The 45,845-nt window shown below is 37.8% G+C and carries 36 protein-coding genes and 1 tRNA gene; 21 read left to right on the forward strand and 16 right to left on the reverse strand.

All coding sequences use genetic code 11. The features are described 5' to 3' along the window. Window positions 1-78: 78 nt before the first annotated feature. Window positions 79-1,008 carry a chemotaxis protein gene (locus KO495_RS00895; protein WP_215978514.1) on the reverse strand — a complete coding sequence of 310 codons (930 nt, stop codon included), beginning with the start codon at window positions 1,006-1,008 and terminating at the stop codon, window positions 79-81. 252 nt (window positions 1,009-1,260) lie between these two features. Here KO495_RS00895 and flgA point away from each other — a divergent pair, with 252 nt between their 5' ends. From flgA to flgN, 3 genes are all read left to right on the forward strand, one after another. After that, on the forward strand, window positions 1,261-1,944 hold the full coding sequence (gene flgA / locus KO495_RS00900) for a flagellar basal body P-ring formation chaperone FlgA (RefSeq protein WP_252738740.1): 684 nt from the start codon (window positions 1,261-1,263) through the stop codon (window positions 1,942-1,944). A gap of 85 nt (window positions 1,945-2,029) precedes the next feature. Next, the gene (gene flgM / locus KO495_RS00905) at window positions 2,030-2,338 is read left to right on the forward strand and encodes a flagellar biosynthesis anti-sigma factor FlgM (protein WP_215978516.1); all 309 of its coding nucleotides are present in this window, start codon (window positions 2,030-2,032) and stop codon (window positions 2,336-2,338) included. A 67-nt stretch (window positions 2,339-2,405) separates the two neighbouring features. Beyond that, on the forward strand, window positions 2,406-2,828 hold the full coding sequence (gene flgN / locus KO495_RS00910; protein WP_215978517.1) for a flagellar export chaperone FlgN: 423 nt from the start codon (window positions 2,406-2,408) through the stop codon (window positions 2,826-2,828). Window positions 2,829-2,888: 60 nt separating this feature from the next. On the opposite strand, the gene KO495_RS00915 is transcribed toward flgN, so the two are convergent. Continuing rightward, the gene (locus KO495_RS00915; protein WP_215978518.1) at window positions 2,889-3,359 is read right to left on the reverse strand and encodes an LPP20 family lipoprotein; all 471 of its coding nucleotides are present in this window, start codon (window positions 3,357-3,359) and stop codon (window positions 2,889-2,891) included. 74 nt (window positions 3,360-3,433) lie between these two features. After that, a complete protein-coding gene (locus tag KO495_RS00920) occupies window positions 3,434-4,078 on the reverse strand; it encodes a FlgO family outer membrane protein (protein WP_215978519.1) in 645 nt (214 codons plus the stop codon). Between the two features lie 196 nt (window positions 4,079-4,274). Here KO495_RS00920 and KO495_RS00925 point away from each other — a divergent pair, with 196 nt between their 5' ends. After that, window positions 4,275-5,459 carry a flagellar assembly protein T N-terminal domain-containing protein gene (locus tag KO495_RS00925; RefSeq protein ID WP_215978520.1) on the forward strand — a complete coding sequence of 395 codons (1,185 nt, stop codon included), beginning with the start codon at window positions 4,275-4,277 and terminating at the stop codon, window positions 5,457-5,459. A gap of 34 nt (window positions 5,460-5,493) precedes the next feature. Here the strand turns inward: KO495_RS00925 and KO495_RS00930 are convergent. From KO495_RS00930 to KO495_RS00940, 3 genes are all read right to left on the reverse strand, one after another. Continuing rightward, window positions 5,494-5,570: transfer RNA gene (locus KO495_RS00930), tRNA-Arg, on the reverse strand. 138 nt (window positions 5,571-5,708) lie between these two features. Beyond that, complete coding sequence (locus tag KO495_RS00935) at window positions 5,709-5,846, reverse strand: hypothetical protein (protein ID WP_215978521.1); 138 nt, start codon at window positions 5,844-5,846, stop codon at window positions 5,709-5,711. Between the two features lie 190 nt (window positions 5,847-6,036). Next, window positions 6,037-8,418, reverse strand: coding sequence for a CHASE domain-containing protein (locus tag KO495_RS00940; RefSeq protein ID WP_215978522.1), 2,382 nt, complete (start codon window positions 8,416-8,418; stop codon window positions 6,037-6,039). A gap of 170 nt (window positions 8,419-8,588) precedes the next feature. Between KO495_RS00940 and tkt the strand changes: the two genes are divergently transcribed. The 8 genes from tkt to KO495_RS00980 all read left to right on the forward strand — a co-directional run bounded on the left by tkt (window position 8,589) and on the right by KO495_RS00980 (window position 18,627). Next, entirely contained in the window at window positions 8,589-10,577 is a 1,989-nt protein-coding gene (tkt, locus tag KO495_RS00945; protein WP_215978523.1) for a transketolase, read from the forward strand. A 125-nt stretch (window positions 10,578-10,702) separates the two neighbouring features. Then, window positions 10,703-11,740 (forward strand): erythrose-4-phosphate dehydrogenase, encoded by a 1,038-nt coding sequence (gene epd, locus KO495_RS00950; protein ID WP_215978524.1) that lies wholly within the window; start codon window positions 10,703-10,705, stop codon window positions 11,738-11,740. 93 nt (window positions 11,741-11,833) lie between these two features. Continuing rightward, window positions 11,834-13,012 carry a phosphoglycerate kinase gene (locus KO495_RS00955; protein ID WP_215978525.1) on the forward strand — a complete coding sequence of 393 codons (1,179 nt, stop codon included), beginning with the start codon at window positions 11,834-11,836 and terminating at the stop codon, window positions 13,010-13,012. Window positions 13,013-13,518: 506 nt separating this feature from the next. Continuing rightward, window positions 13,519-14,589: a class II fructose-bisphosphate aldolase gene (gene fba, locus KO495_RS00960; protein WP_215978526.1), complete on the forward strand. Its 1,071-nt coding sequence runs from the start codon at window positions 13,519-13,521 to the stop codon at window positions 14,587-14,589. 280 nt (window positions 14,590-14,869) lie between these two features. After that, window positions 14,870-15,763 carry a DUF481 domain-containing protein gene (locus tag KO495_RS00965; protein ID WP_215978527.1) on the forward strand — a complete coding sequence of 298 codons (894 nt, stop codon included), beginning with the start codon at window positions 14,870-14,872 and terminating at the stop codon, window positions 15,761-15,763. Between the two features lie 135 nt (window positions 15,764-15,898). Then, window positions 15,899-17,581: an energy-dependent translational throttle protein EttA gene (gene ettA, locus KO495_RS00970; protein ID WP_215978528.1), complete on the forward strand. Its 1,683-nt coding sequence runs from the start codon at window positions 15,899-15,901 to the stop codon at window positions 17,579-17,581. Window positions 17,582-17,705: 124 nt separating this feature from the next. Next, on the forward strand, window positions 17,706-18,074 hold the full coding sequence (locus KO495_RS00975; protein ID WP_215978529.1) for a PilZ domain-containing protein: 369 nt from the start codon (window positions 17,706-17,708) through the stop codon (window positions 18,072-18,074). A 55-nt stretch (window positions 18,075-18,129) separates the two neighbouring features. Then, window positions 18,130-18,627: an ACT domain-containing protein gene (locus tag KO495_RS00980; protein WP_215978530.1), complete on the forward strand. Its 498-nt coding sequence runs from the start codon at window positions 18,130-18,132 to the stop codon at window positions 18,625-18,627. Between the two features lie 132 nt (window positions 18,628-18,759). On the opposite strand, the gene KO495_RS00985 is transcribed toward KO495_RS00980, so the two are convergent. The 4 genes from KO495_RS00985 to KO495_RS01000 form a co-directional block, all read right to left on the reverse strand. Continuing rightward, window positions 18,760-19,740 carry a phosphate ABC transporter substrate-binding protein PstS family protein gene (locus KO495_RS00985; protein WP_215978531.1) on the reverse strand — a complete coding sequence of 327 codons (981 nt, stop codon included), beginning with the start codon at window positions 19,738-19,740 and terminating at the stop codon, window positions 18,760-18,762. A 210-nt stretch (window positions 19,741-19,950) separates the two neighbouring features. Continuing rightward, window positions 19,951-21,261: a phosphate regulon sensor histidine kinase PhoR gene (gene phoR / locus KO495_RS00990; RefSeq protein ID WP_215978532.1), complete on the reverse strand. Its 1,311-nt coding sequence runs from the start codon at window positions 21,259-21,261 to the stop codon at window positions 19,951-19,953. Between the two features lie 55 nt (window positions 21,262-21,316). Further along, window positions 21,317-22,018, reverse strand: coding sequence for a phosphate regulon transcriptional regulator PhoB (gene phoB / locus KO495_RS00995; RefSeq protein ID WP_215978533.1), 702 nt, complete (start codon window positions 22,016-22,018; stop codon window positions 21,317-21,319). 270 nt (window positions 22,019-22,288) lie between these two features. Then, window positions 22,289-23,287, reverse strand: a complete 999-nt coding sequence (locus tag KO495_RS01000; protein WP_215978534.1) for a porin — start codon at window positions 23,285-23,287, stop codon at window positions 22,289-22,291. Between the two features lie 308 nt (window positions 23,288-23,595). Between KO495_RS01000 and KO495_RS01005 the strand changes: the two genes are divergently transcribed. Beyond that, window positions 23,596-25,347, forward strand: coding sequence for an ATP-binding protein (locus tag KO495_RS01005; RefSeq protein WP_215978535.1), 1,752 nt, complete (start codon window positions 23,596-23,598; stop codon window positions 25,345-25,347). Between the two features lie 103 nt (window positions 25,348-25,450). After that, a complete protein-coding gene (gene rdgC / locus KO495_RS01010; RefSeq protein WP_215978536.1) occupies window positions 25,451-26,374 on the forward strand; it encodes a recombination-associated protein RdgC in 924 nt (307 codons plus the stop codon). Between the two features lie 119 nt (window positions 26,375-26,493). Here the strand turns inward: rdgC and KO495_RS01015 are convergent, their stop codons facing one another. Further along, window positions 26,494-27,336: an HDOD domain-containing protein gene (locus KO495_RS01015; RefSeq protein ID WP_215978537.1), complete on the reverse strand. Its 843-nt coding sequence runs from the start codon at window positions 27,334-27,336 to the stop codon at window positions 26,494-26,496. 258 nt (window positions 27,337-27,594) lie between these two features. Between KO495_RS01015 and yegQ the strand changes: the two genes are divergently transcribed. Beyond that, window positions 27,595-29,004, forward strand: coding sequence for a tRNA 5-hydroxyuridine modification protein YegQ (gene yegQ, locus KO495_RS01020; protein WP_215978538.1), 1,410 nt, complete (start codon window positions 27,595-27,597; stop codon window positions 29,002-29,004). A 61-nt stretch (window positions 29,005-29,065) separates the two neighbouring features. Continuing rightward, a complete protein-coding gene (locus KO495_RS01025; RefSeq protein WP_215978539.1) occupies window positions 29,066-29,320 on the forward strand; it encodes a YfhL family 4Fe-4S dicluster ferredoxin in 255 nt (84 codons plus the stop codon). 90 nt (window positions 29,321-29,410) lie between these two features. Here KO495_RS01025 and cysB read toward each other — a convergent pair whose 3' ends face one another. Then, window positions 29,411-30,385: an HTH-type transcriptional regulator CysB gene (gene cysB, locus KO495_RS01030; RefSeq protein WP_215978540.1), complete on the reverse strand. Its 975-nt coding sequence runs from the start codon at window positions 30,383-30,385 to the stop codon at window positions 29,411-29,413. Between the two features lie 275 nt (window positions 30,386-30,660). Between cysB and KO495_RS01035 the strand changes: the two genes are divergently transcribed. Beyond that, window positions 30,661-31,428 carry a hypothetical protein gene (locus tag KO495_RS01035; RefSeq protein WP_215978541.1) on the forward strand — a complete coding sequence of 256 codons (768 nt, stop codon included), beginning with the start codon at window positions 30,661-30,663 and terminating at the stop codon, window positions 31,426-31,428. 92 nt (window positions 31,429-31,520) lie between these two features. Continuing rightward, window positions 31,521-31,889 (forward strand): ribosome recycling factor family protein, encoded by a 369-nt coding sequence (locus KO495_RS01040; protein WP_215978542.1) that lies wholly within the window; start codon window positions 31,521-31,523, stop codon window positions 31,887-31,889. 146 nt (window positions 31,890-32,035) lie between these two features. On the opposite strand, the gene topA is transcribed toward KO495_RS01040, so the two are convergent. After that, window positions 32,036-34,750, reverse strand: coding sequence for a type I DNA topoisomerase (topA, locus tag KO495_RS01045; RefSeq protein WP_215978543.1), 2,715 nt, complete (start codon window positions 34,748-34,750; stop codon window positions 32,036-32,038). Window positions 34,751-35,457: 707 nt separating this feature from the next. On the opposite strand from topA, the gene KO495_RS01050 reads away from it, so the two are divergent. Beyond that, window positions 35,458-36,564 carry an arginase family protein gene (locus KO495_RS01050; RefSeq protein WP_215978544.1) on the forward strand — a complete coding sequence of 369 codons (1,107 nt, stop codon included), beginning with the start codon at window positions 35,458-35,460 and terminating at the stop codon, window positions 36,562-36,564. A gap of 226 nt (window positions 36,565-36,790) precedes the next feature. On the opposite strand, the gene KO495_RS01055 is transcribed toward KO495_RS01050, so the two are convergent. Continuing rightward, window positions 36,791-39,139 (reverse strand): Ig-like domain-containing protein, encoded by a 2,349-nt coding sequence (locus KO495_RS01055; protein ID WP_215978545.1) that lies wholly within the window; start codon window positions 39,137-39,139, stop codon window positions 36,791-36,793. Window positions 39,140-39,458: 319 nt separating this feature from the next. Between KO495_RS01055 and KO495_RS01060 the strand changes: the two genes are divergently transcribed. Continuing rightward, window positions 39,459-40,823, forward strand: a complete 1,365-nt coding sequence (locus KO495_RS01060) for a dicarboxylate/amino acid:cation symporter (protein ID WP_215978546.1) — start codon at window positions 39,459-39,461, stop codon at window positions 40,821-40,823. Between the two features lie 89 nt (window positions 40,824-40,912). Here KO495_RS01060 and sohB read toward each other — a convergent pair whose 3' ends face one another. Together sohB and KO495_RS01070 are read right to left on the reverse strand one after the other, a co-directional pair. After that, a complete protein-coding gene (gene sohB, locus KO495_RS01065; protein WP_215978547.1) occupies window positions 40,913-41,962 on the reverse strand; it encodes a protease SohB in 1,050 nt (349 codons plus the stop codon). Between the two features lie 196 nt (window positions 41,963-42,158). Further along, entirely contained in the window at window positions 42,159-44,654 is a 2,496-nt protein-coding gene (locus KO495_RS01070) for a VolA/Pla-1 family phospholipase (RefSeq protein ID WP_215978548.1), read from the reverse strand. Between the two features lie 374 nt (window positions 44,655-45,028). Here KO495_RS01070 and KO495_RS01075 point away from each other — a divergent pair, with 374 nt between their 5' ends. Next, window positions 45,029-45,766 (forward strand): YciK family oxidoreductase, encoded by a 738-nt coding sequence (locus KO495_RS01075; RefSeq protein ID WP_215978549.1) that lies wholly within the window; start codon window positions 45,029-45,031, stop codon window positions 45,764-45,766. The last annotated feature ends 79 nt before the right edge of the window (window positions 45,767-45,845 follow it).

Here is a 45,845-nt window from a genome sequence, read left to right on the forward strand (position 1 = left end):
AACTATCAAGCTAGAGATTGAGAAAAGTAATTTTTATTATATTTCAATTTGTTAAATATCTCTTAAACCGAGTTCAGGTTAACTATCAAGTTTCAACCATTTTTTAACGGCGGTAGCAAGTTCATCTGGATGAAATTTAGGAATAAAGTCTTCAGCCCCTACTTTCTCAACCATGGCGTTGTTAAAAACACCACTTAATGAAGTATGTAAAATAATGGGCATTTTAGCCATACGTTCATTTCCTTTCACTTCAGCCGTTAAGGTATAGCCATCCATTTCAGGCATTTCTATATCAGAGATCATTAAGGCGACTTTTTCAGTAATACTATTTTCACAGGTTGCTTCTATTGCTTTAAGTTGATCTAACGCATCCCGACCATTTTTAGCCAAAATCATATTAATACCCAAAGGCTCTAAAGCTCGCTTAACTTGATTTCGAGCAACAGTGGAATCATCAGCAATCATCACTAACTTTTCACCAATGCTCTCCCCGACACTTGTATCAATGATATCTTCACTGACATCGGTAGAAACAGGGCTAATCTCGTTGAGTATTTTCTCTACATCTAAAATTGACACCATTTCATTGTCAATTTCAGTCACCGCAGTTAAGTAACTTGATTTACCAGCCCCTTCAGGCGGCGGCATCACATCAGCCCAACTTAAAGTAACAATTCGTTCAACCCCCGCTACAAGGAAACCTTGTACACTACGATTATATTCAGCAATAATAATAAAACTTTCGTCTGTTTGCTCAATAGCAGGACCACCGGTAGATTTACTTAAATCAATAACCGAAATAGTTTGACCACGTATATGAGCAACACCTTTAATAAAAGAGTCTTGCTGAGGTAGCATTGTTAATCTAGGACATGGCATGACTTCACGTACTTTAAAAACATTGATACCAAAACGCTGTCTACCTATTAGTTTAAAAAGTAAAAGTTCGAGTCTATTCTCACCAACAAGCTGTGTTCGTTGGTTAACGGAATCTAGTATACCTGCCATAAAAACCTCATTTAAATCTGCACTGTATTTTTAGTATTGCTTAGAAAGCATGAACAACTTAATTAATGTATATCATCAGTATTACTGCACAAAGGCATATTTCTTGAAGTATACAGTTAATAATACAAAAAACGCCATTAAGCGTCTGATTATTGACACTTGTTCTTATTGTCTTTCATACTAATAACTTAAATTAAGCATAGACGACAATTCACATTTACCTATAGGTAGATAACAAAATATATGAGTTATATGAAACTTTTTTTCTACATTTTATTATTTGGGCAATTCGCTTTAGCGAAATCTTTCGCTACATCCTATGACCATGCTTATATTGAGGAGTTAGCTAAAAGCGCCTTAGAAGCATATTATCCCGCCGAAGATAACGAGAAAGTATCAATCACCGTCGCCTCGATTGATCCTAGAATTAAGGTACAAACGTGCCAAATACCACTTGAAGCGAATATACCTGAAAATAGCTCAGGTAGAAACGTAAATGTTAAAATAAGTTGTGATGATTCAAACCCCTGGAATATTTATTTGCCTGCAAAAGTAGAAGTTACCCTCCCTGTTATTGTCGCCAAAAAAACAATTGGTAAAGGTAGTGTTATCACAGCAGATCATATTGAAAAGGTTTACCTCTCAGCGACAAAAATCAGAGGAGCTATCGTAAATAACGAGGCACTAGTTATAGGAGCAAAAGCTGAAAAACGTATTGCTAAAGGAAGAGCCTTTAACCCTCGCAATATTTGTTTAGTTTGTGAAGGGGATATAGTAACTATTATTGCATCAGGTAAAAATTTCAGCATAAAAGCTCGAGGTGAGGCTTTAAGTTCAGGTAATAACCAAGAGCAAATTCAAGTCAGAAATAGTCGTTCTAATAAAATAATTACCGCCACAGTTAAAGCTATTAACACGGTAGTAATTAACCTATAATTTTACTAAAGTTATTTGCTGATTTGTCGATAATACCTGTATAAGCAAATACACGATTACCACACAATTGCCAAAGGATACTGTTATGGCTATAAATATCAACAACTTGAGTAACAACAACCAAGTTACCCAAAATAAACAAGCACAAGTTAAACAACAATCTGCGCAGGTAGCAACGAGTAATGCTCAACCGAAATCACCTAATCAAGATTCAGTTTCAATTACTCCACAGGCAAAACAACTGCATGAGCTACAGAAAAAAGCGAGTGATGGACCAGCTGTTGATCAAAAAAAGATTGATGAGTTGAAAAAAGCCATTAGCTCTGGAGAATATAAGGTTGATCCAGAAAAGCTTGCTGCAAGTATTGCTAAATTTGAGTTTGAACTAATTTAACTTGATTTTCACGAGTCAACGTTTAATGATAAACGCAATAATATAGCTAACATTAATAGGCTTGCATATGCCCAATTTATTAGAATTACTCGCGCAACAGTATCAGCAGTTGCTGTTGCTTGAGCAAGTTATTGCCAAAGAAAAAGAAATACTACAAAAACACCAGCCTGATGAGCTATTACAAGTAAGCCAAGAGAAAAACCAATTTCTCCTCGATATTCAAACACTCGATCAAAGCATTGTACAACACCCAGATTTCACCACAGATAAAGCTGCTGGTAAGTTAGACTCTGTACTTGCAGAGATCACGGTAACGTTAGAGCGCTGCCAACAACAAAACCAAGTTAATGGTCAAATCATTCAACAATCGCAACTTGCCGTTGAACGAATGAAAACAAGCTTATTAGAAAAGCACAATAAAAGCGCGATTACTTATGATAGTAAAGGTAAGAAAAGTGCTGGATTAAGTAGTATTGGTTTAAAAGCTTAAGCCTTAAGTAATATCTTTATCTTGCGGCCAAGATAAAGATATTAAAAAGCTAAATAGTCGTTAAAAGTAAGACACTTCTTTGACTTCTTGGCGAGGGTTATTTGCTTCGTATATTTTATAAACGTCTTCAAAGTCTAATTGTAACTCGGTCGCGTATGTGTCTCCAACAGGGTAACTTTTAACTACTTTAGCTCCGCGAATAACACCTTGAACCGAAGACTTTAATTGACTGTCATTGATCAACAAATCAGCCATTGTTGTTTGCCCTTCAATTTTTTGCCCGTAAACTTGCTCAGCTAACTCTGCATAAGCCGCAATTTTAGAAGCCTTTATTGCCATTAGCATACGCTGTGTCTCATGTGATGACTGCTGCAAACTAATTGGCGCATAGCCTATCGCATTTAAAACAGGAAAACTCTCAGGTTTTACTGACTGCCACTGTACATGCTTATCATAAATACTAGAGCAGGCTAAACTCAAAAAAAGCGTGGTACTGATAAAGACAGCTCTGGTTACTTGTTTAATATTCATTATCACTACTTCCTATCTCTATTTTACTTAACTTTCATAGCCCTAACTTGCACCCGAAATTAAGTCAGATACCGTTATTCTTGAATACTCACTGCACGTTGCTCATTAATGAGCATATTGTCACTGCGAATAATCATGCCATCGACCATTTTAACTTTTTCGTTTGGGTTCATTTCATCGCCTAAAACCCACTGTGGGATAAATGACTGGGCTGTAGCAACAACCACTTTAGATTGAATACCTATCATGCGAGCATTGACTAAAATACCGTTTTCTTGCTCTACCATAGTACCAGCAACCACGTAGTCAATTATCTGGCGCTCAGGTAACTCTTTCCAGTCGCGACTAAAGACGTAGTCACCTTCTTTTGTGACTCTAATATGGCCTGTGGTTTTAAAATCAATCACTACTAAGCCATGGCGTTGTAACTCATGCACAAAGCTTTCAGCTAGTTGGTTCCCTAACCAATTTGTTGTTTCTAAATCATCAAGTTTAACAAAGGAAGTTACTGCAACAGGTGTTTTAGCATTAACAAAGCTGCTACTTTCTAACATTTGATAAGCCAAGCCCTTAACCACATCATTAATGGCGTGCCGAGGTAAGTTAAAGCTATCTATTTCGGCCTTATCGACATGATTTTTTTGATAAAAATCATCATTCGATGTTACTCCACATGAAAACAGTGCAGGTATAAATAATGGTATTAGCCATTTTTTCATTGTATTCCCCTTTTAAAACGTAATCATTTATAGCTTATTACGTTAGAAATAATTCAATATAAAACCAATAATAGAAATAAATGCATATTTCAAGCCAACACAGACAACTTAATAACGACAAATTTTATTAGGCATAATAAATGCATGGTTTAAAATAATAGCGTTACACTAATTAACCTCGACGAGATATATCATTATGCGCCATTGGTTTTACTCTTTTATTATAGCAAGCCTTCTATTATCGCTGACTTTTACCAGCACCTCAGCTTCAAGCCAGTGGTATGAAACTCAAGGTCACGCCTCGATTGACGATGATGACATTGCTGTAGCACGTAATAAAGCTGTTGAAAATGCGTTAAAAAAAGCACTATTAGTTGCTGGGGCTAGTGTATCGAGCGTTCAACAAGTGGTTAATGGGCTCTTAACACAAGATCAAATAAGTATTCGTGCGAGTGGTAGTGTTAATGCTATTGAACTTGTTGATGAGTTACATTCTGGCAATTTAATTACCGTGACTATTCGTGCCGATATATTTCCACAAGAAAAAAAGTGCTTCGCCGTTAACTTTAAAAAGTCATTGCTGTTGACTAAAAGTCACTTAGTGAATCGCGAACAGGCTAATATCGGCAAAATTTATCCTATTGATACCGCCATTATAAAAAAGTTAGAAAAGCACTTAACGGCCGATAGTAATTTCACTTACAGTCGTAGTATTTTTAACAGTAAAACTGAATTCTCTCGATTAAATAATAGTTTAGAAGGTGAACGGATAAAGGACCTTGTACGCTCTTTAGGTGGCTCAACTGATAGCCAGTATATTTTATTTAGCGAAATTAATGATCTTTCTTTTGAAGATCAAGCGACAAACTCATGGCAGTTTTGGCAGCAAGGTATTTATCCTAGAACCCTATCATTAAGCTTTTATCTTTATAGTGGCTTTAGTGGCGATTTAGTGTGGCAGAAAGATTATCAAGATACGGCAATCTGGTCTTTTACTAAGCGCAAAACTATTGATGTTAATAGCATTATTTTTTGGCAGAGTGAATATGGCTCCATGATTAATAATATGTTGACTCAAGTCACCAAAGATATTGACGAGAATGTTATGTGTGAGCCTAGCAAAGGTAAAATATTACAAGTGAATGGTAATAAAATTACTTTTAACTTAGGCCGAGATCATGGCGTGAAAATTGGTGATGAATTTACATTATTACATGCTAAAGACTTTAACAGTAATGAGGGAAAACGCTATTCCGGCTTCAATGTAAGTCCTTATAAAGTAAAAGTAACTCAGCTCACCCGAGGCACGGCTATAGCACACACTCCAGATAACAGCCTATTTGGCAATATTCAAATTAATGACTTTGCGGTCAGGTATTAAAATAACCTCACGGGCATAAAAACAAGAAGGGAGTTGGCGCTTCATGCAGGAGTCGAACCTGCGACTTTCTCCTTAGGAGGGAGACACTCTATCCTGCTGAGTTAATGAAGCAGTTGTATCGTCTTCTCTTAAAAGTGCACTTATATAAAGGCTTATTGTACTGAATACTTATGAGGTAAAGCTCCGACACTACATGTACGGGTAAGTCGGAGCTTGAATTTCCTTGTGCAATGATAGCGTATACAAACGCTATTTACTCGATTGCGTTATTTCTACATCCATGTTGTCTGCTACTGAAGCATTACTTAGTATCGCTGACACGGTCATTATCAATACAGCTAAAATAACCGAAGACAGCTTACAGCCTCGAGAGGATGGCTTCTTCATTATTTACCTTTATTGTATACTTATTGCTTAATTATTATATTTCTTGCAAAGCGATTAAAACTTAAACGATTAATGACTGTTTTTCAAGTGATTATCTAAGGAAATTATAAATACTTCCGCTTTCCCCGCATTACTCTTTAAACTACTTAACGTAAAAATCAAAGTAATCAAGTTAAGTTAAGCGCATTGACTACCGATTTTCATCAAAGTATTTTGCTTGATGAGCTTTTTGTTGCTCTAGTGTTGTTATTGAAACTTTTACCGAAGCACTTAGTACACCGTCACCTGAAGCTAAAAAGCCAACATTGACATTACCGTGTAATAATTGACAAACTTCTTTGATAATTGCCATTGATGTACTGTAAGAGCCAAGGTCCTTACTTGTTGCAATATTAAATTGTTCTCTGCTATACGGTGTAAAAACATCACCTTGATTTGAAAAAATAAAAAAGAGTGTCGCACTATCCATTTTGTGCTGGTGTAACTTTACCGCTAACCGCAGCGGTGTTTCACCGAACAATTGTTGAGCGCTTTTAATCAGTAGACCAAGTAATTTTTGAATACGTAACTCATCGCTATTAATAAAGTGTGGCACTTCACTATCAATTAAAAAATAAATCGTTTTATTTTCATTAAGCTTTTCGCCTTTAAGTATCAACTCTTCTCTATTTAATAAACCATATAAATCAAACGTATCGTGTTTAACACTAACTTTTCCTAGCTCTATTTCAGAAAGGTCAGCCATGGTATTCAATAATTGTCCAATGGTATTACTGGCATGATAAATACCCGATACTTGCTTATTATTAATCCCTCGTTGTTTCAATTGTTCAACAAAGGTTTTAATCACCTGTAGTGGCATGCGCAACTCATCATTAAACGCCTCTAAAAAGTATGTTTTAGCGATACTCCGCTTTTCGAATTTACTTTTATCAAGCCTCAACGCACGAGTTTTTAATTCGACCTGCTGATTTAATTCACTCGAGTAAGCCACGGTAATGAGTACTAATAATTGAAAAAGTAATGCTCCTATTGCCCCCCCCAACAAAACATACCAAGTATGGGCATTCATTTCTTGTATAAGCCAGGGCTTATATTCACTAATACTAATTCGCCATTGCCTAGAGTGTACTGATATTTCACTAAAGTCGATATGCCGATTAATGCCGCTAACGCCTTGGCCATATATCAAATAAGGTGTGTTGCCACTAATATCTTCTATATTAATAGAAATTTTTGGGTTGTACTTTTTAGTTAACGAATCAAAAAAAGATTCAAATTGCACCACTGCCACGACAAAGCCTTGCATTTGACTCAAAAGTGCTGGCTGAGGCTTTGAATTACCGTAACGGTTCAGCGCGACGGGAGTCAGGTGAGGTACTGCGGTACTAAAGAAAATACTAGGTTTAGCAAAGTTATCTTGCTCTACTAATGAAGGCTCACTAGCAAAGATACCTGAGGCTTGTGAAGACGTTAGTAGTGACTTTTGAAACATACCATAAACATCAACCCCTAATAACTGCGCATCACTTTTAGGATAAATGTAGAGTAACGGCGCGTAGATAGACTTTAACGAAGGCGCATTACTTTTCAACGTATCGGGCATTTCCTTAATATTATAGGTCTTTTGCAGCTCTTTGGATGCAAGGTGCTCGAATTCTGTTTTCATGTTTCTGTGAACTAAAGGAGCCCACTTTAAAGCAATAACACTATCACTATGCGAAAATATTCGCTCACTAAACAACATAAACTCATCTGACTCAACATGTTCACTTGCATAAAATAATGCCGACATACTTTCAACCTGCATGACGACATTATCAATTTCTTGCACTATATCTTGTGTTATTTCTTGCTTAGTTTGAAGGAACTTATCAAGCCGGTAGCTTTGTTGTTCATTTTGCGAGGTTATAAACAACGTAAAAATGGCACTTGCACCTAATATAGAAGTTAGAGTTACAAAGAAGCGTTTACGAATATTAAAAAGTGTTTTCTCTTTGCTCAGCAGCAGAAGTGGGATAAAAAATACAGCAAACAACATGCTGGTAACCCAACTAGAAACAAAGGTATATAGAAATGTTCCTTGTATGGTTTGGTTATCTAGTATTGAAACAATTAATACTGCTGTTGCTGAAATTAAACTGGCTAAAGGACCAATACGTAATAAAAAAATTAAAAGTAAACGCCTTGATTTCAGCCACTTGGCTTGATAAACCAATCTAAATGCTAATTGTTTAGTTAACACACCTTGTAAGGTTATCGCTAATAAAGCGATAGACATGATTGCTACTGTGGGATTGAGCTCTAAACCATAATAGAAAAAACCTGCAATAAATGGCGTGGTACATAAAATACCAATAAAAGCAATGCTCCCCCAAATAATAACTAAACCGCTAAATAATGCCGCAGCAGGTGCAATAAAGTTAATAATAGACAAAGGTTCAATAATTAACATTGCGCTAATACAAAGACAAAAGTAAAGCAGAGAAACAATAAAAAAACGCTGTAAATTATGCTGCATAATAATAGGTTGCTGAGCTGATTGCAGGTTGATTAATAAAGTGTTTGGCACGCCATACTAGCACTATATTCGCCGAATACTTAATTACAATGTAAATAATATAAAAAATAACGTAATTAAATTTGCGCTGCTCGCTTAGCTAAGCGAAAATGCCTATTCAATTATTCAAAAAAACAAGCTGTTTAATCAGCCCTTGTGTCACAATATAATCTGGAGCAAATATGTCGTCGCGTCAAGAACTGGCAAATGCCATTCGTGTTTTGAGTATGGATGCTGTACAAAAAGCAAAATCTGGTCACCCTGGAGCCCCTATGGGTATGGCCGATATCGCCGAAGTGTTATGGCGTGATTTTTTAAAGCATAACCCAACTGATCCTAATTGGGTTGATCGTGATCGATTTATTCTTTCTAACGGTCACGGCTCTATGCTTATCTACTCATTATTGCATTTATCTGGCTACGACTTATCTATTGAAGATTTAAAAAACTTCCGTCAATTACACTCAAAAACACCAGGTCACCCTGAATATGGCTACACCCCTGGTGTTGAAACTACCACAGGCCCTTTAGGCGCTGGTATTTCTAATGCGGTAGGTATGGCTATTGCCGAAAAGACTTTAGCGGCACAATTTAACCGCCCAGATCATAACATTGTTGATCACTTTACCTATTGCTTCTTAGGTGACGGTTGTTTAATGGAAGGTATTTCACATGAAGTTTGCTCGCTTGCTGGTACTTTAGGCTTAGGCAAGTTAATTACTTTTTGGGATGACAACGGCATTTCTATTGATGGCCATGTTGAAGGTTGGTTTACTGACAACACCCCTGCCCGTTTTGAATCATACGGCTGGCATGTGATCAGTGTTGACGGTCATGACCCTGAAGCTATCAGCAACGCCATTGCTCAAGCACAAGCCGTTACTGATAAGCCAAGCATGATTTGCTGTAAAACAATTATTGGTTTTGGCTCACCAAATAAGTCAGGTACTCACGATTGTCACGGCGCACCATTAGGTGATGATGAGATTGCCGCAACACGAGAATTTTTAAACTGGCCTCATAAACCTTTTGATGTACCTAGTGACGTATACGCTCAATGGGATCAAAAAGAAAAAGGTCAAGCAAGCCAAGTTAACTGGACTGAAAAGTTCTCAGCATACCAAGCCGCGCACCCAGAGCTTGCAGCAGAGTATGAACGCCGTGTTATTAAAGGTGAATTACCACAAGAGTTTGAAGCAAAAGCCAACGCATTTATTGAACAATGTCATACTGCTTCTGAAAACATAGCGTCACGTAAAGCGTCACAAAATGCTATTGAAGCCTTTGGTAGCGTATTACCTGAAATGCTTGGTGGCTCTGCAGATTTAGCTGGCTCAAACTTAACACTATGGTCTGGCTCAAAAGGTATAGAAACAGACCCTGCCGGTAACTACATTTTCTACGGCGTACGTGAATTTGGTATGAGCGGTATTATGAACGGTATTTCATTGCACGGCGGCTTTATTAACTACGGCGCAACTTTCATGATGTTCATGGAATATGCACGTAACGCAGTGAGAATGTCAGCATTAATGGGTATTCAAAATATTTTTGTTTATACCCATGACTCTATTGGTCAAGGTGAAGATGGTCCTACACATCAGCCTATAGAGCAATTAACTAACTTACGTACCACGCCAAACTTAACAACATGGCGTCCGTGTGATGCAACAGAGTCAGCTGTTGCTTGGAAAGCGGCAGTGCAAAACCAAAAAGCACCTTCAGCGTTAATCTTCTCTCGCCAAGGTTTACCTGCGATGACTCGCAGTCAAGCACAGCTAAGTGAAATAGCCAAAGGTGGCTATATTTTACAAGACTGCTCAGGTACGCCAGAGGTTATTTTAATTGCAACAGGCTCAGAAGTAGGCTTAGCAGTTGACTCAGCTAAAGCATTAACAGAGCAAGGAACTCAAGTACGTGTAGTTTCTATGCCTTCCACCAATGTGTTTGATCTGCAATCAAAAGAGTACAAAGAAGCCGTTTTACCAGCAGCCGTAACTAAACGTGTTGCCATTGAAGCTGCCCATGTAGATTTTTGGGCTAAATATGTTGGCTTAAGTGGTGCGGTAGTTGGCATGACAACCTTTGGTGAGTCAGCTCCAGGTAATGTATTACTAGAGCATTTTGGCTTTACTGTTGATAATGTTGTTAACACTGTGAATGCACTGTAACCATTAACAACAAACTAGCGATATGTTGAGCCATGATAACTTGGCTCAACAATAGCTAACTGAGGAGAGGCGTAATAGTCTCTCCTTTTATTACCTTCTTAAGTTTTAAGTATAAATATCCCTAAATGACAATAAGAATCGCCATTAATGGCTTTGGCCGCATTGGCCGCAGTGTTGTAAGAGCACTTTATGAGAGCAATAAAACTGACGCTTTTACCCTAGTGGCTATAAATGAACTTGCCGAGCCAGAAGGTATCGCGCACTTATTAAAATACGATACCGCTCATGGCCGTTTTGCTCATAAAGTTTCTCAAAACAATAATACCCTCACCATAGATAATGACGATATTGCGTTAACGCATATAGACAACCTGAGCGAGTTACCTTGGCAAGCCCATCAAGTTGATATTGTACTTGACTGTACGGGTAAATACGGAACACAAGCCGATGGCAAAGAGCACCTAGCACAAGGCGCTAAACAAGTATTGTTTTCACACCCTGGTACTAATGATGTTGATAGCACCATTATTTTTGGTGTTAATCACCACACATTAACCGCTAATGATAAGGTTGTTTCTAATGGCTCATGTACGACTAACTGTATAGTGCCAGTAATAAAAGCCCTTGATGAAGCCTTTGGTGTCAACAGTGGCACTATTACCACCATACATTCATCAATGCACGATCAGCAAGTTATTGACGCTTATCATAGTGACTTACGCCGTGCACGTGCCGCAAGTCAATCCATTATTCCTGTCGATACAAAACTTGCCGCAGGTATAGAGCGCATTATGCCTAAATTTAAAGGCCGTTTTGAAGCGATTGCCGTACGCGTACCAACGGTCAACGTAACCGCGATGGATTTAAGTATTAGTGTTGATACCGACGTTACGATTAATGATATTAATCAGGCTATTCAATCAGCCAGTAATAACAACACTGATCTAGCAGGAGTATTAGCCTATACCGAAGAACCTCTAGTATCCGTTGACTTTAATCACGACCCTCATTCTTGTATTGTTGATGGCAATCAAACACGAGTGAGTCACAAACGCTTGGTCAAAATGCTTATTTGGTGTGATAACGAATGGGGCTTTGCCAACCGTATGTTAGATACCGCACAAGCTATGTCTAACGCCAGCGCTATTGGTAATGCCAAATAATATAGCCAGAATAAAAATTTAGAAGAGTAAACTTTAAGCCATAAACTAAAAATATATTTAATACACTAGTGTCAAAACCTATTGGAGATAAGAATGTCGATTATTAAAATGTCTGAGTTAAACCTTGCCGAGCAACGCGTACTTATTCGTGAAGATTTAAATGTTCCAGTATCTGACGGTAAAATCACCTCTGATGCACGTTTACGCGCCGCCTTACCTACACTAAAACTTGCTTTAGAAGCAGGCGCAAAAGTCATGGTAATGTCACACTTAGGGCGTCCAACGGAAGGCGAGCCAGCAAAAGAATTTTCATTACAACCTGTTGCTGATTACTTAAGTGCAGCACTTAACTACCCAGTAAGATTAGTAAGCGACTATTTAGAGGGTGTTGACGTTGCCGCAGGCGAGTTGGTTATTTTTGAAAACGTTCGTTTTAATGTCGGTGAAAAGAAAAATGATGACGGTTTAGCTAAAAAACTAGCGGCACTATGTGATGTATTTGTTATGGACGCTTTTGGCACCGCACATCGCGCACAAGCAAGTACTCATGGCGTAGCAAAATATGCCCCAACAGCCTGTGCTGGTCCATTATTAACAGCAGAGCTTGACGCACTAGCAAAAGCTATTGAAAGCCCAGCACGCCCATTAGTTGCGATTGTGGGTGGCTCAAAAGTATCAACTAAACTTACCGTCCTAGATTCATTATCTAAAATAGCAGATACCATTGTTGTTGGCGGCGGTATTTCAAATACTTTTGTTGCCGCAGCAGGTAACGAAGTAGGCAACTCTTTATTTGAAGCCGACTTAATTCCTGAAGCACAACGTTTATGCGCGCAAACTAATGTGATTTTTGCTAGTGATGTTACGGTCACCCGCGATGGCTTTAGTGACTGGAAACATGATTCAGCCACAACAATTAAAAAAGCATCAGAGGTTGACGCACAAGATGACATTATTGACTACGGTCCAGAAACAGCGGCTAAAGTTGCTGAGATCATTAAGGGTGCAGGCACTATTTTATGGAACGGCCCTGTAGGGGTTTTTGAAATTGATGCATTTGCTAAAGGCACCGAAACTATCTCACACGCTATCGCACAAAGCAGCGCCTTTTCTGTCGCTGGTGGCGGTGACACTTTAGCGGCTGTTGATAAGTATGATATTGCTGATAAAGTTTCTTATATTTCAACAGGCGGCGGTGCTTTCTTAGAGTTTTTAGAGGGTAAAAAGCTACCTGCTGTTGAAATTTTAGAGCAACGCGCCAGCGCTAAATAACAATGCAGTAAACCAATAGTACTTCATGCGAGCTCTTATCTTGCAAAGCTTTGGTGCTAAATTTAGTAAAGCGAGCTTATAAGCTCGCTTTTTTATAGGTGATTTATTATGCCTACGAAGATCATAGCGCCAAGAGTTATAGCTATTAGCTAGAGAAAAATAGTACCTACCGTTCAATATATTAACCTAATAATCTACGCTTACTCTCCAAACCTAGTCTACCCTTAAAATAGCAACTAAAACATTTCAAAACAACAAACCGACTTATGTTGTTAACTTTCACAAATAAAACAGTAAAAAAACCAAAGAGCAGGATATTTGTTTGTATTTATTGTAAGTTTCGAACAAAAAACAACTCAATAGTGACGGAGTCGTTTAAAATGCAAATTTATGAAAAATAGCGCTGACAGAAATATTCGTATTCTGATATAATTTTGACCGTACAAATAAAAACTTTCAACACCACCATCAAAAATGACCACCTCAAAATACTTAGGAGTATCTCAATGGCTTTAATTTCAATGCGTCAAATGCTAGATCATGCAGCAGAGTATGAATATGGCATTCCAGCATTTAATGTAAATAACTTAGAGCAAGTACGTGCGATAATGCTTGCCGCAAGTGATACTGATAGCCCAGTAATTTTACAAGCCTCAGCTGGCGCACGAAAATACGCTGGTGCTCCTTTTTTACGTCATTTAATTTTAGCGGCTATTGAAGAGTTTCCACATATCCCGGTAGTAATGCACCAAGATCACGGCACTTCTCCTAGCGTATGCCAACGCTCAATCCAACTAGGCTTTTCATCAGTAATGATGGATGGTTCATTAATGGAAGATGGCAAAACACCAAGTAGTTACGACTATAACGTTGAAGTAACGCGTCGTACTGTTGAAATGGCTCACGCTTGTGGCGTTTCAGTAGAGGGTGAATTAGGCTGCTTAGGATCACTTGAAACAGGTTTAGCCGGCGAAGAAGATGGCGTTGGCGCTGAGGGTGTATTAACTAAAGAGCAAATGCTTACTAACCCTGAAGAAGCTGCTGACTTTGTTAATAAAACACAAGTAGATGCCTTAGCTATTGCTTGTGGTACATCACATGGCGCGTACAAATTTACTCGCCCACCTACCGATGACATTTTAGCGATTGATCGCATTAAAGCAATTCATCAGCGTATTCCGCAAACTCACTTAGTTATGCATGGCTCTTCTTCTGTTCCACAAGAGTGGCTTGCTATCATTAATGAGTTTGGCGGTGAAATACCTGAAACCTATGGTGTACCGGTTGAGCAAATCCAACAGGGCATTAAAAATGGCGTTCGTAAAGTTAATATAGATACTGATTTACGCTTAGCAGCGACAGGCGCTATACGACAATTTTTAGCACAAAACCCTAGCGAATTTGATCCGAGAAAATTCTTACAAGTATCAACCAATGCTATGTATGATATTTGTAAAGCGCGTTATGAAGCTTTCAATACCGTGGGTCATGCAAGTAAAATTAAACCTATCAACTTAGACAGTATGTTTGATCTTTACCAGCAAGGAAAATTAAAGCCACTGATTAAAGGCTTTTAGTTTCTTATTAAAGAAAGAAATAAAAAATAAAGGCAGCTTAACGAGTTGCCTTTATTTTATCTTTAGCTAACTCAACACTACTCCCTCAAAATTGTTAAGAAAATGTTATTATTTAACACTACAACGTAATATTATTGTACTTCATCGAAATTAATCACTTTTATCATTACGTGCCATTGCGCTGTTAAATGCCTCTTAGGTATACTTAAAAATTAACCGTTTAACTCCACGCTTAAAATAGCCACTTATTAAAACCATAAAAACACTAATTAGAAGTCTTATGTTCCGTATTGCATTACCACTAATATCACTCACCTTCATTAGCTTACTTTCTACACCTATTGCCGCTAAAGGTTATTCTAAGTCATCGAAGGCCATAAAAAGTAATCATGCAAGTATTGCAACAACGGCAGACATTTTATCAAGTTTAGAAAAAGCACAACAACAGCCGGTCAAAGTCGCTCCTATTTTCTCCGCATCTGCGCAACTAGGCTTTCTCTATTTAACGGGCAATACTCGCAGCGCCGATATGAAAGCCGGTGTTGATTTTCGTTTTGAAAAAAACTTATGGCGTAGCTTGGTCTCATTTGACTCATTAATAAAGAAAACAGAAAGCACCGACAGCGAAGGGGATAAAAACTTTGAAACTACCGACAACAAGTGGAGCATAGTCACGCAAACTAACTACACTATCAATACCGCAAAACGCAACTACCTTTACGGTAACTTATCTTATGAAGATAATCGCTTTTCTAGTTTTAAATCACAGGCGTCATTATCAACAGGCTGGGGGCGACGTTGGTTTGAAACCAGTAAAGCAAGCTTAGATGCCGATATAGGCCCAGGCTTTAAACGAGATGTCACAAGAATTAGTCAAGAAGAGCTTGATAATGGTTTACATAGTGAAACGCGTGATACCTTAATGTTACAAGCACAAGCCCTGTATATTAGAAAGATTAATGAGCATATTGAGTTTAAGCAATTAGTTATCGCAAAACATGCTATTGAAAAAGGTGAAAATAGTTTATATAAAACCGAAACTTCAATCACCAGTAAACTCATCGACTCATTACAAATAAAGCTTAGTTTTATTATTGATTACAACTCAAAAGTTGATGACGAAAAAGAAAATACTGACACACAAACCGCAGCCGTTTTGGTTTATAGCTTTTAAGCAATAACCACATCAGTAAATAATTAGCTAACGGTTGTTAATCTTCTTACAACTTACAACAAATCAATTTGCTTATATCACCTTAACTAATCTAAAATGAGCGCAACAATAACTTAGATAAGTAAAAGGTTTTTTATGGCTCAGCCACTACCAGACAAATTCATAATGTCGATGCACCGCGTTAGTAAAGTGGTGCCTCCTAAACGTACTATTTTAAAAGACATTTCGTTATCATTTTTCCCTGGCGCTAAAATCGGTGTTTTAGGCTTAAATGGCTCAGGTAAATCTACCCTACTTCGCATTATGGCTGGTGTTGACACCGATTTTGAAGGTGAAGCTAAAGCACTAAGCGGTACTAACATTGGTTATTTACCTCAAGAGCCGGTTTTAGACGAAGAAAAAACAGTTCGTGAAATTGTCGAAGAAGCCGTTGCTACGGTAAAAAATGCCTTAAAACGCCTTGATGAAGTGTATAACGAGTATGCAGCTGAAGGCGCTGACTTTGACGCTTTAGCAAAAGAACAAGGTGAGCTTGAAGACATTATTAATACTCAAGATGGCCATAATATTGACAACGTATTAGAGCGTGCTGCAGACGCATTACGTTTACCGCCTTGGGAACAGCAAGTAAAGGTACTTAGTGGTGGTGAGCGTCGCCGTGTTGCACTTTGTCGCTTATTACTGCAAAAACCCGACATGCTATTACTTGATGAGCCAACCAACCACTTAGATGCAGAGTCTGTTGCTTGGTTAGAGCGTTTCTTACACGACTATTCTGGAACTGTGGTAGCCATTACCCATGATAGATATTTCTTAGATAATGTTGCGGGTTGGATTTTAGAGCTTGACCGTGGCCATGGTATTCCATGGGAAGGTAACTACTCATCATGGCTTGAGCAAAAAGATGCTCGCTTAGAGCAAGAAAGCAAAGCAGAGAGTGCTCTACAAAAAACCATTAAGCAAGAGCTTGAGTGGGTACGTTCAAACCCAAAAGCTCGTCAATCTAAAAGTAAAGCGCGTATGGATCGTTTTGAAGAACTTAATAGTCAAGATCATCAAAAACGTAACGAAACTAATGAACTTTATATTCCACCTGGCCCACGTTTAGGTGATAAAGTTTTAGATGTTAAAAATCTAACTAAATCTTTCGGCGATAGAGTGCTTATCGACGATTTAAGTTTTAGTATTCCTAAAGGGGCGATTGTTGGTATTATTGGGCCAAATGGCGCGGGTAAATCCACTTTATTTAAAATGATGTCAGGCGCTGAAAAACCTGACTCAGGAGAAGTAACTTTAGGTGATACCGTAAAGTTAGCCAGCGTTGATCAGTTCCGTGATGACATGGATAATAGCAAAACTGTTTATCAAGAAATCTCTCAAGACCACGATATTTTACAAATTGGTAACTTTGAAATTCCAAGTCGTGCTTATGTGAGTCGTTTTAACTTTAAGGGTAACGATCAACAAAAGATCATTGGTGATTTATCAGGTGGTGAGCGTAACCGTGTTCATTTAGCAAAACTTGTACAAACCGGTGGCAACTTATTATTACTTGATGAGCCAACCAACGACTTAGATGTTGAAACGTTACGTGCACTTGAAGAAGCATTACTCGAGTTCCCTGGTTGTGCAATGGTTATCTCTCATGACCGTTGGTTCTTAGACCGTATCGCCACACATATTTTAGACTACCGCGATGAAGGTAAAATTAACTTCTATGAAGGTAACTTTACCGATTATGAAGCATGGTTAAAGAAAACATTAGGCCCTGCAGCAACTGAACCGCACAGAATAAAGTATAAAAAAATCAGCGCATAATATAGCTCAATAAAACCGATAAAAAGGCAGGTAAAATCATTATTTTACCTGCCTTTTTAATTTTTACTTTTTAATAAAAGCCAGCTATGCTAAATACACACTTCCTTAGTATGTATTGGTTTCAATGGAAAATAGACGACAATTTACACGAATATTATTTTCGATCAAAGCAGCGCTACACATTGAAGACAGGGTTTATGAAGTAGCGCTTCATGATATATCACTTAATGGCGCATTAGTTACGGTTAAAGACTCAAGTGATGTTTTAAAAGGTAAACTTGGCACCTTAGAGTTCTTCCTTTCTGATGGTGAGTCTAAAGTAACCATGCACATTGCCGTTGTTCATGAGCATGAACACGAAACAGGCATACGTTGCAACGCTATCGATATTGACAGCGTCACGCACTTAAGACGCTTAGTAGAGCTCAATTTAGGTAATGATGAACAACTGAGTAGAGAGCTAAGCCAATTATCACGTTTACCTGACAATTAACTTATCAGACAATCACTTATCAAAAAATATACTCTCAAATAATTAAGGACACTGAATGAATCACCTTATCATTTCTTGTATTGGCCCAGATAAAAGCGGTCTAGTTGATACTTTATCTAAAATAGTCCGTGAAAATCATGGTAATTGGCAGGTCAGTAGTTTACATCACCTCTCTGGTTTTTTTGCTGGTGTTATCGAAGTGGCAGTAGAGCAGCAATATAGCGAAGCATTAACCTCAGCGTTAAAAACAATACCGGGCTTATCATGTCAAATTGAGCTTGCAGAGCCTAATATTCCAACCGTTGAAAGTAACTTAGTGCTTGATATTACTGCCAATGATAGAGCTGGTATTATTCAAGAGCTCTCTTCAGTAATTCACCATAACGGTGGTAACTTATTAAAATTAGTTAGCGCACAAGATAACGCTCCCCATACTGGACAAGCCATCTTCAAAGCGAAAGTAAAAATAGCCTTAGCTGCGCATGATATAGATCCGTTAATTAGTGCCTTAGAAGATACTGCAGATGATTTAATGGTAGACATCAGCCGTTAGCTTCACCTATGGCTCTATTAATAGCTTCCACTAATCTAGCTGATTATTTAAGTAACTTACCAACAAAAATGCCACGTTAATACGTGGCATTTTTAGTAGAGTGAGTTTATTAATAAACTTACTTTACTAAGCTTAAAGTGTTAGCCCTAATTTTTTGAATTCTTTCTCTACCACTGAGTTAGGCAAAGGAATATAGCCATCTTTTTCAACTATTTTTTGACCTGACTTAGATAAAATCAGCTTCAAAAACTCAGCTTCCATTGGTGCTAATGGTTTATTAGGGTGTTTATTTACATAAATATATAAGTAACGAGATAATGGGTATTTACCTGAAACCGCATTCTCCATCGTCGCTTCAATAAATTCACTGCCTTTTTTAGCTAAAGGTAGTGCTCTTACGCCTGATGTTCTATAACCAATACCTGAATACCCAATACCGTTAAGTGATGCCGAAACAGACTGTACTACAGAAGCTGAGCCAGGTTGTTCATTAACATTATTTTTAAAGTCACCTTTACATAGTGCTTTCTTTTTAAAATATCCGTATGTACCTGATACTGAGTTACGACCATACAATTGAATATCTTTGCCAACCCAAGCACCAGTTAAATCTAAATCTCCCCAGCGTTCAACACTCTCATTTAAACCACATTTACGATTATTTGAAAAAATGGCATCAACTTGTGCTATCGACAAACCTTCTAATGGATTGTCTTTATGTACAAAAACTGCCAGAGCATCAATGGCAACTCTGACGCGAGTTGGCTTGTAACCGTAACGCTTTTGAAATGCCTCTATTTCTCGCGACTTCATTTTACGACTCATTGGGCCTAAGTTTGATGTAGCCTCAGTTAAGGCTGGTGGCGCAGTAGATGATCCAGCCGCTTGAATCTGTATATTTACATTTGGATATATACGTTTAAAGTCTTCTGCCCAAAAAGTCATCATATTCGCTAATGTGTCAGAGCCAACCGATGATACATTGCCAGAAATACCGCTTACTTTTTTATATTCAGGTAAAGCTTCATCTAATGCCGCTGCTGATAAACTTACGCTACTTGCTAATGTCATTGCTGCCAAATTCATTGCCGTAAATATTTTCTTTAAACCCATGGTTATCTCCAATAAGAATTTTCTATGTCTTGATTAACAACACTATAAGAACTTTATGTGACAATTATATTTAAACAATATGACACTAATATGACGAGATGTTGTTTTTATAATAAATAGACGAGTAACTTAGTGCTGGTTGGCTTTAAGTTACTCTTAAGTAAAAACGATACTGAACGGCATGCTCAGCATTAAGAATAGGTAATATAGTTACTTGGTTTTATTAGTAGCGGTAAGTGTACTAGGATCAAAAAAAATCGTAAATTCACTACCTTGTCCCCAATGACTATTAATCACCAACTCTGCTTGATGATGGTGTAAAACATGTTTAACTATCGCAAGGCCTAAACCTGAGCCACCGGTATCTCGAGAGCGAGATCGATCAATACGATAAAAGCGCTCTGTTAGTCGGTTTAAGTGCTCTGGCTTTATCCCATCGCCATTATCTTTCACTGAAAATTTCGCTTTATTACCCTCTTTTTCCCAACTGACCGCTATTTCTCCATGAGGAGGCGTATAGGCAATAGCGTTAGATAATAAATTAGAACATGCGCTTTTAAGCTCGGTTTCGATTCCCATAACGGCAACATCAGTCGCTATATTTAACGTGATTTTATGCTGCTTTTCTTGATTAAGCCATTTAGCATCATCCACGAGCGTACTAATTAAATACGCCATATTAACTGGCTGCTTCTCATCATCATTATTATTTTCAACTTTAGACAAGTTAAGCAACTGTTCAACAAGTCGGTCCATTCGAGATACTTGCCCCTCAATGGTTGAAAACGCTTTTTGCCAATGTGCGTCAAAGTCCTCTTCCGATGACTGGATCATTTCTACATAACCACGTACAACTGTCAGCGGCGTTTTCAGTTCGTGTGATACATTAGCAACAAAATCACGACGCATCTGCTCTAAGCGATGAATATTTGAAATATCTCGAGCAAGTAACAAAACGTTTTCACTGCCATAAGCCATTAAACGAATTTCTAATTGCACTTCACCATTTACAGGAGAAACAACTAAACAAGGGGAATCAAAAGACTCCTTACTTAAGTAATCAGCAAATTCAGGCGCCCGTAATAAATTATCAATACGTTGCCCAAAATCGCTTGGCCAACGAACTCCCAAAATTCTTTGGGCTTTTTTGTTAGCCCACTCAATAGTTAACTCTTGTGTCAACATGAGAGCTGCATCAGGCAATGCTTCAGCACCATCACGAAAACGGCGTATTTTTTCATTTTGTTGTTTTTGTTTAGCTCTTTGTTGCCTAATTTGTCGGTATAAGCCGTCATAAATAATGCCCCATATCCCTTGAGATTGCGGAGGAGAAATAGCCTTTGACTGCCACAGCCAATTAATCAGTTTAAAGAGGTGATGGTAATGCCATGTTAATACAAAGACAGTTGCCAATAGCATTACCAGTAAAGTATGCCCAATAAGATAACCAAGAGCGGCACTAATAATAAAGAGATAAATTAGTCGTAAAACAATACGACGCATAGATAAACGGAAATACATAGTTGCCTAAAGGTTATCTTATTGAGTGAAAGTAAAACAGCGTTGTGAATTACAACTACGCTGTTTTAGTGAGCTTTCCAGAAAAGCGATAACCAGCACCACGTACCGTTTGAATAAAGTCTTCATGACCATTACCTGAAATGGCTTTTCTTAAGCGTCTAATATGCACATCAACGGTACGATCTTCAACATAAACATTAGTCCCCCAAACATTATCAAGTAATTGTTCACGGGAATAAACTCGCTCAGTGTGTGTCATAAAGAAGTGCAATAAACGAAATTCAGTTGGTCCTAAGTCTAAATGCTCATCATTAATTGCAACGCGATGAGCAACGGGGTCTAGCTTCAAACCATGAAACTCAACATCTTCCTCTAATGAGGTTGGGGATACACGACGAATTACCGCTTTAATACGCGCAATAAGCTCTTTCGGTGAAAAAGGCTTAGTAATATAATCGTCAATTCCCGCTTCAAACCCTGCAACTTTATCATCTTCATCTGCTCGCGCGGTCAACATAATAATAGGAATATTACGGGTGTACTCACTTTGTTTTAATTTTTTAGCTAATTTTACGCCTGTCCCCCCTGGCAGCATCCAATCGAGTAAAATTAGATCTGGGTAGGGCTCATTTACTTTCTGTAAGGCTTGGTCAATGTCACACGCCTCAATCGCATTAAAACCATTTTGTTCAAGCACAAAAGTGATCATTTCCCTGATCGGGGTTTCATCTTCCACAACTAAAATTTGACGACTCATATACACATCCTGATAAATATTACCGTACGAGTAAGTTGGCTATACTTTAATATGTTTAGTATAACTGGTCTAACCCGTTAACATAATAACTTGGTAGTAGCTTAGTAATAACATTGTGCAAAAACTAGATGACACTTTTATGACAAAAGTAAAACTTTATGCTTTCTAGCAAAAATTAAATTTCTACTCGCCCGTAAAATATAAAAATCGTTAATAACAATGTTATTAACGATTCAAATAAACAAAGATCTCATACTTACATCAGTATCATTAAAACTTTTGTTCCATTCCTATTGCGAAATATGTTCCTTCCTCCGCCAGTACATAAGTAAAGCCATCATCGGCAAGGTAATTGTTCCCTTCCCTATCTGTGTACCAAGCATAAATTTTAGTATTTTTACCTAGTTTATAATCTGCTCCCACACTAATAGAGTCTGCGCCAGCAAATTCCTGATACTCTACTTTCGCCAGAACTTTACCTAATTTGTACGAGGCATTCACGGCATAACCGTTTTCAGCCTTACCTGTTGAGCCAACCTCACTATCAACAAACATAGCACCAAAGCGCATATCGCCCAATTGATACATACCTGTAATACGCGTATTCGCTAATGCCTCTGTTGACTTTGTACCATCTGTACGTTTAAAGCCAACGGGCATATTTTCATCGTGGGCAATTGATAAAAAGAAATCATCTTTTTTCAAGTTAAGATCACCAAAAAAAACACCAACTGAATAAGGGTCATCAGCATCACGATCATCTGAAATAATATAACTCGTTAAAAACTGCAGCTTACTAAAAACGGGTGACTTATAAGTAATTGCATCGGATACTCTATTTTCACCAATAAACAAATGCTTTAAGTCCCCCTCATAGTCATTGAATAAATCAAACTTACCTTGTGACACTTTCAACGCGGTATCAGAACGACCTACGGTTAACTCACCAAAGTTCCCTCTAATACCAACCCATTGGTTTCTTGCCGTTAAGGTATCTTTATCATCATCATTAACATTCACTTGCCATTCTAATAGATAAATAGCGGTTAGGCCGTGATCTAATGTGTACTGCCCCTTTACACCAACTCGCGAGGCATTACTTTTCATTTCATTAAAAGAGTCATCACCTTCTTCTGTTGCCTGAATAGAAATATTTAACTTACCGTAAAAATCAATGATCTCTTCTTCTTGTTCTTTTTCAGCTGCAATTGCCGAAAGAGAGAGAGCTGAGCTCATCGCTAATACCATATACTTTTTTAATAATTTCATACGCTATACCTTAATTATACTAACTATTTTACTTGTTGACTCATCAAATATTAAGTAAAGATGACTAATTAATAATGATTTTATGACTGTTTCATTACAGTAATATGACACGGCATTAATTAATCTTATTGCACATCTAAAAATAGAGACATAAATTATCGCTATCAATATGTTTTCAATAACATTTGGATCAAGTACAGTGGTTACTTAAAGAATTTTAGACCATTGTTTTTATTTTCGCGCATTATTAATGAAAACTAGCTAAAATTAGTACAACTTAAATGAGATCAGAGAAGTAAGTAAACTCAATGAAAGTAACTAGCATTTCGAGAAAATTATTAACCCGAGTTTTATCGGTCTATTTTGTCTTAACGGTCAGCGTTACTGGCATTCAAATTATTGCTGAATACTTTAATACAAAAAGCCATATCAACAGCGAGCTATTAACACTACAAAAAACCATTAGTGGTAGCTTAACTCGCGCGGTTTGGGAGCTTAATACTCAACAAGCAATTGATATCTCTGAAGGGTTAATTGCAATCCCAATGATTAAAGGGATCACGGTTACCGATGAGTCTAATAATATTATTACTCAGCTAGGTGAAATACTGCCTGAAAACACCCCGTCTGAAAATGGTGATAGCGAAGTAAAAAATGAACATCAAAGTATTAACTCACTAAGCCAAGGTTTATTTGGTCATTCATTTCCTTTAATATTTGAATTTTCAGGTAGAACCACAACCGTTGGTACCGTAACGCTATTATCGAGTAACCACGTTATTTTTAGTCGTATTGAGGTAGGTATTTACTTTTTAATTGGTAATGCCATGCTTAAAACAGCCTTTCTCGTTTTTTTATTTTTATTAGCATTCAATAAATTTTTAACTGAACCTTTGCAAGAGCTTACAGAACAAATAAAGCAACTTGATATTAACGACCCTGAAGTATCAAAGCTACATACAATGAATTATGAAAAAAACGAGTTAAATATTCTTGAAGATGCTTATAACAACCTTATTGATGAATTAATCGACTTTAAAGATAAACTTGCTCTATCACAACGTGAAACCAATACCGCTAATGATAAACTTGATGAACAAAATTTGTTGCTAGAGCAAGAAGTCGCTAAAAAGACCTCATCATTAAGTAGTATGATGCTGAAAATGGAACGGCAACAAAAAGAAATGTTTCAACAGCAAGAGCAACTACAAGCTGAAAATACACGCCGTAGTAAAACCGAAAGTACCTTAATGTTAACTAACAATGAGTTAAAAAACTCAATTACAGAGCTAAGTAAAGCACAGGATCGGCTACTTGAGTCTGAAAAAATGGCATCGCTAGGGTTATTAAGCGCTGAAGTATCACATGAAATTAACACGCCTATCGGCGTAAGTATTACCTCGGCAAGCTGCTTATTAGATTTGATACATAAGCTAGAAAAAGAAACTCAGGCAAAAACTATATCAAAACGTTCAATTGAAGGCTTTATTGAGCAGGCGAATAATAGCACTGAGCTATTATTAGGTAACTTACATCGAGCCTCAGACCTCATTGCCAGCTTTAAGCAAGTTGCCGTTGATCAAGCCAACGATAAAGTTAGACTGGTTAATATGGCAAAGTATATTGATGAAATAATTCAATCCATACACCCTAAACTAAAGAAAACTCAGCACACCATTGATATACAGTGCGACAAGTCTATAGAATTATATAGCCACCCTGGTGCAATAGCACAAATCATTATTAACTTAATAATGAACTCAATACTTCATGGTCTAGAGCATATTGAGCATGGAAAAATAGTTATCGCGGTTAATTTAAATGAACAACGACTCTCTATTGATTACCAAGACAATGGCTGTGGAGTACCCGAAGAAAAATTACCGCAACTATTTGATGCATTTTACACAACTAAAGCAGAGTCAGGTGGTACAGGTTTAGGTACTCATATTATTAAAAATCTTGTTCTTAATACACTTAATGGCACTATAACGGCTAAAAACCTAACCAGCGGCGGATTACATTATCATATTGAATTACCTGATATGCGCTACTCGTAATTATCATCGACTCCCATAGGCATTATGGCAAAAGTAATGCCTGAAAAATATTTTTCAGGTATGATATTCGCCAAAATGTCTTTTCATTCCCTAGGAATTATATATGTGGTTTAAAAACCTATACTTTTTTGCATTCACTCGCCCATTTGAATGGTCTGAGCAAGATTTAGAAAAGCACTTATCAGAACACCTATTCACACCATTAGGGTCAACTGAAATAGCGCACTTTGGTTGGGTAAATGCCTTAGGAAAACATGGTGACTCAGTACTACATCATGCTAACGGTAACTTCTTGATTTGCGCACGTAAAGAAGAGAAAATTTTACCTGCCCCCGTTATTAAAGATATGGTAGAAGAAAAAGTAAACCTATTAGAACAAGAACAAGGCCGCGGTGCTACCAAGAAAGAAAAAGAGCAATTTAAAGAAGATATTATTTTTGAACTTTTACCTCGAGCTTTTTCACGTATTACCGACACGCATGCTTATATAAGTCCTGCGAATAATATTATCGTTATTAATTCTAGCTCTCGCGGTAAAGCTGAAGATTTATTAGCTTTATTAAGAAAAGTATTAGGTACACTGCCAGTAACAAGCTTTCAACCTGAAATAGGTGTTGATGAAACCATGACTGATTGGTTAACTGAGCGTAATCTAGGTGCTAATTTTCAATTAGGAATGGAAGCTGAATTTAATGCATTAGGTGATGATGGCGCTGTAGTACGTGTTAAAAACCAAGACTTAACCAGCGATGAAATAAATGCCCATTTAGATGCTGATAAATACGTTGTTAAAGTGTCTTTAGAATGGGACGAGTCATTATCATTTATTTTATGTGACGATTTAGCCGTTAAGCGCCTTAAGTTTTACGATGTACTACAAGAGCAAAATGATGATATCGATAGCGATGACATACTTGCAAAACTTGACGCAGACTTTGCTCTAATGTCAGGAGAGCTAAACCGCTTTATTACGGATTTGCTTGCTGAGTTCTCATTAAAAACGACTGACTATTTAGATAAAGATTAGTTATTGCTAAATTGTTGCTGAGTTATTAAAAAAGGGAAGTTATGACTTCCCTTTTACTTATTCGTTACCTTGACTCAATCCAATTCATTTTAACTCAGCCGTAGATTAACGCTTACTCATTAAGTAAACATCGTTTTCACTTCAGCGCACATAGCTGAAAATTCATCACACTGCATATAGTCAATCTCAGGTAAAATCCCCTTTTTAGTATAATTCGCAAGTAATGCTTCTTTCGTTGTTTCGTTTTTGAATACGTCATGGTAAATAGCACCAGCACGAATAAAGTCTAAATAATGAACTTCGTTTGGTAAAATGGTTAAATCACTCCAGCTTTCCGCAAGTAACGTAAACTCATCAGAAAACCCCCAAGCCCTTGTAATAGCTCCGCCTATTCTCCCAGACAATTTAATGATCGCTTGTTGTAAAAACGTTGGATTAGCAAAAACATCAGGATGATTTTCAGCTTCGGTTAAAATAGGTAAAACACCAATATTATGAACTAACGCGGCAAGAGTTATTGTATCTAAGCTTAATGAAGTACGTTTATTCTCTTTTAAATATAATGTCATAAGACTAATGGCAACCGATGCGATATCAATCGTTTTTGCCCACGATTTTTTCATATACAGCTTTACAATATCATTATCTGACACAAAAACTTGCTCTAACGCCATTGCTGTAGCAATACTTTTAATTTGTTGTAAACCGATACGAGTTACTGCTTGAGGCACCGTTTCAACCTTAACGCTTCGTCCTAAAATGGCACTATTAGCGACTTTGAGCATCCCTAAAGATAACGCAGGATCTTGTGCGATAATATCACTCATCTGACTTAAATTAATTTCAGGATCATCTGCTGCAGCTCTGACTTTTAAGGCGACTTCAGGTAATGTCGGTAAGACTAAAGTATCTTGATTAATTTTTTCCGTTAAAATTGTATATAAAGCATTTGATGCTGCCATGAATTCACCTTTATTTTTATTATCCTTACTTTTAAAAGTAGCACAAAATAATGTAATCCTAGTTTTTTTTTATAATATTTTTCAACTAAATAAGGCAATGTTCTATAAGGTCTTTATTAACCTACTTGGGGTATTGAGGGCCTTACTAAAACATTGATCTAGATCATCACATCGTCGCCTTTAAATTGTTGCCAACCGCTATTACCAGTATAATTCGCGCCCTACTTTTCCTCCTCACTATTATTAACGAGTTACGCAATGATGAAACCAGAGCTTCTGTCCCCTGCGGGTAGCCTTAAAAATATGCGCTATGCTTTTGCTTATGGTGCTGATGCTGTTTATGCAGGACAACCTCGTTACTCTTTAAGGGTGCGTAATAACGAGTTTACTCTACCGAATATTCAAATAGGTATTAATGAAGCGCATGCATTAGGGAAAAAGTTTTATCTTGTTAATAATATAGCGCCACATAACGGAAAATTAAAAACCTTCTTAAAAGATATCGCACCAATAATTGCCATGAAGCCTGACGCCTTAATTATGTCAGATCCAGGCTTAATTATGCTGGTGCGAGAAAATTTTCCCGATATGCCTATTCACCTCTCTGTACAAGCTAATGCGGTTAACTGGGCAACGGTTAAGTTTTGGCAGCAACAAGGGGTTGAGCGGGTTATATTGTCGCGTGAACTATCACTCGATGAAATAGAAGATATTCGCATACACTGCCCCGAAATGGAAATAGAGGTATTTGTTCACGGTGCATTATGTATGGCCTACTCGGGTCGCTGTTTACTATCTGGTTATATTAATAAACGAGATCCTAACCAAGGCACTTGTACTAATTCATGTCGCTGGAAGTACGATACCCACGAAGCTAAAGAAACTGAAACAGGTGATATTATCGCTTGCTCCCCAGCCAACGAAATAGAAACAAGTATTAACGATGTTGGTATTTACCTTCCTTCGAACAAAATAGAAACAACTCAAAATAACCCAATAGATGATATTGTTTTATTACAAGAGCAAGGTAGGCCTGGCGAATATATGCCGGCTTTTGAAGATGAGCACGGCACCTACATCATGAACTCTAAAGATTTACGTGCAGTTGAACATGTACAACGATTAGTCAATATGGGAGTACACTCGCTTAAAATTGAAGGACGTACTAAGTCTTTTTATTATTGTGCAAGAACAGCACAGGTATACGCACAGGCAATTAACGACGCCATGACAAATAAACCCTTTAACCCTAAATTAAATAACGATTTAGAGCACCTAGCTCACCGCGGCTATACCGAAGGTTTTCTTAAGCGTCATCGCCATGGTGATACTCAAAATTATGATTATGGTTATTCAAAAAGTGATACGCAGCAATTTGTTGGTGAAGTCATAGGACGAAACCAGACAACAGGTTTAGTTGAAATTGATGTGAAGAATAAGTTCTTAGTTGGCGATAAGCTTGAACTAATGACTCCCACAGGTAATCATACATTTACATTAAGCCATATGCTTAATGCAAAAAATAACGAAGTTATAACAGATGCTAAAGGCTCGGGGCATAAAGTACTAATTGCCCTTGAATGCTCTATTGATTTATCTTTTGCAATTATTATGCGCTACTTATCAGAAAAAGGAACAACAAGGCAGCCTTTCCAACAACCGGATTAAATGACTATTACTTTACTAAATCAATCACTAACTCAGTCAAATAGTGGCGTAAGAGAAAGCTATGGCATTAAAAATATTAAATACCTGTATTAATTGCGATATGTGTGAGCCAGAGTGTCCTAATGAAGCGATTACATTAGGTGCAGAAATTTATGAAATAAATAGTGATAGCTGCACTGAGTGTGTTGGTCATTATGATGCACCAACTTGTGTTAATGTTTGTCCAATAGATAGTGTTAAGCCTGATGAAAACCACAGAGAAACACACTCTCAATTACTCAATAAATTTATCAACTTGTATAATATGATTGAGTAGCGCTTAGCTTAATGAGTAACTCGCTACAAAAACGCCAATTAATGATTAATTGGCGTTTTTGTACTAAACATTAATTCCCCTAAAAATACATTAACGCGTAGGTAAGTCTATATCCGCAAGTAATTCATCTACTTCGGTATTATTTTTTAATAGCATGGCACGGGTAACAATATCTTTAGTTAAGTGTGGTGCAAAGCGTTCAATAAAATCATACATGTAGCCACGTAAAAAGCTTCCGCGTCTAAAGCCTATCTTAGTAGTGCTAGCCTTAAATAAGTGACTCGCATCAATGGCGACTAAATCACTATCAATGCGCGGGTCAATTGCCATCGATGCAATTACGCCAACGCCAACCCCCAAACGCACATAAGTTTTTATAACATCAGCATCAGTTGCCGTAAACGCAATTTTAGGTGTTGCCCCTTCCGCCTCAAAAGCAGCATCTAACTCTGAACGACCAGTAAAACCAAAAACGTAAGTCACTAACGAATACTTAGCTATGTCACTAATCGTGATATTTTGTTTTTTAGCAAGCGGATGATCAGCCTTAACAATGATACTTCTATTCCAGTAGTAACATGGCAGCATCACTAAATCGTTATATAAATGTAGAGACTCCGTTGCAATAGCAAAGTCAGCTTCACCTTTAGCTGCAGCATCACTGATTTGTGCAGGCGTTCCTTGTGACATTTGCAAAGACACTTTATTGTACTTTTTAACAAAACCTTGAATAACTTCAGGTAGAGCATACCTTGCTTGAGTATGCGTTGTGGCTATACGTAGCTTACCTTCATCGGGTTGAGTGTGCTCACGAGCAACGGCTTTAATCCCTTCAACCTTTGACAGTATTTCCGTTGCAATATTAATAACTTCTTGTCCCGCAGAGGTAACATGAGTTAAATGCTTACCACTTCGGCCAAAAATTTGAATACCTAATTCATCTTCAAGCATCCTTACTTGTTTAGATATCCCCGGTTGGGAAGTATACAAAGCCTCAGCAGTGGCTGAAACATTAAGGTTATTATTTAATACTTCGACAATATAACGCAGTTGTTGTAATTTCATAAACAGGACTTAATTTACACGGTTTCTTATATCAAAATAATATACTTAATCGAGCATTTATTCCATAACCTTTTTGCTTTTTTGTAAATAAATTTCAACACTTACAAATAAAACCACTAATAACTTTTTCGTATTAGTTATATTTCACTATACTTTACTCATTTACAGGAATAATTTAGCAAAATGACAACTAGCTCTATGCTAAACAAAGCATTTTTTGTAGACTGCATAAAACGATTTATTTTACTTCACCAGTAAAACCAAGAGAACTTTACATGATAGCTATTATTATTGGTCTAATCATCGCCTTAATTATTTTTGTTGTAGTGGTTAGCTCTATTCAACAACATAAAGAAAAGCTTGAAACAGAAAAGCGTATTAAGGTTGCAAAACAAAAAGCAATTATCGATGAAAGTGAAGAATTGATATTGAATTTAGCCAACCTACCTAGTAACCCTAATATAATTAAAATATTAAATAAGCGTAGTTTGAATGCGGCTAAAGCAATGCAACAATTAATGCCTGACGTAAAAGGCATTAAAAATAGAGTGCAAGAACTCAAATCACGATTAACGGCCTCGGAAGAGTTAGCAAATCAGCCTCCTAGTGAAGAGGCTTTTGTCTTACCGGATAATGAGCAACAACTTGTTGGCATATTACAGTGCATCAAAAAAATTCGTGCGGTATTAAAGTCTGAGCAAGCTAAAGGTGCATTAGATGCTCAAACCTTTACTCAAGAAGAGCAGCGTTTGGCTGCGATGCAGTTAAAAATTAATATAGAAAGCTTAGTTAAACGCGGCAACCAAGCCTACAGTAAAGAAATGCTTGGCTCAGCAAGACAGTATTTTGAAAAAGCACTGCAGAGTTTGGCAAATAGTCCGATAAAAACAGAATACGTTACAACTAAGCAAGAGGAAGTTACTCAACAGCTTGAAGAAATTACTAGTGCCTTGAAAAATACCAATGCAAAAGATGCCGCTAAAAAAGCTAAGAATGAAGAAGACGAGCTTGATATGCTGTTTCAGCCAAAAAAGAAGTGGTAGCTATTTATTACAATACTTTACTTAAAACCAGCAGATGCTGGTTTTTTTATTTTGAAATATATAACCCGAGTTCAGATTAGATAGGGAATATTGTGGACGTAGATAAAACCATTGCTTTACCCTCATTTTTACGACGAACCTTGAGAGCATATGCACTCAAGGCCATGATTAGAGAGCAAGGCTGTGTATTACAACGCCAAGGTAGGTCTAGAAATTGGTTACTTACCGCAAACACCGAACAGCTGCATAATATCGTTAACTTCATTGAATCGGAAAATGAAGCGAGTTGGCTATGGTTAGCTAAACATTTAAAGCAACAATACCAGCAACTCAATCACGCTAGCTTAATGGCTTTGGCCGCACGTCAAAACATCAATACGGTAACTAAGTTAATCGCCTTAACAGACTGCACGCTTGCTCAAGCAAGAAGGGTAATAGATGAGCTAGAAGGATTAGATTAAGTAAAAGTGTACTTTAATTTTAACTTATTAACTTATTAACTTATTAACTTATTAACTTATTTACTTATTAACTATAAAGAATTGATTATAAAAAAACCGTTACAACCTCATTGCAACGGTTTTTTTGTTAAGCACTTTAAAAAGTATTAATCTTTACTTTTCGTTGCTGTTTTTTTAGCTGGTGCTTTTTTAGTAGCGGTTTTCTTTACCGCAGCTTTCTTCTTAGCAGGCTTCTTTTTAGGAATATCTTCAACCCACTTGCCGTCTATATACTTCGCAGTCCAACCGGTTGCTTTAGCCTTACCATCAACCTCTAGCTCAGTCATAACATACTGCTCTTTGGTTTTTCGACTATAACGAACAACCGCTAAGTTGCCTTCATGATCTTGCTCAGGTGCATCCGCTAAATAATAAAACTTCTCTGAAATTCTATCTTTAAAGCGCTTCAATTCAGCAACTTTAGGTGCCCTAGTTTCACGAGATCTCGGAAAGGTATGAGCTGCCAAGAAAATACCCGCCGCACCATCACGTAATACAAAATACGCTTCAGATTTTTCACACTCGAGCTCTGGTAGATGAACAGGATCTTCTTTTGGCGGCGCGGCTTCACCATTAGCTAACAGCTTACGCGTATTTTTACACTCGCTATTAGTACAGTCAAAGTACTTGCCAAAACGACCTGACTTTAACTCCATTGGCGACTCACAACGGTCACAATCTAGAATTGGACCGTCATAGCCTTTAATCTTAAATTCACCTTTTTCAACTTCAATGCCGTCACAAAGAGGGTTATTACCACAAACATGCAGTTTACGTGTTTCATCAATCAAGTAGCTATCCATGGCGGTATTACACTTTTTACAGCGATGCATAGCGCGCAGAGCTTCGGTTTCTTGATCTTCCGCTAAAACGCTAACAGCCTCTTCACCTGACGTTAGGTTCATGGTGGTAGTACAACGCTCTTTAGGTGGTAAAGCATAACCTGAACAGCCTAGGAAAACCCCCGTTGTAGCTGTTCTGATGCCCATTTTTCTACCGCACGTTGGACAATCAATATCCGTTAATACCGGATCATTAGTTGGCATACCACCATCTTCAACTCCAGTATCAGCAAGCGCTAACTTTTTAGTGAAACTCTTATAGAAATCATCTAATACACTTTTCCAATTAAGTTTATTTTCGGCAATGCCATCAAGCTCTTGTTCCATGTTTGCCGTAAAGTCGTAACTCATTAACTTTTCAAAACTGGTTGAAAGGCTATCGGTAACAATTTCACCCATTTTTTCTGCATAAAAGCGTTTTTTATCTAAACGAACATAACCTCGATCTTGAATCGTTGAGATAATAGATGCGTAGGTTGATGGGCGACCAATAGAGCGTTTTTCTAACTCTTTTACCAATGAAGCTTCACCATAACGTGCAGGTGGCTTAGTAAAGTGTTGAGTAGGCTCTAGCTTGTCGAGAATAATTTTTTCGCCAACTTGTAAGTCAGGTAAGTGTTTATCATCACCTTTACTTAATTGAGGGTGAACTTTTGTCCAACCATCGAATTGCATCACTCGGCCTTTCGCTTTTAATTCAAACTGCGCGGCACCAATAGTTAATGTACTCACAGTATAACGCGCAGCAGTCATTTGACAGGCAACAAATTGACGCCAAATTAACTCATAGAGTTTTTTCGCATCTGGTTCAATTCCTTCAAGTAAAGCGGCCTCAAGTTTAACATTAGATGGACGAATAGCTTCATGAGCCTCTTGCGCGCCCGCTTTAGAACCATAAGTTTTCGGTTTTTCTGGCAAGTAGTCGTCACCAAAACTGTTACTAATAAAATTACGACACATTTCTACAGCATCTTTACTTAAATTAGTTGAGTCGGTACGCATATAAGTAATGTGACCAGCTTCATACAAACGCTGCGCTAAACCCATAGTACGCTTAACGCCATAACCGAGTTTAGTACTGGCGGCTTGTTGTAGTGTTGAAGTAATAAAAGGAGCTGACGGCGTGCTTTTAGAAGGTCGGTCTTCGCGCTTAGTTACCGAATAATCGGCAGGCTGTAAAACCGCTAATGCTTTATTGGTGTCCGCTTCATTAGTTGGCTTAAACGCTTTACCGTTTTCATGGGTAACATCAAGCGCTAAAACTTCGCCTGTACTCGCATGAGTATCAGCGCTAATTTCCCAAAATTCTTTAGGATCAAACGCTTTAATTTCTCGCTCTTTTTCAACAACCAGTTTTACTGCAACAGATTGCACGCGCCCAGCAGATAAACCACGCGCTACTTTTTTCCATAATAGCGGGCTTACCATAAAGCCAACAACGCGATCTAAAAATCGTCGAGCTTGTTGTGCGTTAACCCCAGGCATACTTAACTCACCCGGTGTAGCAAAAGCTTGTTGAATAGAGCTTTCGGTTATTTCGTTAAAAACTACGCGGCGAAACTTATCATCACTACCGCCAATAATTTCTTTTAAATGCCAAGCAATCGCCTCTCCCTCGCGATCCAAATCGGTTGCGAGATAGATAGTGTCAGCACTTTCGGCAAGTTTTTTTAACTCAGTTACGACCTTTTCTTTACCGGGTAATATTTGATAATTAGCTGCCCAATTATTTTCTGGATCAATACCCATACGGTTAACAAGTGCTTGTTTATCGCGTTTAGCTTTATATTTGGCTTTTGCTTCAGGTGCCATTTTGCGCACCTCAGCAGGCGACTTAGCGGCAACCTTTTTGCCGGTGCTGCTGTGAGGTAAATCACGTACGTGACCCACACTCGACTTTACAATAAAGTCTTTACCTAAGTATTTGTTAATTGTTTTCGCTTTGGCTGGCGATTCGACAATAACTAATGATTTTGCCATAAAAATTTTTAATCCTACGATAAAGACAATTTTTTTTATTGTCTTTTTATTCAAATACTAAATTAAGTTAAAAAAGTGCGAGCTTCTTTATAATGACTTAGCTAGCAATAAAAAAAACAATAAAATATGAAAAAAACAAACGCATAACTATTTATAGGTATATCTATAAATATGCAAGCTGACAAGTAATTCTTTTTATATAAAGCTCATCTTGAGCTGACGCTATTCACCCATTTGCTCATTTTAGCTATAATAAGGCTTTATTTACTATCTAATGACAAATAATCAGATTTAGCCTATTTTTAGCGGCAATCATAATAGACTTTACCGAAAAACATAAGGGCTGATCGTGAAAAAGAGTAAATATAATAATTCACAGGCAGTCGTCACTTAATTCATTAATACCAAGTGGATTAATTAATTGACCAACTTTAGAGCGACATTAGCAAGCTTAGAACAAACGAAATGAGTTAAACATAGTTACGCTATATTTCATTCATTTTGTGCTGTTACTCGCTTGCTGATGAACTACCAAAGGGTGATTTAAAAAGGCCTACATGCTGCGTTATTGGTTGTGACAAGGGAGTAACCATTCTCTTCAATCAATGCCTTGCCTCTAAGCCTTTTAACTCTCACTAAATGAGCAATTAATTGGTCTGGTTGGTATAACTTATTAAAACAACACAATTTAACCATCGGGATAACCAATGAGTACACTTACTTCAAACTTTCAACACAAGTTAGAACAATGCCTATGCCCTCCGGGAAATGGCGTTTTTACGGTTAATACCGCTAAAGAGCGTAAAGAGCAACTACACCAAACTATTTTCGGTCAAACCGCTAATATTGATGATTTATGGAAAGCCTATTTACATGAACTACCTAAGGCTCCAAAAGCAGTTATTTTAGGTGTTGCCTCAGACTGTGGTGGCGGCATTTTACGTGGCGCTAACTGGGGACCACTATTTTTACGTTCAAGTTTATTAACACAATATCCAGAGTTGACGGCTTTTGACTTAGGTGATGTAAGAGTTATTCCGCACTTATTAAGCGATAAATACCTCAACGAAAGCACGCTAGCAAACTGTAGAAAAGCGCTATATCACAATGAAAATAGCGAATACTGCGTTAGCCCGCTAAGCATTACTGAAGATGTATTACATGACTTTTATGCTGAATTTCCTGACAAAGGTATTTTTGGTATTGGTGGTGATCACAGCGTAAGTTACCCACTCACTAAAGCCTATTTACAAGCAAAGAAAAAACAAGGAAAACGTGCCGCTATTATTCACTTTGATGCTCATACAGACTTACTCGTTGAGCGTTTAGGTATCGACTTATGTTTTGGCTCTTGGTGTACTCACATATTAGATGATTTACATGAGCGCCATCATTTAATACAAGTAGGCATTCGCTCAAGCGGCAAGCCGAAAAGCCACTGGGAAGGCACTTTTGGCGTAAGACAACACTGGGCTGATGAAATCAAAGCACAAGGTATTAACCAAACCATTGACAATATTTTGGCGCAGTTAGCCAATGAAAAAATTGATGAGCTTTACGTAAGTTTTGACATTGATGCCATTGATGATAGCTTTGCCAGCGCCACTGGTACACCAGAACCAGGTGGATTGATGCCTACAGAGACAATGCAAATACTTAAAGCTCTTGCGGCAAGGTACCCTATTACGGGCGCAGACATGATGGAAATAGCCCCATTTACCGATAGCTCAGGGCAAGGTGAAATAGGACGTGATAAAACTTTACAAGTTGGCGCTGAAATTTCTGCGTTTCTACTTAAAGAGATGTCGAAGTAACTTTTAATAACCCCTATCAAGAGAAGTTAGAGCAATGGGTAGGTCAATTGCCAGATTACAGATAAAAGGCAATAGAGTTTAATAACAGAAGAGTTAAGTATTATTTGAATTCGTTTAACTTGAGTTCGCTTTATAACAAGTAAGAGTTTACTTGAACCATTGAACAAGAAATGAAAAAGGCTCCTATTGGAGCCTTTTTAGCTAATTTAAGCATAATTATGCTTAATTATGAACCATCAAGATTAGGGTCTTGCGATATATTCAACTCACAGGTATTAAGTAAACCAAAAGGTCCACGCAGACCAATGCCTTGAGTAGGTGGTGAAACCTTTTCCTGATTCACATCCTCAGCAAATACCGGTAAATTAAAAATGGTTTGTACCGAGCTTTCACTACCATTTACTTTGGTTGAGGCTATTAACTTAACATCAAGCCATTCACCGTAACTTTGAGCATAGGTAATTCGAACCACTGCTCGACCATCTTCATCAGTAGTAATATTACCTTGCGCTGAAACAACATTACCCGGCGTTAACCTACCATTATTATTAGTATCTTCACCAACATCTAAAATACCATCAAGGTTCAGATCTTCATTACTGCATTGTTTAGGTCGTAAATTAAAGCTTGTTCTTGGTGGGTTTACACCAACAGAAACTTCTAAATCATCGGCACCAAAAGGCACCCAGCGTATGAAGTCATCACCATCGTATACAGGATACCAATAGCCTTTATAATATTTATGCGGTATTGCAGAGATGGTTAAGTCAATATCTTTTACTGGATTAGAGTCTGCATCAGTGACAAACACTGAGTATTCTTTAACATAAGAGGTAGTATCAAGCTCTTCAATTTCGTTACCGGTACCTAGTGAAATAAATAACTCTCTATCGGCAACAGTTAATTCAACAGAGTCCGTCACATTAGTATTGTCTACGGTCGCCGTAATAACAATAGAGTTTTGTTTAGAAACCGTTTTAGAGGTATAAACTGTTGATGCCATACCATTACTGTCAGTAACGGCGCTATCAGGAAAAATTTCACCGCCACTAGTATCGGTTAATACAAAGCCTACCTTCTTGTTTTTAACTAAGTTGCCTGACGGGTCTCTAACAACAACGGAGATAGTTGAGGTTTGTCCATTAGGACCAATTGATTTAGGAAAGGCTTGTGCAATCATAGTATCTGCAGTATCTGCCACAAACTCAAACTCTAACTGATTAGTTAACTCTATTGCGCCATTTTCACCAATAAATGTGACTAATGACTTACCGGCATTTAGTGAAGTTAAGGTAGCCGTTACTTTACCATTAACTGTTGTTGCAGAGTTTGTCGTTAATGTACCGCGTGTAGTACTAAATTTAACTACTGTGCCATCTGGTACCGGTACGAGCTTACTTTGTGCATCAAGGTGGTTCCAAGTTAATGTTACTGAAGCCGTTTTAGAAAGTAATACATCTGGAACTTCGCTTACTTCTGGGTTAACACTGCTTGTACCATTACTAAAGCTCGAGAATAAAAACGAATCCGATTGAATACTGACTTTTTTACTAGCCATTGCCCCTAATGCACTAGCGACAATAGTGTTACTACCGCCAGCAGTACCTTTTACAGTAATATTTGCTTGACCTGTATTATCGGTTGTTACGCTTGTAGGTAAATCGATATTAGTTGTACTGTCTATCAATGATAAGTTAACAAGTGTATTAGCAATACCATCACCGTCAGAATCTAAGACTTTAATTACGTAGGTATTATCATCACCGATTGCTAATGACGATGAGCCTGTTAAAGAAACTGTAGTACCTACAACTTCAACCTCAATAACATCTGATACCGAGCCACTTTTAACTTCAACCGTAATAATTCTATTTTCAGGCTCCGCTAATGTACTCAACTTCATCGTCAGCTTACCATCAGGCCCTGTCACAGTAGAACTATCACCATTATCATCGAAAACTTTTTCCAAAGAACCTGAGTCTGCAGAAAACCTAATATTTACACCTTCAAGTAAAAGCTTTTCAGAATCTTTCGCTAAGGCAGTAAGGGTAATCTCTTGTGCACCACTTGACGCAAGTTGTGTTGAACTAGCAAACAAAGTAATACTATCAGCTACTGGGTCACCTACTGAACCACCAGCGCCGCCACCAACACTATCAAAAGCAATTTCAACTGGGGCAACGTCTTCATCATTAATTGAAACCGTTACATTAATACCACCCGTTAGGTTAGTCGCTTTAACCATCATAGTTGCAACACCGCTACTATCGGTTGATTTAGTGCCTGCTGAATTTTCAAGTACCGCTAACGTCTCATCACTTAACTCAAAGGTAACTAATTTACTAGCAACCGCTTCTGTTCCTTGCATTACAGTCGCCGTTAACGTGATATCATTATCACCTGAAAGATCACCGTCTGATTTACTTATTGCAATAGTTATCGTTTCGAGATCAGGGGAAGTAGTACCACCACCATCATTACCACCAGTAAGATCTCCATCACCACCGCCACAAGCTACCAAGGTCATTAAAGACATCAGTAGTAGGCTAAAACTCAACTTTCGAAGTCGCTGCATAAATGCATCCTCTGTTTATTTCTATTAGTATTATTCCCCCATATTAACTGATAAATAACAAAAAGGTACTGCTAAATTAAAAAAAGTTAAAGACTGTAATCACTTAACTATTGGGTAAACCAAAAGATGCCATTTTATTGAAAATAAATTTTTAGAAAAAAAATCAAGTACACAATAATGAACATAAGCGTTGATAGCACCTGGTATTTTTTATTACCTATATCATAAGGCTTATTGATAAAGTGGTTTTGTATAAGCGCAATTATTGGTAACCTTAGTGCTATATAACGTTCAACAATAAAAGTAAGCATTTATTCTTATGACAACAAACTCAAATACTCCTGCTGAAAATAAAAAAATGAGCTTAACTGGCCGTATAGTGATTGGCATGATCAGCGGCATTTTACTCGGTACATTTCTCCAGTGGTTAATGCCTGCTGGTAAAGATAAAACTTTTGAACTCTACTTCTTCCAATTATCATTACAAGGCTTTTTAGTTGATGGTGTGCTTGAAGTAATAGGTCAAGTGTTTATGGCCAGCTTACGTATGCTAGTGGTGCCATTAGTTTTTGTCTCGTTAGTCTGTGGGGTTTGTTCACTCAAAGATACCACTAAACTTGGCCGTATTGGTGGTAAAGCTATAGGGCTTTATTTAGCAACGACCGCTATTGCCATCAGCTTAGCTATTTTTGTTGCATTACTCGTTGGCCCAGGTGAAGGCGTTAATATGCCAACCAGCAGTAGTTTTGAGAGCCGAGAAGCACCTTCTTTAGCACAAGTATTAATTCAAATGTTCCCTACAAACCCTTTTGCTTCATTTGCAGAAGGAAATATGCTGCAAGTTATTATCTTTGCCTTACTTTTTGGAGTAGCTATTGCACTATCAGGTAAGTCAGGTGAGCGTGTCGCTACTTTATTTGAAGATTTAAGCGTGGTAATTATGCGCTTAGTAACTATTTTAATGAATATAGCCCCATATGGTGTGTTTGCACTATTAGCGACCTTATTTACCACAACATCCTTTGAAACAATAGAAAATCTAGCTTGGTATTTTGGCGTTGTATTTTTTGTATTAATTGCGCACGCTTTACTTACCTACCCTATTATTTTGAAGTTATTAACTGGTTTGAACCCGTTAATTTTCATTAAAAAAATGCGTGATGCTGCCATTTTCGCTTTTTCAACCGCAAGCTCTAATGCAACCATTCCGGTAACTTTAGAAACCGCCACTAAAAAATTGGGTGTAAAAAACTCTATCGGCTCATTTACCGTACCGCTGGGTGCAACCATTAATATGGATGGCACCGCGATTATGCAAGGTGTTGCTACTGTATTTATCGCACAAGTATTCAACCAAGATTTAACTTTAACTGATTATATTACGGTTGTATTAACTGCCACTTTAGCCTCAATTGGCACAGCGGGTGTTCCTGGTGTCGGTTTAATTATGCTGGCAATGGTATTAGATCAAGTTGGCTTACCGGTTGAAGGCATAGCATTAATTATTGGTGTTGATAGATTACTTGATATGACACGTACCGCGGTTAACGTTACGGGTGATAGCATGGTCAGTGTTATTGTCGCTAAAAGTGAAAACCAGTTCGATGAAGAAATGTATTTAGATCCTAATGCAGGGCAAAATATAGAGAACATTGATTTCAATCACTTAGATAAATCACAATAATATTTAACTTATTAAAGGTTATAAATTTAAAAGGGTTAAAGCATTATGCTTTAACCCTTTTTATTCAAGCAGTTATCCAAACCTTCAAACTAACTAGGAAATATACGATTACGCTGTAGCAGTTTTCCAATAAAGCTTTCTGCAGATAACGACGCAGCTTTTGAGAATTTATCAGCTAGACCTTTTTTTACTTCATATTTTATAGCAACCACTTTATGGGTTTTACTTTTCGCTTGAAGGTAATCGTCACTTGTTTGAATTGCATCAACTAAACCTAAGGCTAACGCGGTTGTACCAAACCAATGCTCACCCGTTGCCACTTTTTGAATGTCTAGGCTTGGGCGATGTTCATTAACAAAGTCTTTAAATAATACGTGGGTTTCTTCTAGCTCTTCAATGAACTTTTGCTTCCCCTTTTCAGTGTTCTCACCAAACATGGTAACTGTGCGTTTAAACTCACCTGCGGTAAATTGCTCAAACTCCACATCATGCTTTTTTAATAGCTTATTAAAATTTGGCACCTGTGCAATAACCCCAATAGAGCCTAATATAGCAAAAGGCGCTGAAATTATTTTATTCGCGACACAAGCCATCATATAGCCGCCACTTGCCGCTACTTTATCAACCGAAACTGTTAATGGGATTTCTTGCTGGCGTAAACGGTCAAGTTGAGATGACGCTAAACCATAACCGTGAACCATACCGCCACCACTTTCAAGGCGTAAAAACACTTCATCTTGTTTAGTGGCTACCGATAAAATAGCTGAGATCTCTTCGCGTAGTGAACTTACCTCTTTAGCATCAATGCTGCCGTTAAAATCAACAACAAACACATGAGCTTTACTCGGTTTTACTTCATCGCCTGATTTAGCTGCTTTTTTATCGGCTTTGACTTTTTCTTTGGCCGCTTTTTTATCTTGCTTCTCTTTTTCTTTAAGTTCTTCTTTCGTTAATAGCGCATGAATAATATCTTGCTCTGTATCTTCAAACTGTTCAGAAAGATCGGTGATATCAAGCTCACCCTTTTTGTGTTGTTGCTTCATTGCTGCACCAGCAATGGTAATGATAATGGCGACAACAGCTAAAACAAAGGTTACCGCTTTAGCTAAAAAAAGTCCGTATTCATATAAAAATTCCAAAAGAGCTCCTGAAAATTAATTGAGTTAATCGTAAAGTTATCGAAGATTTTACACTAATTTAGTTTATTGCAAAGGCTTGTCGTTTTTTGAGATGAAAATTTTTATCAGGCATATAAAAAAACCCTCATACGAGGGTTTCTATTCATGAGTTAATCAGTATTCACCAAACGGTGAGTGACTATAAACTCATATCAAATTACTTAACTAATTCAGTATTAGTAATCGTAATTGCTTGTCCCATTGTTGCAAAGAAAGCAGCAACTTGGGTTTGCATTTCTTGTGTCGCTTGCGCTGTTTTAACAGCATCAGGTGCCGCAGGTACTGCTGCAGGTGTTAAAATAGAGCTATGGTGGCCATATACAAACCTAACAGCACCAGAGCCTTGTGTTGTACTACTCACACTAGGTAAACCTAATAAAGCAATAACCCCTTCAGTACCACCAAGTGGTGATACTGACACTCTATTTGGAATAACTTGATCAGCACAGTTATCTGTTAACGCAATATCCGTACATGTAGGATTACCGACATCGACACCATTACCTACCACTTCAATTAAATGAGTTGCTGTATTAGTCATTGCCATAATACCAGCATAATTCACAGGATCAGCCGAGTCGACAACCGTTTGCGCCGCAAAACCAAACTGAGCAAAAGTTGCATCTAAACCAGCTTGCTGTTCAGGAGTTAGCGCACTATAGAAAGCCTTAAATGTCGCTCTAAGCTCTGCTTCTGTTGCACCTTCTGGGTAGGCGGCATCAACCATAGCTTTAAAGGCAGGTGAAGCTTTATACGTTAAATTGCCTTTAATTAATGGACTAAAATCGCCAGATTCCATTAAGAAGTTTGCAATCATGGCGCCAGGCATTGCTAAAGAAGCACTCGATACTTTAAATAAACCATCAAGGGCTGGGTTTAGTGGCGTATTAGCTAAAGCTGTAAAATTAACACTGGCAATAGCACCTAATGAATGACCTACCACTTGCACTTTAGATGCATCTATATCAGCACCAACCACGGCATTTAAGCCTAAACGAAGACCAAGCATATCAATTGTTGACTGTCTTAAGTTATCGCGGTTAGTTAATAAGCTCGCTAAATTCATGTAGTGAGTTGCAGAAACCGTTGAAGCACTAATTTCATCATGCTTCATACCATTTTCATCGGTAACATTATCTAAATCAAAACCACGACTACCATGTAACGGGTGGTCAATAGCTACTGTTGCAAAGCCAAAAGCAGATAAGATACCGGTAAGTACTAGCATATCTTCTTTTTTAGAAGTGATACCGTGTTGTAAAATAATAACTGGCCAACCTGATTCTGGTTTTCCGGTTAATGCTGGTAAGCCAAAGCTTGCACGCACTGCATCAGTAGTAGGAGAAATATCTGGTGTAGTCATTTGTACTTCAAGTACTGACGGATCAGGTATCCATGGAATATCACTTACCGGGCTTGGTGCTGGTACGGGGCTGTATTTAGTTAAGTGACGTTCAACATCAACAGGCATCACTGAACTTAAATCACGTAAACCTGGAGCAGGTAAACCCGCATTTTGAGACACTGCCATACATGTAGCGTCAGACTCACTCAGTGGACCTTCAGGAATAGCTTCTGGGTTGCTTGCAGCAAGACCTGCGAGCATAGCTCCTGAGTCACATAAACTCTTCCATCGTGAGTTCACTGGTGCTGTAGGGTTAGCAATAGAAGGCACCCCTAAATAATAAGGTAATGTAACACTACCCTTATATAAATTACCGGTTGAATATAAAGCTTTTAAGTTATCTGGCAGCTGTATACCTGAATATTCAAAGGCTTGTGCTACTGAAATACCAGTATCAGCCACTGCAATTACTGGCGGTAAACCGCCTTGTGCTAATGGCGCAGCTAATAATGCTTTAGCGGTAAATAGAACATCATTAGTCGATTGGGTAGTTAAAGCAAAAGTATAGATTAAGCTATCTTTATCAGCGCCAGCAGCAACAACGGCATTTTCATAACTGTTCGTTAAGCCTTGTAATAATAATTGGCTTTCGGTCGCTAATGGAGCAGTTGTAATATCTTGACGTACCAGTTCGTAAGAAATAGCTGGCGCCAGCGAGTTGCCATTATTATCTTTAATATGATTAGTTAACGCGATGACGTAACTGGTTTTTCCGCTCAGCGGTTTGAGAGGAACAATAGCGATTTGGCCATCTGATAACTGAGTAATATAGTCAACACCAAATGTTAACTTATTCACAACCTTACATGCTAAGCCGCGTGTTAAGCTCTGACAGTCAGCGTCGCTTGCATCCCCTCCCATCAAGGTTTCATAAATATGCACAGCTTCTGGGTTATAAACACTTTCAGCATTTAAAGACACACCTTCTGGGTAATCTATCGCGAGTTTAAACGGGTGTGTATTTGACCAACCATCAAGACCATTAATTGAAACACTAGGGTCAGAAAAGTCACTTGAGTCGGCCACAGGTATATTTAATGTACCATCGACGCTACCAGAGAACATTAAATCGTTCGGCACAGATAATCTAGGCTCATCGGCACCGGGATCAAACACAATACGAGCTAATGGCGTAACTGCACTGCCATTATCTATTACCTCTTGTTTTACATCTTCAATTGTTTCGTTATTACAGGCGCTCAAACCAAGTGCGCTAATAATAGAAATACTGAGTGCTAGCTTTTTCATGTAGTTTCCCCATGCCCAATTTTATTAGTTTTATTAATTTTTATTTGATGTTTGTTAACTGCAACCGTTTAAGTAAAGCATTAAAAGCGTAAAAACCCAATGGTATTACCCCTAATATATGAACAAGTTAACTTGTAGGTTAGTTTAACGCACATCAATCACTTTATTTAGGTAATTTCACTTGTTAGACCAGTTAAACTTAACGTAAGATTTATTAATTCGCTAGTGGTTTTTACAATTGTGCTTAAATATTGTCGATAATTAGCATATTTTTTCTTAAAAATTTAACTTTTACTCGTCAATGAAAATACCAACGCGTAGAATAACCGTATATATTTTTCTCTGATTCAACGCCCGACCTAAAAGATCCCAACATGTTTGATTATTCAATAAAAGACGCAGATTTACACAACAAAGTAATTTTAGTTACCGGCGCTGGTGCTGGTATTGGCCGTAGTGCAGCGATTACTTACGCAAAATTAGGTGCTACTGTTATTCTACTTGGTAAAACCGTCAAAAAACTTGAAGCGGTATACGATGAAATTGTTGCGCTTAACTTAACTGAGCCTGCAATTATCCCTTTAGACTTAAAAGGTGCAACAAAGCAAAACTATATTGATATGTCGAGCACCATCGCAGCGCAATTTGGCAAACTAGACGGTGTTTTATTAAATGCATCAGTTTTAGGTGAGTTAACCCCGTTTAGCCAAATACACGAGCAAACCTTTAATGATGTTATGCAAGTTAACGTTACTGCCCAGTATTTATTGGCACAAGCGTTAATACCTACGTTATTATTGTCTAAGAATGCCTCTATGGTATTTACATCTTCGGGAGTTGGTTCACAAGGTCGTGCTTATTGGGGACCTTATGCAATATCTAAGTTTGCAACCGTTGGTATGATGCAAGTGATTGCCGATGAGTATGAAGGAACCACTTTACGTGTTAATGCCATAAACCCAGGTGCAACCAGAACCAGTATGCGCTCAAGCGCCTTTCCTGCTGAAGATAAAGAACTATTAGCAACACCTGACGATATTATGCCTTTATATGCTTATTTAATGTCTGATGACAGCATTAAAGAAAATGGCAGCACCTTAAAAGCACAATAAACAACCTGAGCTCGGCTTAACGAATATTTCTCTAGCAGCTATTTTCCCTAACTTATTCGGGAAATTTGCCTTGCTTATC

This window comes from Colwellia sp. D2M02 (assembly GCF_018860755.1).
GTDB lineage: Bacteria > Pseudomonadota > Gammaproteobacteria > Enterobacterales > Alteromonadaceae > Colwellia > Colwellia asteriadis.

Coding starts and splice junctions, on each gene's coding strand:
- KO495_RS00895 (WP_215978514.1), bottom strand. CDS start 1,008: ATGGCAGGTATACTAGATTCCGTTAACCAACGAACACAGCTTGTTGGT.
- flgA (WP_252738740.1), top strand. CDS start 1,261: ATGAAACTTTTTTTCTACATTTTATTATTTGGGCAATTCGCTTTAGCG.
- flgM (WP_215978516.1), top strand. CDS start 2,030: ATGGCTATAAATATCAACAACTTGAGTAACAACAACCAAGTTACCCAA.
- flgN (WP_215978517.1), top strand. CDS start 2,406: ATGCCCAATTTATTAGAATTACTCGCGCAACAGTATCAGCAGTTGCTG.
- KO495_RS00915 (WP_215978518.1), bottom strand. CDS start 3,359: ATGAATATTAAACAAGTAACCAGAGCTGTCTTTATCAGTACCACGCTT.
- KO495_RS00920 (WP_215978519.1), bottom strand. CDS start 4,078: ATGAAAAAATGGCTAATACCATTATTTATACCTGCACTGTTTTCATGT.
- KO495_RS00925 (WP_215978520.1), top strand. CDS start 4,275: ATGCGCCATTGGTTTTACTCTTTTATTATAGCAAGCCTTCTATTATCG.
- KO495_RS00935 (WP_215978521.1), bottom strand. CDS start 5,846: ATGAAGAAGCCATCCTCTCGAGGCTGTAAGCTGTCTTCGGTTATTTTA.
- tkt (WP_215978523.1), top strand. CDS start 8,589: ATGTCGTCGCGTCAAGAACTGGCAAATGCCATTCGTGTTTTGAGTATG.
- epd (WP_215978524.1), top strand. CDS start 10,703: ATGACAATAAGAATCGCCATTAATGGCTTTGGCCGCATTGGCCGCAGT.
- KO495_RS00955 (WP_215978525.1), top strand. CDS start 11,834: ATGTCGATTATTAAAATGTCTGAGTTAAACCTTGCCGAGCAACGCGTA.
- fba (WP_215978526.1), top strand. CDS start 13,519: ATGGCTTTAATTTCAATGCGTCAAATGCTAGATCATGCAGCAGAGTAT.
- KO495_RS00965 (WP_215978527.1), top strand. CDS start 14,870: ATGTTCCGTATTGCATTACCACTAATATCACTCACCTTCATTAGCTTA.
- ettA (WP_215978528.1), top strand. CDS start 15,899: ATGGCTCAGCCACTACCAGACAAATTCATAATGTCGATGCACCGCGTT.
- KO495_RS00975 (WP_215978529.1), top strand. CDS start 17,706: ATGGAAAATAGACGACAATTTACACGAATATTATTTTCGATCAAAGCA.
- KO495_RS00980 (WP_215978530.1), top strand. CDS start 18,130: ATGAATCACCTTATCATTTCTTGTATTGGCCCAGATAAAAGCGGTCTA.
- KO495_RS00985 (WP_215978531.1), bottom strand. CDS start 19,740: ATGGGTTTAAAGAAAATATTTACGGCAATGAATTTGGCAGCAATGACA.
- phoR (WP_215978532.1), bottom strand. CDS start 21,261: ATGTATTTCCGTTTATCTATGCGTCGTATTGTTTTACGACTAATTTAT.
- phoB (WP_215978533.1), bottom strand. CDS start 22,018: ATGAGTCGTCAAATTTTAGTTGTGGAAGATGAAACCCCGATCAGGGAA.
- KO495_RS01000 (WP_215978534.1), bottom strand. CDS start 23,287: ATGAAATTATTAAAAAAGTATATGGTATTAGCGATGAGCTCAGCTCTC.
- KO495_RS01005 (WP_215978535.1), top strand. CDS start 23,596: ATGAAAGTAACTAGCATTTCGAGAAAATTATTAACCCGAGTTTTATCG.
- rdgC (WP_215978536.1), top strand. CDS start 25,451: ATGTGGTTTAAAAACCTATACTTTTTTGCATTCACTCGCCCATTTGAA.
- KO495_RS01015 (WP_215978537.1), bottom strand. CDS start 27,336: ATGGCAGCATCAAATGCTTTATATACAATTTTAACGGAAAAAATTAAT.
- yegQ (WP_215978538.1), top strand. CDS start 27,595: ATGATGAAACCAGAGCTTCTGTCCCCTGCGGGTAGCCTTAAAAATATG.
- KO495_RS01025 (WP_215978539.1), top strand. CDS start 29,066: ATGGCATTAAAAATATTAAATACCTGTATTAATTGCGATATGTGTGAG.
- cysB (WP_215978540.1), bottom strand. CDS start 30,385: ATGAAATTACAACAACTGCGTTATATTGTCGAAGTATTAAATAATAAC.
- KO495_RS01035 (WP_215978541.1), top strand. CDS start 30,661: ATGATAGCTATTATTATTGGTCTAATCATCGCCTTAATTATTTTTGTT.
- topA (WP_215978543.1), bottom strand. CDS start 34,750: ATGGCAAAATCATTAGTTATTGTCGAATCGCCAGCCAAAGCGAAAACA.
- KO495_RS01050 (WP_215978544.1), top strand. CDS start 35,458: ATGAGTACACTTACTTCAAACTTTCAACACAAGTTAGAACAATGCCTA.
- KO495_RS01055 (WP_215978545.1), bottom strand. CDS start 39,139: ATGCAGCGACTTCGAAAGTTGAGTTTTAGCCTACTACTGATGTCTTTA.
- KO495_RS01060 (WP_215978546.1), top strand. CDS start 39,459: ATGACAACAAACTCAAATACTCCTGCTGAAAATAAAAAAATGAGCTTA.
- KO495_RS01070 (WP_215978548.1), bottom strand. CDS start 44,654: ATGAAAAAGCTAGCACTCAGTATTTCTATTATTAGCGCACTTGGTTTG.
- KO495_RS01075 (WP_215978549.1), top strand. CDS start 45,029: ATGTTTGATTATTCAATAAAAGACGCAGATTTACACAACAAAGTAATT.